The sequence below is a fragment of the Bacillus sp. AFS002410 genome (assembly GCF_002556365.1).
GTDB lineage: Bacteria > Bacillota > Bacilli > Bacillales > Bacillaceae_G > Gottfriedia.
On the sequence record NZ_NUEU01000115.1, the window covers coordinates 1 to 52080 of the forward strand.

Here is a 52080-nt window from a genome sequence, read left to right on the forward strand (position 1 = left end):
TTATTAAATAATTAAGGTGGAAACTATGTTTATAGTTAATGTAGAAGGTGCAATACAAAAAAATGGAAAATGGCTAATTATCGAAAGAAGTAAAAAAGAGGAACATGCAGGAGGATTACTTTCACTTGTTGGGGGCAAAGCAGAATTGGAAGGAAATTCCTCGGATATTTTAGAAAGAACCATTAAACGTGAAATGATGGAGGAAGTTGGATTAGAAATTAAAGACGAAATGAAATACGTTCGAAATACTTCATTTGTAACAGATAAAGGGGAGCATGTGATCGATATTGTATTTGTTTGCGAATATGATTCGGGAGAAGCTTTTGCCAAATGTTCTGATGAAGTAGAATCAGTATTGTGGTTAACTTCAGACGAAATTTTTGCAGATCCTAAAGCCCCCATATACTTAAAAGAAAGCATTAGACAGGCAGAATTGTTAATCAAAGCGGTTAGAAGGTTTAACTAAATGGAAAAAGAAATTTACATAATTAGGCACTGTGAAGCAAAAGGGCAACCTGTTGAGTCTGAACTAACAGAAAGAGGAATTCAACAGGCAAATGATTTAGCAAAATTTTTCTCAAGGATAAAGATTGATCAAATAATCTCCAGTCCTTTTTCTCGTGCGATTCAATCAATCGAACCAACAAGTAAAGAAAAGAAGATCGATATTGTAATCAATGAAAGTTTATCAGAACGCAAGCTAAGCTCACGAGATTTACCAGATTGGTTAGAAAAATTAAAAACAACATTTGAAGATATGGAATTGAAGTTTGATGGAGGAGAATCAAGTCAAGAAGCTACTTATCGTGCAATAAGTGTTATTGACGAAATCATCAATAGTGAACATCAAAGTACAATTGTTGTAACGCATGGAAATTTAATGTCTTTAATTTTAAAGCATTTTAACGACGAGTTTGGATTTGAGAATTGGAAGAGTTTAAGTAACCCGGATGTATTTCAATTGAAGTTTAAAAATAACGAATTTGTTTACGAACGCTTGTGGAAAGAGGATTCAAAATAAACATTCTTTTTTTATTTTCCTCTGTTTAAACTGACTGTTGATTTTCTTATTTTATTAACGAACGCATAGTTCAAGGTCGTGAGTCACTATCGTGGCTCATTTTTTTGAAGTGAATTTGTGTAGAGGCAAATTATCCCGTTCAATAAAACATTGGAAGGAATTTTTTCTTTTATATCGAATAAATTGGTAAATAATTACATTTATTGAAATTAAATGAGGTTATTAAAATATCGAGAAAGAGGATGTAAAAGTGAAAATAAATAAAAAACTGTTCTCATTCATTATTACTTTTGTTGTTTTAATTAGTACACCATTTGGACTTTCTTTTTTAATGGGTTCAAAATGGATTGATTGGGTTTTTGTTAGTTCTTTATTCATTACGGCCAATATCGTATTTTTTAATTTAAATGGCGATGGACTCATAGGTAGATTAGATAAATCAACAGTACAAGGAAAAACAGGTATATCTGCAGTAATCGATCATAAAACAGAAATTGTAAATTTACCATTTTCGTTTTATGTTTCATTGTTGTTCACAATCGGAACTCTTTTTTTTGTAACCCCGATTTATTGATGTATTAATTGTTTATCTTCAGTCAATTTTGTTTAGATAAAGTTTTTTCTTATATAGCTATGCATGTGTTAGTTGTATATGAGACCTCTAATAGTTCAAAAATCAACATTTTAATTAAACAGAGCTTTTATTTTAAAAAGAACACTACATAGATATTAAGAAGTTCTCTTTCAGAGTACCCGCAGGTTAAAAAACAGGTATAAAAGTATACATATTAGCAGAGGGGTTAACGCGTTGATTCTCTCTGCTTTTTTATTGATATAATAGGGTTTAAGCAGATAATTAGAATATAAATCGCAGTTATAATCGCAAAACTGTTAACAACTGCCTAATTTTATTTAGATAATCGCTTTTTCATGTCCGATTTCATATGCCATTTCAATTACGTAATACGTAATTAAGCAGAATTAACTAAATGAAATTTCTTAAACCCAAAAAGTTCAATGGGAACAAATTTTATCATTTCTTATGCAACTAATTGGCAGTTTAGTTGCCTTAGGATTTAAAGTGTATAATTGGAGTTTGCTAGAAAATTCGCCTATTTACTTATTAAGAAGAACATGGTTTTAAATGTATTATGAAATTAAATAATAAGGAGATAAGTAATTTTGAATAATAAGCTAAGGAATCGTTTAATTTGGGGTAATATCAATAATTTAATTTGGATAGCTTTTTCATTTTTATCATATCAGAACAATATTGCTAATGCTTTATATGCTATAAAAGATAATAATGCAACGATTAAGGGGATTAGTCAAAATCTGTTTTCAACAAATATAATTACAACTCAAGGAACACAGACAATTACAAATCTACCTTGGGTTTTTACTTTTCTTACGATATTCTTTAATTTTTTTATTCTTTTGACTTCAATGATTAATCGTAAGGCACTAAAAAAAGGAACATATAATGTTGTAGCAAACGAAAAAGTTTAATAACTTATCCAACTAACGCATGCAATAGTTGAAGAAAATGAGCAGCAAGTAGCTGCTCATTTTTATGTTATTATTAAATAAAATTTCCAAAAGGTTGGAGTGAGGGGTATTGAACACAAATCAAAAGGCCATTGATTTATTTGAAAAAAATGAATATAAGGAAGCCTTTGAACTTTTTCAGAAAGCAGTAAAGGAATCAAGGAATATTCAGTCTCTTAATAACCTCGCTTGGTTTTATCTTTATGAGGAAGAGGATGATGATACAGCTCTCGAATTGATAAAAGAGACTATTTCTTTAAATCCCTCCTCGTATTTTCCATATAATATCATCAGCGAAATTTATATTGGGCAAAAGAAATGGAAACTCGCTTCATGCATGTTACAAAAGTCAATCTCAATTCAACCATCTTATGAAGCATTGCGTAATTATGCGATAACAAATTACCATTTAGGAAACTTAGAAGAAGCTGCTGAATTATTCTTAAAAGTTGCTGGTAATTCAGATCATATGTTGTACTGCTACGTGAAATGTTTAATTGAACTTGGAAGAAAATCCGAAGCTAAAGAAAAATTAAAAGAATTTGATGAAGAAGCTGATGATTTTGATGGAGTAGTTGAACTTGCTGAATTATATCTTGAACTAGAATGTTATGAAGAAGCTGTACATTATTTTGAAAAAGGATGGCTAGAATACTCAAAAGGCCCATATTGGATAAGTAGATTTATTTACTCACTTTTTAAAGCCAATAATATTACCCGTATAAATGAAGTTATCAATGAATCTATTAAAGAAAAAATTGAGGAAATTCAAGATGCTACCGAAGAATCAATTGAAGAAAATTGGACAGAAAATGATAAAGCAGAATATATTAAACATTTAAATGAAGAGAAAGCAACATATGAGAATATGGTCGAATTAATTATATCTGGACATAAACCTTTAATTACTTTTGAACCAGCATCAACAGGCTCCTGTTATTTGTTTGGTTGTAAACAACATAAACATCCAGAACACCAAGAATAAAACCTATACTCTGGTTTATAAATTACTTTGTTATTAAACGGATGCGTTAGTTACGTACCAAAGAGGATTAAAATGAACGGCTTCTATTTACTATTTGGCATTAAAGTTGAAGAAGGAAATGTTAAAATAAAGGAATAATCTATTATAACAATTTAATAAAGATAAGGGTGAAAGAAAAATAGGTGTTTTAATACAAGGTGATAAATTAAAAGAGTTATTAAATGATATTGTTACCCCCTATCTTTTACCATTAGAGTTAAAATGGAGAGGGGAATTTTACTGGGTTGGGGAAAACAAGAATGGAATTAGGAAAGTTTTTCAATATGTTCCTTCAAAGGGGGGCATGGGGAGTTTTTCGTATGGGCTGTGTCTCGATTTTATTCCACTTGTATCTGGGAACAAACTCCGATACTTTCGAACGGAAAAAAGTTCTAGAGCGCTTCTTACATTTAGTGGAAGAAGTACGATTATTTCACAGTGGGTAGAAGATGATGTAAAGCAATCTATTACAAAAGCTATTAAAGCAGACATCAAACGTATTGAAAAAAGTTTGAATTCTATACATTCACTCGAAGACGCGAGAAAGATTGCAATTCAAAATATGAAAAGTGATGATGTTTATTTCATATATCCTAGTCCATTCTATGTGCTTGCTTTTCTTGAAGCAAAGGGAGGTAATGTTGAAAAAGGATTAGAGTTGTTAGAAAAATACTTTTCTATTTCAAATGAAAAAGAAAATATCCGTGAAATGTTAATTAGTAAGTTAATAAATCTAAAATAATCTTATTAATACCAATTTTTTATTCAACTAACGCATGAATTAGTTAGATAAGAAATAGCTTAGAACAAAGAAGTTATGAGAACATAAAAAGCAGTGCGAATTCGTATTTGAATTCCACTGCTTTTTGTATTGTTAGTATACTTGCTTTTATAGCTGCGGGTCTTCCAAAAGAGAAAGGCTTACATAGATATATAGTGTTCTTTTTTACTTACTATTTAAATAGTCATATTATCGTTTTACACGAATTTCTAATTCTTCAAGCTTAAGTGATAATTTTTCCTCATCAATCTTAATTTCTAAGTCATCAAATGTATACTCTGCAAAATGAGGAATATCAATTGTAATCGCAGATAGCTCTTTGCTAATAAAAGTTGAGTCTTTCCCAGCTTCTAATTTCTTTTTGTAGCGATTAAATTTAGCGTCAAGATTATCCATATTTTCATACAATTCTTCAACTGTGTTATAAATTTGAATTAATGGAATTGCCGATTTCTCTCCAACTCCAGGGCAACCAGGAATATTATCGCTAGAGTCACCTAATAATGCTTTTACATCAACCCATTGTTTCGGATGGATTCCATAATCATTACTAAAGTGTTCTAAAGAATAAACGATTTCTCCCGTTTTTTGGGCAATGATTTGAGAAGTATGCTCATTAATTAATTGTAGCAGGTCTCGATCATTACTATAAATATAGCATTTATTTTTAACAGAATTAGACCAATTATTTGATAAAGTACCCATTAAGTCATCTGCTTCGTAAGGTGCCATTTCCAGTTGAGCAATGCCGATTTCTTCTAGTGCTGTTTTTAAAGTGAAAAATTGTTCAATAAGTGGCGATGGTAGTTCTCCACGAGTCGCTTTATAAAAATCATATTTAGTTCGACGATCAGTTTCTTCACGCTTTACATCCCAAGTAACTGCTAGATGAGTAATTTCATGTTCTTTAATTAAGTTAAATAGCTTTGGGATAAATACTCTTAATGCATTTATATAAACTCCATCTTTCGTTTTAGAAAGCTGCTCATCACTTCTGCCATAAGAAGTTGCAAAATAACCTCTACTTAATAAGTTAAAGCCATCAATTAATAATAAAGATTGATTTTCCATATTTATAAATCACCTATTATCTATTTATTTAATATAAAAATCATAGCATATTCTACTTAAAATGATAACTAATGTATTAATTCTAAATAGAACGAAAGATAAATTAACGATAAATTCTGCAAAAATGTAAAAAGACATAAAACTTTAATTAAAATATTGAATTTTCTGTTTATTTATTAGATGAATTTTACTATAATGAAATTTATATAAAAAATTGCAAAGGGTAGGTAGTCATATGGAGAAAGTAAAAAGTACTGTTAAAATCGAGGATATTTTAGTTGCCTATAATACTTTGAAAGAAGTTACGAACAAGACACCTTTGCAGATTAGTACGATGCTAAGTGAAAAATATGATTGTAACGTATTTTTAAAACGAGAGGATTTACAAATAATCCGTTCATTTAAACTTAGAGGTGCATATTACAAAATTAGCAATTTGTCTTATGATGAAAGACAAAAAGGAGTTGTATGTGCTAGTGCGGGCAATCATGCTCAAGGGGTAGCATATACATGTAATGAATTACAGGTGTATGCGAAGATATTTATGCCTTCAACTACACCAAATCAAAAAGTATCTCAAGTGAAATTCTTCGGGGGTCCATTTGTTGAAGTTATTTTAATCGGTGATACATTTGATATTGCTCATCAAAATGCTCAAACTTATTGTAATGAAAATCAAATGACATTCATTCATCCATTTGATGATCCAGATGTTATTGCAGGCCAAGGTACAGTAGCTGTTGAAATATTAAATGAAATTGATCGTCCAGTAGATTATTTATTCGTTGCGATCGGCGGCGGTGGATTAAGCTCTGGAGTTGGCACATACATAAAAGGAATTAGTCCATCAACGAAAGTAATTGGAGTTGAACCAATGGGTGCGGCTTCAATGGCAGAATCAATTGCAAATGGAAGAGTTGTATCATTACCTTCTATTGAAAAGTTTGTTGATGGGGCAGCGGTCGGCCAAGTTGGCTATTTAACTTATGAAATTTGTCGGGAAGTACTCGATCAAGTTGTTGCTATTCCAGAAGGTGAGATTTGTACAACTATATTAGAGCTTTATAATAAAAATGCGATCATTGCTGAGCCTGCTGGGGCAATGTCCATATCAGCTTTAGAATTATTTAAAGATGAAATAAAAGGTAAAAACGTCGTTTGTATTGTCTCTGGAGGAAATAATGATATTGACCGACTTCAAGAAATTAAAGAAAGATCTTTAATTCATGAAGGATTAAAGCACTATTTCATCATCAACTTCCCACAACGTTCTGGTGCTTTACGTGAGTTCCTTGATAAAGTATTGGGGCCAAATGATGATATTACTAGATTCGAATACACTAAGAAAAACAATAAGGACAATGGCCCAGCATTAGTCGGGATTGAATTAGCAAACAAATCGGATTATAAAGCGTTGATTGAGCGAATGATTTGTCATGAAATTCAATTCATGGAAATCAATAACAACCCTACTTTATTTAATCTACTTATTTAAACGAATTGGCCAATTAGTGAAAAATTCCACAAGGTAAAATCCTTGTGGAATTTTGTATTTTAGATATTAAAAGTTTAACTGATTACGAACAAATATTAGTTGTTTACGGAAGAATATCTTTTACTTACATAAAAAGATTATGAAATAAGCGTAAATATTTGTGAGTTATGAAAAAATATCGCAAAGAATATGTAATACGCCCGAAAGTCAGTGATTTATGCCAAATATTAATAAAAGTAAGTAGCATATCAACAAAAAGTAACCATATATCAACAAAAATCAGCAGTATATCAATAAAGTTCACAACTTTATCAACAAAGTTCATATTTTGTTCGCATTTCACACAAATGTATATCTCTTAAAAAAAGAAATCACCAATCTTGACTTTACGAATACATTAAAATACAATATTTCTAGAAATACTGAAATAAGAGCTGGTCTTTGAAAGGAGGTCATAGTGGTGAACGATGATATTGCAGTAAAGGTATATAAAGCATTAGGAGAATCAACTCGATTGCAAATTGTAAAAGTACTTGCTAAGCAATCGGAATTAGCTTGTCTTGAAATGAAGAATCAAATAAAGGTATCGGCGAATTCTACATTGACACATCATTTAAAACCATTACTTGATTGCGGCTTACTTACTGTCCGCAAAGAAGGTACCTTCAGATACTATAGTTTACAAAGAGAAGTTTTGGAAAAATATGCACCCGCTTTACTTTAAAAATAAAGCGGTAAAATTTTATTTATTATTTCAGTATTTATAGAAATACCGAATAATAATAGGGGGAACTGAATATGAGTTTAGAAAGTAAAGAAAAAACTAGTTGGGGAAAATTACAAAATGGTTCAGAAAGTAAGCTTTTTGAATCTGTTAAAATAGGTGCTTGGAATTTACAAAGTCGTACAGCAATGGCCCCATTGACAAGATGCTTTGCAGATGATGAAACTGGTGTAGTTGGAGATGAAGTTGTTGAATATTATCGTAAACGAGCTGCTGATGGAGTTGGATTAATTATTTCTGAAGGTACTGTTATTAGTCCACGCGGTAAAGGTTACCCTGGTGTTCCAGGTATTTATTCTAAGGAGCAAATTAATGCTTGGAAAAAGGTAACAGATGCTGTTCATAAAGAAGGAGGGACAATGATTTCACAAATCTGGCACGTAGGACGCCTATCTCATCACGAGCTAGCTGGAAACATGCCACCACAAGCACCTTCAGCAATTCGTGCAGAAGGTTTAGTGTCTCGATATCGTAAGCCATATGATATTCCTGAAGCGATGACGTTAGAGGATATTAAAGAAGTAATTAATCAATATGCTCAAGCAGCTAAAAATGCAATTGAAGCGGGCTTTGATGGTGTTGAAATTCATGCTGCGCACGGATACTTAATCGATCAATTTAACTCTGATATTACAAATAATCGTACCGATCAATATGGTGGGGATCTTCCACAAAGATTAACATTTATGAAAGAAGTTATAAAAGTAGTTATCGAAGCAATTGGTACTGAGAGAACGATGATTCGCTTTTCTGCACATAAAGCTGATATTCCAGGATATATGTGGGAGGATCCTGAATACGCTATTCGCACGTTTATTGAAGCATTCAAAGAAGTTGGTGCAACTTTATTACACCCATCAATTATGCAATTTGATCGTGTACTTGCTGATGGTAAAACGATGCATCAACTTGTACGAAAATACTGGGATGGAGCGATTGTTGGAGTAGGAACAATAGATCCTGAAATGGCAGAAAAAGCTATTGAAGAAGGAACGATTGATGTTGTTGCGTTCGGCCGTCCTTTAATTTCTAATCCAGATCTTTTACACCGTTTGAAAAATGGCGAAGAAATTGAAGAATATGATGCTAAAAAGCATCTAAATAGTTTAATCTAATTTTTGTAAATAAAAAGGAAGCTTATTAGTAGCTTCCTTTTCTAAAAATCTTTATTTCGGTATTTATAGAAATACGAAATTAATTCGAGAGGAATTATATTATGTCTACTAATGGGAAAATTTATATTTTAGCAATGATTAGTTTTTTAGTTGGAACTTCACAGTACGTTATATCTGGTATTTTAGATAAAATAGCAAATCAACTAGGTATATCCATTGAAGCTGCAGGTCAATTAATTACTGTCTATTCATTAATCTATGCAATCGGTACACCAATCTTAATGGCGTTATTTGCAAAAATGGAACGACGAAAGTTACTTTTATTTTCTTTAAGCGTATTTATAGTAGGAAATTTAATGGCAGTGATCGCACCAGGTTACAGTTTATTTATGGTTGCACGCATCGTTATGGCTTTAAGTGCTGGTGTTACTGTTGTAACAGTACTAAGCTTAGCAGCTAAAATTGCACAACCAAATAAAAAGGCAAGTTCCATTGCAACAGTTGTCATGGGGTTTACAGCTTCATTAATTATAGGTGTTCCAATCGGGAGATTTGTTGCATCTGCATATGATTGGAAATTAGTCTTTCTTGGAGTTGCAATATTTGTACTACTTGCTTTAGTAGTTATTATTAAAACAATCCCAAAAACTCACGGTGATCAACCGATTCCATTACTACAACAAATTGGAATGTTTAAACAACCAAAAATTGCATTAGCTTTATCAATTACGTTTTTCTTAATGAGCGGGTACGGAATTGTTTTTACTTATTTATCACCTTATCTTGTTCAAACTACTGGAATGAGCGATCACGTTTTAAGTTTCGCTTTACTAATCCTAGGAATAGCAAGTTTAATTGGATCCAAGTTCGGTGGATTTAGTGCAGACAAGTGGGGGATTACACTTACTTTAAAACGAGGACTTGTACTTAATATTTTATCAATCATTTTATTAACTTTTATAACTAGTTCAATTAATACTGTCATCATTATTCTTACATTATGGTCATTTGCTGGTTGGTCATCAGGAGCAACACAACAATTCAACTTAGCTACGATTTCACCAAAATCATCCGATGTTTTATTAGGATTAAACCAATCGATGATGCAATTGGGCTTCGCTTTTGGCGCAGCAATCGGAGGAATTGCAGTTAGTCAAATATCCATTAGTTCAATTACTTGGATGGGATCAATTCCCGTTATTATTTCTTTAATCATAACATTTGTTTTGTCACAATACTTAATGACTGAAAAGAAAGCTAGACAAAGTGTTGGAACACAAATAAGAGCTTAATTTGAGCGATTATGAAATTTAATTACTTTTAGTATTGTAAAAAAGTAAATTTAACTATTAGTCAACATTGTGGTCTAAGAGTCTTGTAATGGAAATCAATAACATATTACTGCCTTTATGAAAAATTGATTATTAATTGATAAGCTTATTTTTCATTACCATTAGGCCACAAATTGTGGTCTTTTTTCTTTTTGGTAATGGTCTTAAATCTCCTTATATGTTTTACTAAAAAAACAAAACGTATAATATTGGAATTATATGAATTTTTATAATAATTTAAATTCAACCTTTTTCAAATAAATTTTGTATAAAAGTATTCCTAATGCTTTGTAACCGATTTATAATTGTATTCGGAAAGCCTCAAATTAACGATTTGTGAACTATACATATTTCTTTAAACTCACAAAAATGGAAAATAATAAAACGATAATTTTTTATATTTATTTAATAATAAGTAGTAAATATAAAAGTTGGGGGCTTACTCCTTTTAAATGATAATTAAAGATAATTAAGGAGCTGGTATTTATGTCAAGTAAGACATTAGAAGCATTTTTAACTCCACAGTTAGCTGAGTTAAAAGAGAAAGGGCTCTATAATGAGATTAACTCTTTAGAAGGTTCTAACGAGGCTACTATTCAAATTAGTGGCAAACAGTTTATAAATTTATCTTCAAATAACTATTTAGGTTTTGCAACTCATCCGCGTTTAAAGAAAGCTGCTTTTGAAGCAACTGAAAAATACGGTGTAGGTGCTGGAGCTGTACGTACAATCAACGGAACGATGGATATCCACGATCAACTTGAAAAGGCAATTGCTGAATTTAAGCATACTGAGGCTGCTATTGCATTCCAATCTGGTTTTAATTGTAATATGGGTGCTATTTCTGCAGTTATGACGAAAAAAGATGCGATTTTATCTGATGAATTAAACCATGCTTCAATCATTGATGGTTGCAGACTTTCAGGTGCAAAAATTATTCGTGTAAAACATCAAGATATGGATGATTTACGTGAAAAAGCAAAAGAAACTACAACAAATGGCTTATATGAAAAAGTTATGTATATAGCTGATGGCGTTTTTTCAATGGATGGCGACGTAGCAAATATTCCTGAAATCGTAAAAATTGCTGAAGAGTTTGGCTTAATAACTTACATCGATGACGCTCATGGTTCAGGTGTTATGGGTAAAGGTGCTGGAACAGTTAAGCATTTCGGATTATCTGATAAAATTGACTTCCAAATTGGAACACTTTCTAAAGCAGTTGGTGTAGTTGGAGGATATGTAGCAGGTTCACAACAATTAATCGATTGGTTAAAAGTTCGTGCACGTCCATTCTTATTCTCTACATCATTAACACCAGCAAGTGCTGCAGCGTGTATTGAAGCAATTCGTATTATGTCTGAAGAACCAGAAAAAATCGAAACGCTATGGGAAAATGGAGACTACTTAAAAGCAGGATTATCAAAATTAGGATTTAATATCGGTAACTCTGAAACACCAATTACTCCATGTATTATCGGTGACGAAAATCTTACACAAGAATTTTCTAAACGTCTATACGAAGAAGGCGTTTATGCGAAGTCAATCGTATTCCCAACAGTACCACTTGGAACTGGTCGTATTCGTAATATGCCAACAGCAGCGCATACTAAGGAAATGCTAGATGAAGTTTTAGCTATTTATGAAAAAGTAGGTCGCGAATTAAAAGTTATTAAATAATATAAAATACTACATTCGATTGATTAATACTATAAGGTGGACTAAGGAATGAAGAAAATATTAATTACTGGTTGTTTTGGACAAATCGGTTCAGAATTAACTATGCGTCTTAGAAGTGAATACGGGATTGAAAATGTTGTTGCGACAGATATTCGCCGTCTTGAAGGAAGCCCAATTTTAGAAACTGGTCATTTTGAAATTTTAGATGTAATGGATAAAGAAAAAATGTTAGAGATTGCTAAAAAATATGAAGTTGATACATTCATTCATTTAGCTGCTCTATTATCAGCTGTTGCTGAAGCTAAACCTACTTTAGCATGGGATTTAAATATGGGTGGATTAGTTAATGCACTTGAAGTTGCTAGAGAATTAAGCTTAAAATTCTTTACGCCAAGTTCAATTGGTGCTTTTGGTCCTGCTACTCCAAAAGATAACACGCCACAAGATACGATCCAACGACCAACTACAATGTACGGAGTTACGAAAGTAGCTGGAGAATTATTATGTGATTACTACTTTGAAAAATTTGGCGTAGATACTCGTGGAGTTCGTTTCCCTGGTTTAATCTCTTATGATACAGTACCTGGTGGAGGAACAACTGATTACGCTGTAGACATTTATTATGAAGCATTAAAAAATAAGAAATATACATCATTTATTGGTGAAGGAACCTATATGGATATGATGTATATGCCTGATGCAATTGATGCTATTATTAAATTAATGGAAGCTGATTCATCAAAACTAGTACATCGCAATGCATTTAATATTTCTGCGATGTCATTTGAACCAACTCAAATTGCAGCATCGATTCGTAAATTCGTTCCTGAGTTTACTTTAGATTTTGACATTGATCCAATTCGTCAAGGAATTGCTAATTCATGGCCAAATTCAATTGACTCTTCAGCAGCAAAACAAGAGTGGGGCTTCGATCCAAAATTTGATTTAGATCGTATGTCTGAAGATATGCTAAGTAAATTAGCTGCAAAGTTAAACGTAGCTCAAGCATAATTAAAAAAGAAGGAGACAATTGTCTCCTTCTTTTTTTTCTCCTTCCTTTCCTTATCCCTGTTTTTGGTATTTTGTTAAGTATTTTGACACAAACTTATTTTATCAAGTATCGAGAATGATAAATTGAAATGCCGATAAAAAAGGATGTTGGAATATGAATAATTTAGAAAATATGTTATTACCTTTAACGATTAAAGATATTAAAACAGCCTATGAACTTTTAGAAGGCAAAGTTCGAAAAACTCCTTTAGTAAAATCATTTTATTTAACTTCTAAGTCAGATGGGGAAATTTATTTAAAGCTTGAAAATATGCAATTAACAGGCTCATTTAAATTTCGCGGAGCATTTAATAAGATTTCACATTTAACAGAGGAAGAGAGAAGTAAAGGAATTATCGCATGTTCAGCGGGTAATCATGCACAAGGTGTCGCATTATCATCTAAGCTATTACATATTAAAAGTAAAATCATAATGCCTTCATCTGCTCCAAAAGCAAAGGTTCAAGCAACAGAAGGATACGGTTCAAATATCATTTTATACGGTGAAACATTTGATGATGCCAAAGACTATTGCGCTAAAGTACGAGAGGAAACTGGAGAAACTTTCATACATCCTTATGACGATCCTTATATTATGGCTGGTCAAGGAACGATTGGTATCGAAATTTTAGATGATCTCTGGGATGTTGATACTGTAATTGTCCCAATTGGTGGTGGTGGACTTATATCTGGAATTTCTGTTGCATTAAAATCATTTAACCCTTCAATCAACATTATAGGTGTACAAGCTGAAAATGTTCATGGAATGAAAGCATCAATAGACGCAGGTGAAATAGTAAGTAATTATGTTGCCCCAACAATGGCAGATGGTTGTTCAGTAAAAGTTCCTGGAAAGTTAACATTTGAAGTTGTGAAAGAATTAGTAACCGAAATAGTCCTTGTGAGTGAGGAAGAAATAGAGGTCGCAATGAAAGATTTATTACAGCGTGGAAAAGCTGTAGTAGAAGGGTCAGGTGCGCTAGCCACAGCTGTAATTCTATCAGGTAAAGCAGCAAAATATATAAAAGATAAAAAAGTAGTAGCAATTATATCAGGTGGAAATGTTGACTTAGAAAGAATATCAAGTGTATGTGAACATTTCTTTGGAAATGAAGTAAAGTAATCTTTTTATATTAAGTGAAAAGAATGGGTGGTCGTATTGTCCGAACATAAACTAAGAAGAGAAATGGGGTTTATTGCAGCTTTAACTACCGTTATTGGAACTGTTATTGGTGGTGGAGTTTTCTTTAAAGCCACAGCAGTGTATGGTGCAACTGGATCTGCTAGTTTAGGTTTACTAGCTTGGGTAATTGGTGGTGCAATAACAATTTGTGCAGGTTTATCGGGTGCTGAACTTGCCGCAGCTATACCTAAAACAGGAGGAATGGTTGCATATTTAAAGCACACTTACGGAGATATGACCGCCTACTTACTCGGATGGGCACAAACAATCATCTATTTTCCAGCAAATATTGCCGCGCTCTCAATAATTTTTGGTACACAAGCAGTTTCAATTTTTGGAGTAAATGCATCTTCTAATAAGTTTACTGTTACCCTTATAGCGGTAATTACAGCTGTTTTTATTACATTTATGAATTTCTTAGGGGCAAAAACAGCAGGTAGCATTCAATCACTTTTTACGTTTTGTAAATTAATCCCTTTAGCGATTTTAATTATATTTGGACTATTACATGAAGGAAATGTGACCTTTCAGCTCTTTCCAATTGAAGTTGGAAGTGATCGCAGCTTTTTGTCAGCTTTAGGTTCAGCATTACTTGCAACGATGTTTGCATATGACGGATGGATTCTTGTAGGAAACATTGCAGGAGAAATGAAAAATCCTAAAAATGATTTACCAAAAGCAATCGTATTAGGACTTGCAATCGTCATGGCTGTGTATTTATTGATTAATATTTCATTTTTATTTGTTTTGACTGCAGCGCAATTAGCTGGGACTGCTACTCCTGCAACTGAAGTTTCGAAAGCATTATTTGGAAATCTTGGAGGTAAGCTTGTACTAATTGGAATTTTGATTTCGGTTTTTGGCACGATAAATGGATATACAATGACTGGAATGAGAGTTCCATATGTAATGGCAAGAGAGAATAAGCTTCCTTTTAGTGGTTGGTTTGGAAAATTATCAAAAACAGGTGTCCCATATAATGCTGGACTATTTATCCTATTAGTTGCCATTTTTATGATGTTTATAGGTGGATTTGACTTACTTACTGATATGTTAGTATTTGTTATCTGGATTTTCTATACATTAACATTCATGGCGGTGTACATTTTACGAAAACGAGAACCCGATTTAAAGAGACCGTATAAAGTACCGTTTTTACCAATTGTTTTGACAATCGCAATAATAGGAGGGATTTTCATCGTTGTCAATACATTGATAACGCAAACCATATTAGCATTTTGGGGCATTGGGTTAACTTTAATAGGACTACCAGTATATTACATATTACGAAATAATCATAAAGTAATTGATGATGAATGACCAAAGAATCCTATTATCTTTAGCACTTACTGAAAAAGTTCGAGTTGAAAATTATTTTAATGGAAGCCATAGGTTAAAAAGGAGACCGATAATTTTATGAGTCAAGCAGCAGCTAGAGTTAGTGAAGTGGAATCAGAAAAACAACCACTTGTCATTTGGGTATTGTTTTTTGCATGTATTATTTCTTTTATGGGGTTAGGACTTGTTGATCCGATTCTACCAGCTATCGGTGCGCAAATGCATGCATCACCTAGCCAGGTTTCATTATTATTCACTAGCTATAATGCAATCATGGGAATTTCGATGATTTTTACTGGTATGGTTTCAAGTAAAATTGGAATCAAATGGACTCTTATTGCCGGGGTTTGTCTAGTTATCCTCTTTTCAGCATTATCTGGTTCATCAAGTAGTATTAGTCAGATTATTTGGTTCCGTGTTGGTTGGGGATTAGGGAATGCATTATTTATTGCAACAGCTCTTTCTGCAATCGTAAGTCTATCAAATTCAGGACCATTAAAATCAATTATTCTTTACGAAGCAGCGATTGGTCTAGGTATTTCTGTCGGGCCACTTTTAGGTGGAGAACTTGGAGCAATAACATGGCGAGGTCCTTTTTATGGGGTAAGTGTATTAATGGTAATTGTATTGATTGCTTTATTAATAAAAATGCCAAATCTTCCAAAGTCGGATAAAAAGATTTCCATATTAGATCCACTGAAGGCATTGACAAATAGAGGACTATTTACATTAGGTTTAACAGCTTTTCTTTACAATATTGGTTTCTTTACTTTACTAGCCTTTACTCCATTTATTCTCGCAGAAATGGGGTTAAAAGAGCATGGATTAGGTTATGTATTCTTAGGATGGGGTATAGCGTTAGCTTTTACTTCCGTACTTGTTGCTCCAAGAATGCAAGAATATATTGGTGCAATCAAATCAATGTGCTGGGTATTATTTCTGTTTGCTTTAACATTGATTTCAATGGGCATAGGGGTTGATTCAGAACTATGGTTAATAACAGCCGTTGTTATAGCAGGATTATTTTTAGGTGCTAACAATACATTGATTACCACGTCAGTAATGAATGTTTCAACTGTAGATCGTGGCGTCGCTTCAGCGGCTTACAACTTTGTTCGATTCCTTGGTGGTGCGGTTGGACCGTGGCTTGCTCCAAAATTGGCAGAAAGCTTTAATCCTCGAGTACCATTCTACGTTGGAGGGGCATTTGTTCTGATCGGAGTATTATCAGTATGGGCAAACAAGAAACATTTATCACATGTTGACCATATTGAAGGTCATTAAGAAGGAGAAAGAATAATGTATAATAAAATACTCGTCCCATTTGATCAATCAGCATCCTCATCGCGTGCATTGCATCATGCAGCGGAACTAGCTAAAACGATAAGCGCTGAGAAGTTAACGATATTAATGGTTAATCATCACTTACCAGTAGAAGAATTTTCGGTTGATGTAGATATTGATAAACTACTTGATGAAGAAAATGCAGAAGCTTTAAATCCAGCAATCGATTTCTTAAAGGAGTCTGGTGTGAATTTTGAAGTACATATTAAAGATGGTATGCCTGCACAGGTCATTTTAGAGTATGCAAATAATCACCACTATCCTTTAATTGTTATGGGTAGAAGTGGAAAAGGTGTGCTTAAACACGCAATACTTGGAAGTGTTAGTAATCGAGTACTCCACGAAACAAATTGTCCTGTATTGATTGTGAGATAAGATAGATAGCAATATAAACCAAACTAAAAATTAGATAGCAACAAATTCTATAGAAACTTTACTAATTACAATGTAAAACAATTATAAAAGTTTTATCGAATGTGAACATAAATGATTAAAAAACATATGCTAAATATAGGTATTAAAAAAAGACCGTGTCATTTCTGCCACGGTCCAATCAATTCTGCAATTATGAATGATCCATTCGGGCTGCTAAACTGGATGGATTATTTTTTTTTCTTGAATCATTAAGATTACTCCATTCTTATCAAAAAACTAATTTAAACTTCGCTAATTTCCACTTAACGGAAAACTGACCTTTTTCTGGTTTTAGCCGTAAATCAAACGAACCCAAGCGTAACATAATACTACGGTTGCTATTACAGTCGGAGGAATGACTAATGTTGTTACACGGAGATACTGTGCCCAACTAATGTGCACTTTATATTGTTTTAATACAAACATCCATATAAGTGTAGCTAGAAGACCTATTGGCATTAAAAGTGAACCGATATCGCTTCCTATAATATTTCCAAGGTACGCAACATGAAGATCCATTTGGCTCATATGCATTGATGTCAGATTTAATGTGCCAATCATTAAAGCAGGGTGATTATTAAACAGGTCGGACATTAAACTAACTGCAATTCCAGTTGCAGCAATTGAGCTAAACCAGCCTCTTTCGATAAACGGTTGAAGTTGGTGTACTAGCCATGAGTTTAATCCCACGTTTGCAATACCAGTTCCGACAACATACATACCAAAAGCAAAAAAGAGTACATGCCACGGTGTTTTTCGAATGATATCCATCGGTGAGGTACCCATCTTAATCCATCGCCAAATTAAGAGAATGCCAGCTCCAACAACAGCAGTAATTGATGGTGATATTCCAAAGTCAGCACCGACAAATAGCGCTACACGAATGGCTAAGACATATATCAAGATATTTCTCATGAATAATTTTTGTTTTTTCGAAGGAGTTTCAAATTGTATTTCGGCAGGAGCCGCTTCAAAATTTGGACCAAAAGGATGGTTTCCTGGCTTCGGTTTATGTTTTTTTGATAAACGGTTTTGTTTCAAATCAATAACCAGTTTCTTTCGAAATACTACATAGTTCAATACCGCTAATACGCCAACACCTATCATTGAAGGGACGAATATCATTTCAGAGTAGGTTGCGAGGCTCATTCCTATGATTTTTATAGAGATTAAATTAACAATGTTGCTGACGCCAAGTGGGGCACTTGCTGCTGTATCGACGAGCGCTGCGCTCAATAGATATGGGATTTGCTGATGAGGTTTAAGTCCCAACTTTCTTAGAAGAATGATGATGATTGGCGTTGCAATGATGATTGCACCATCATTGTTAAACACGAGGGTCATAAGTAAACTCATTAAACTAATGTACCAAAACAGGCGTTTACCCGAATTCTTTGAGAGTCTAGCTAAAAAATCTGCTACGTATTGGAATACACCGAAACTCTCAAGAACAAGTGCCATAGCAATGGTTGCCATGATCGTCACCGATGCTCCGCCAACATCCGAAGCGATTACTTTCATATCGTGTAAGGATACAGCTCCACTAATGACCATTAACCCAGCTCCGGCAAGAGCGGGAATAGATACGTTTAGTCCTTTTGGTCTCCACATAATTAATACGACCGTTACTACAAATGTAAAAATCGTTAATGCTATAGTAAACATTCTATATTCAATTTCTCCTTTCGCATTTTCTATAAGAAGATTTCAACCTTTTGATTTAATAAACGGTTGTCCACCTTCTAAAAATATTTAATGAACCTTGTCCATTTGTTATATTAATATTCTAAAATATCAATCGTGCTTTGGATGATTTCACTAATTTTTAGAAGATAGGCTATTTACCTAAGTAATGCAAATGCCCCCTAAAGATAAATAACTATCATGACAAAAGTACAATTTTTTTGAATGATCAAAAAAATCTTAGAACAACTAAAAAACCTCCTATTCGTAATTGAAGAGGGGGGGAACTTCTTCATGCACCAACCGATTTAATATGTTCGAACAATTAGTCTATATTGTTACATAGATAAAGTAATTAAATAAAATAACAAAGAAGCAAAAATGCGTTGTTATATTAGAATATCAACTTGGCGAATGAACATTTAGGAATGGAAAATTTGTACCTTAAACACAAATAAGACTTCAACGGCTAATACAATCTTTAGTGACAGAGTTTACGATTACTTTTGAAGAAACATCAGTATCGCTAATTTGAATGCATAATTTACATAAAAATAGAATAAAAGTAGAACGGAAGGCTTAACGAAATGCATCAAAATTTTAACTTAGTCTTAATACAACTTTTTCGCTCTATTACAGAGCTCATATACATTGTTCTTAAGTTTTTAAAGGCATTACTAAAGGGGGATAAAAAGTGAGTTATATAGATTCATTACAAGGTAGACAAGTTTTTGTGCTTTTATCTGGTGATATAGCCTTTGAAGGTATTTTGACAGATGCTGGACAAGATATACTAGTTTTATATAACGGTCGAAAATACTATTATATCCCTTGGATTCACGTTCATCGAGTTCATTTAAGCGAACTTTCTAATGAGAAAATCCCACAGCCGATCGAACCTTCAATTGCAAATGAGATTGAATCAATTTCCTACCGCAAAGTCTTAACAAATGCAAGAGGCATATTTTCAGAAATTTATGTGACTGGTAATCTAACTTTTCATGGGTATATTACAAATGTCTTAAGTGATTATATCGTTTTTTACACGCCAGTATTTAAAACAATGTATATTTCATTTTCTCATTTAAAGTGGCTCACACCATACAATGACAATGTAACGCCTTACTCAATTGATAATGTTAAATTCCCAATTAACCCATCAAATGTCCCATTCGTACGTTCATTTGAATCGCAATTAAAAAAAGAAGAAGGGAAGCTTGTAGTTTTTGATGGTGGGAATGATCCGATGAAAATTGGATTACTTAATTCTGTCGAAAATAGCGTATTAGAAATATCGGTTGCGAGTGGAGATATTGTGTATTTAAGATTGAATCATATTAAATCCGTTCATTTACCTTAAAAAGGACTAATTAAGAATCTACATATCAAATATAAAAATTTAAATATCCACTTAAGTTCTTTTTTTTGCCACACAATTACCTCGCTGGACGTCATTACTCACTTGTCTGTGATTAACATTATTTCAATTAAAACTCGAGCATATTGCGTAATACAAAATGGAAGTTTAATTGTATAAGAAGTGATAATAAAAAAGATAAGTTAAAAAAGGGGTTTTTTGGTAGTATATGGAAGGATTCGTAAAATATAAAAATGACTTTTTAGAGTCATATTGAATACTATATTATAAGAATTTAATCTTTTGAACTGATGACTAATCATTTGTTAATAATAATTTCTTTAGATAGAACCAACATTACAATGGAAAACAAAGTGAGGTATATGACTATGGTTGGATATGCAATTTTGGGATTTGTTATTGTTATGATTGGATTTGGATTTTTTATGGAAAAGAAGTTTGGAACTGGTAATCCAGATAAAAGTAATAATCAAACAATGGATGAAGAAATTGGAAGATATACAACAAGCCATCAAAATAATACGAATACTTCACCTGGACCATTTTAAGCTATAAAAGTTGGATTCAGCACAAATTACGACCTGTGTAGTTGTGTAACTAAAGCAGTGCATTAAAAAAGAGGATGATCATTAAAACAATGATGATCCTCTTTTTATATAATGGAAGTTTAAAAATTGCATTTTTATAAATTACTTGAACAACATCATTAGTTTATTTCGATGGATGTGTGTTTAATAGTTTTTTTCATTTGAAAGTTCAAAAATTTATATGTTTTGATAACTCCAATCATTAAAAATACGCTTGCAATAATCGGAGGCAAAAGATGGTAAAAGTCTGTATAGCCAATTATAAAATGGACTGCAAATGCAGTAAAAAATGCCGGTAAACTTCCTAAGAATAATGTCCACCATATCCACTGCTGATATTGCCTGAATCCCCACAATGAAATCATCAGTACAAGTAGTCCAACACTAACTAATCCGCCACCGAAGCCCGCTCGATCATGTGAAATAACAGGGATTAAGTTTTTATTAAATTCATTCAGTTGGGAGGTAGACATACATAAATAATTTAAGTCAGTTTTTACAAATGTCGTAGTTACGCCTACAAATGAAATAATACTTCCGCCAAGCGTAATTGAAAATCCTAAAATAATAAAAAACAATTGACCTATTAAACTAGATTTCCAATATTTATTGTTTGTTAAGTTTTCAGATTCAGGACTCCTTTTCAGTCTTTTAGTTTTACAATATCCAATTAAATATGGAAATAATAAAACGATCCAAAATAAGGCATGTAACCAATCAAAATAGCCATAACCAATAAATAAAAATATTGCTAAAAAACCGATTATAGCGCTAATATCAGAAGCTTTTTTAGCCCAATGGTAGTTATGTTTAATTCCATTTCTTGCAAGTGACATAAAAAGTATACCACCTGACATAATGGTTCCTGCTAGTGTCATTCGATCATGTGACATAAATGGAAGGATTCGATCATTAAACTGTAAAATTCCATTTCTATGAATGTTTAAAAAATGTTCATCATATGGAAGAAGAATAGATGTTAAACTAATAAAGAGAGCTAGTAAACCACCAAAAAACATGAAAAGACCAAATAGAAAGTACCAAATCCACCCATTATTTAAACTTGTAAACTTATTCTTTCTATTAAACAATAATGCTTCATTGATTCTTTTCGGGAGTCCTGGGCCACTTATAACATAGCCATGAGTCAAAAAAACTAATGAAGCCCCTGCGTCTATTAATTCAAGTGCATCAATTGGTTCAACTACTCCGCCTTTTGTAAAAATGGGCTTTTCAAAATGATTTAATCTTAATGTATGAAGTGTATTTTTTAGATAATTCTTTTGTTCTACATCAGAAAAAGTCGGCGATTCTTCAATTAATATTGAATCAATCATGTGATATTTTCGTATAGCTTGAACATCTATTTCATTCGAATTAATAGATAGACAAATTGGTGTAGAAGAAGACCAATTATGATCAAACAGTTCTCCAGCTAATTTAGTATCTATAATGAAAGAATCTACATAATTAGCAAGTTTCGATTCAATTAATTTAAATAGTTCAAAGTCTCCAACAAGTCTAGCGAAAATAGGCGTTTTCTTATTCAGTTTAGAGAGTCTAGCAACTGTTTGTTCTGCCTTTAAAGTGTTATTTGTTTCATAACCGATTAATTTGTCTGTTTTCAAATCAATTAGTGGGCTATTGCTAAGGGCGGCACCTTCTAAAGATATAGGACCGATTTCGATTACGCCAAAGCCTAAGTTCATAAAAGCATTTGTACCTGTAAGAAAAGGGTCAATTTTAGAGGAGAATCCAATTTGGTTTTTAAACTTTAAATGTGCTATTTCGATACCAAGAGTATTGTCAGATTTTAAATGGCCAAGAAATTCGATTAAATGTTGACCAAATGGAACCCTAGAAATCGTATTCATACTATGATGAATGAATTCTCTTGACACATTAGATGGAAATTTAGAAAGGATTGGTTTGAAAATTGTATGATAAGACCAATCAGGCATGAGTTCACCTCATTTTTTTAGGTTACTTATAGTTTACTTGCACACCACATATTTTGAAAACACTTTCTTTTTACATGTGAATGAGTTCACAACACATTGGAATTTTTGTATATATATGGTATAAATAAAAAGAGTTATCCACTTTCAAAATTAGTAGGACAAGTAAGGAAAAGGTTGTATAGAAAGGCGTATATGTGATTACAATGGTAAATATGCAAAAAGTGATTGTCATCGTAGGTCCTACTGCTGTAGGTAAAACAAAACTAAGTATTGAACTCGCAAAAGCTATTAATGGTGAAATTATTAATGGAGATGCAACGCAAGTTTATAAAGAGTTAAATATTGGAGCAGCTAAAGTTACGGAAGAAGAAATGGAAGGAATCCCACATCATTTAATTGATTTCCTTGATCCGAAAGCTTCATTTACTGTTGCAGATTTTCAAGAACTAGCTCGAGAAAAAATAAAGGAAATTGCTAGTCGAGGCAAAATTCCAATTATAGTTGGTGGTACTGGATTATATATCCAAAGTGTACTAACAAAATATGAATTTGCTGAACAAGAAGGTGATGAGCTTTTAAGAAATCAATTAGAAGGCTATGCAATGGCCTATGGGAATCAAGCATTACATGATCAATTAAAAGAAATTGACCCAGAAAGTGCTAAGCAAATACATATGAATAATGTCAGAAGAGTGATACGTGCAATTGAAGTATTCAAACTGACAGGACAAAAGTTTTCGGAGACCGCATTTAATAGAGAGCCTGAATATTTGTATGATGCAGAAATCATTGGATTAACGATGGACAGGGAGCTATTATACAATCGAATAAACTTACGAGTTGATTTAATGTTGGGTGAAGGCCTCATTGAAGAAGCAAAAATGTTATATGACAAAGGCATTCGTAATTGTCAATCTGTGCAAGCGATTGGCTATAAAGAACTTTACGATTATTTTGACGGAATCTTATTAAAAGATGAAGCGATTGATTTAATCAAACAAAGCTCAAGAAGATATGCAAAAAGACAAATGACTTGGTTTAGAAATAAAATGAACATCCATTGGTTTGAAATGGATGGACATAATTTTGATATAAAAAAACTGGAAATTTTAGCTCTACTTGAAGGAAAGGGCTATTTCATCTCGAATAAATATATGTAGAGGTAGAAGAGGAGGAAAAGGACATGAAAACATCAATCAACATTCAAGATCAGTTCTTAAACCAATTACGTAAAGACAATCTAGCGGTTACAGTATTTTTACTAAATGGATTTCAAATCAAAGGGAAAGTAAAAAGCTTTGATAACTTTACGGTATTGTTAGATGTTGAAGGAAAACAACAATTAATATATAAACACGCGATTTCAACGTTTGTACCATCTAAAAATGTACAAATTGAAATGTAAAAATAGATAGAAAAAAGAGCATTGATCATATGGTCAATGTTCTTTTTTCATGAATTTAAAATAAATAGGTATCGATAATAATATTATGTAAACTAAATGGTGAGGAGAATTTAAATGTATGTTCCAAAGGAATTTCAAGAAAAGGATCTACAGCAATTAATAACTGAAATGAAGAAAAATGGCTTCGGAATATTATTATCCAATAACAACGAAGCAAAAATTGAGGCAACTCATTTGCCATTTATCATACATGAAGAAGGGGAAAAGCTATTTTTAATCACACATTTAGCTAAGCCAAATCCCCAATGGAAATCGATAAATGGAAAAGAATGTTTAATCATTTTTCAAGGCCCACATGCTTATATTTCAGCAACATGGTATGAAGAAAAAAATACTGTTTCAACTTGGAACTATACCGCAATCCATGCATATGGAAACGTTGAAGCGATAACAGATAAAGATGAAATGAGAAAAATTGTTTTAAGGACGACTGATTACTTTGAAAAAGGTCAAGCAAAACCTTGGAGATATGAAGATCACCAAGAATATGTAGAAAAGTTACTTTCAGGAATAGTTTGCTTAAAAATTGAAGTGACTGAACTAATAGGCAAAAAGAAATTAAGCCAAAATCATACGATGGAACGAAGAGAAAAAGTAATCGCTGCCTTGAAAAGTGAAGAAAAGTATTCATCTAAAGAAATCGCAGAACTCATGAAAGGTAAGGAACAGGAGTAAAAAAAGGGGATAGCTTTTCTATCCCCTTCATTATACAATTCCTTATTCTTTTTTATTTTCTTGAAAAAATTGATAGTAACGTTTTAATGAAACTGATGTTTTCAACCCTACTAATTGTTGAATTTCTTCGACTAATAATCCTTCTTGAATTTTTCTAAAAATAAAAGTGTTTCTTAAATGCTGTGAGCAAAGTCCTTTCCGTAGTCCCGCTCTTTTAACTTCTAATCTAAGCATTTTTTGAAATGCGATTTCTGTCAGTGCTTTCGGTGAATCGTTATCATAAACCCAGTGGAACGTCATTCGGTTATAATCAAATGCGACAAAAAGCGGATGATTTGAATGATAATGAGGCCTTACTGGCTCAGGGATTGTAACAAAATATTTATATAAAAGCATTCGATCTTCTTTTAAAAGAATGATCGTTCTTTTTGTTCCTTCTTTACTATGTACTACCAGTTCATTTAAGGCGAAATTGATATCTCTCATTTGTAAATCAATTAATTCCTTTAACGTGAGCCCATAATATAACATTAGTCTAATCATTATTTCGTTGCGATCCATTAAAAATGGTCTTGCTTTTAATTGTTTTTCCGATAATTCTGCTGTGGATTGTACAATTGATAGTAATTTTTTTTCTTCTTCCTCAGTAATAAAATCATCTGTGGATAGAGCTCGGGAAGGACCAGCTAAATAATTAGTAAATGGAATGATATTTTCAATTGAGGAATTGTTTGATTGTAAAAATTTATAAAATTGATTAAGGACAACATAAATACGATGCATCGTTTTCTCATTGTATTTCCGTTCAGATGTTAAATAGTAAAAGTATTCGTTAAAACTTTGCACTTGTAATGTACTTAAGTTCTCGTTAACTTTCTTAAAGTAGCGGAAGCATTCTTCTAAGTCATAACAATATCGTTTAATCGTAGACTCTTTTCTACCTTTACTATTTAAGTGAGAGGCAAATTGCAAGATGACATCTGGTAATGTAGTAGTCGTTAAGTTTGGAATCATCAAATTTATCAACTCTTCTCTTTTTCTCTAATTATAACAAATTCGTTAATAGAATTTAGTAAAATTTAGCAATGTTATCCAATTAAAAGATAATGTTAGAGAATTAAAGTTTTGAAAATTATTGTTCGTACATATAATAGTAAAAACGTAATTTTGGAATTTTTTATTTGGAAAAAGAAAATGCGAGTTATTACGAGATACTTTGTGGTTTTTCTATATAGATGCATGAAAGAATGTTGATAGATTAAAGAGAGGTGTCATATTTGGAGCAACCAATTCGTTTAAAAGATAACGGTCAAATAAATGTTGTACTTAATACGGTGAAAAGAGGAGAGGTTTCTCCAACTCCAAGTATTGAAACAGTTAAAAAGCCTAAACATGAGTTATTGGTTGAAATAGAGGATCAACTAAGACATTTAATTGGCATGGATGAAATAAAAAAAATGATTCATGAAATTTATGCTTGGATATTTATTAATAAAAAAAGAGAAGAACTGAATTTAAAGGCTGAAAAGCAAGTATTGCATATGTTGTTTAAAGGAAACCCGGGCACTGGGAAAACAACTGTCGCAAGGATTATCGGACAATTATTCTTAAAAATGGGTGTTCTTTCAAAAGGCCATTTAATAGAAGCTGAAAGAGCGGATTTAGTAGGAGAATATATTGGTCATACTGCTCAAAAAACTAGGGATTTAGTAAAAAAAGCAAATGGAGGCATTCTTTTTATCGATGAAGCATACTCACTAGGCCGTGGTGGGGAAAAGGATTTTGGAAAAGAAGCTATTGATACACTTGTTAAACATATGGAAGATAAGCATGGAGATTTTGTACTTATACTTGCAGGCTATTCTTCCGAAATGGATTATTTCTTAAGTTTAAATCCAGGTTTGAAATCGAGATTTCCATTTATATTAGAATTCCAGGATTATTCAGTAATAGAGCTTCTAGATATATCGAAAAAAATGTTTGTAGACCGTGAATATATTCTTTCTCGAGAAGCGGAATATCGCCTAAGAGACTATATACAGAAAGCTAAACTTGAAAATCGTGCTCATTTTAGTAATGGACGATTTGTCCGAAATATTGTTGAAAAGTCGATTCGTTCTCATGCGACTAGATTAGTATTTGAAAGCGAATTTAATCGTGAAATTCTAATGAGAATAGAAGAAAAAGACTTATTTACTTCAGACAAAATCGACTCGATTAATTAACGATTGGTTATTTAATAAAGCGCTTTTTACCCCACCAACCTTTAAAATGAAAATAAATCGAAATAATGATACCAATTAGAATAATTAGGACGATACAATACAAATATCCATACTTCCATTTTAACTCAGGCATATTAATGAAATTCATCCCGTAAAACCCAGCGATAAATGACATTGGTAAGAAGATGGCACTTATTAATGTTAAAGTTTTCATAATATCATTTGTCCGGTCGGACTTTAAAGACATTTGAAGCTCAATGATTCCTGCCATATTTTCTCTAAAGTCATCAAGCGCACTAACAATTCTTTCGTAATTTTCTTTTAACTCACTAAAATAAAAACCAGCATCTTCACTTAAAAATTGAAAATCCGCTTCTACGATTTGATTAATAACATTTACTTGAGGTTCAACAAGCTGTCTTAAATCCTGTAATTGAACTTTCCAGGTGAAAATTTTCTTGTCTAAGTCCTTTCTGAATGGATCATTAAATAAGTCACGTTCAATCTGTTCAATTTCATTTGCGAAACGATCAATCGAGATTAGAAACTTCTCAATCACTTCATGAAAAATTTGATATAAAATATGACCTGTGTGATCTACTTTTATATAGTTTTGATTAAATTCCTGTGTAACATATTTGAATAAATCAATTTCATGATCTCCAATATAAGAAATTATTAAATTTTTACAAACAAGAACATTAATTTTGGTTGGTTTAAATATTTTTGTTAAGGCATATAAAGAAAGAACTGCTTCGTTTTTAAAAATATTTATTCTTGGTTTTTGGTCACTGTGTAAAAGTTTCTTTTTTGCCAAAGGATGAATTTTTAAAGCATCAATTATTTTAGTAAGCTGATCGATTGTTTTGCTATTAAAGTGATACCAAAGAATTTCATTGTTGGATGGAACCAAAAATTCGTCAATTGTTTCGATAGAATGAGTTGTTATATTATATCTCTCCAAATGAATTCTCCTTTTAATAAATTTCTAAAATAGTGTTGGCAAGAATATGTAAATTAATGTAATGAAAAACAAATCGTAGTAGGGCGAGTATGACTGTCGAAAACGATGGCAGTCTTTTTTTGTAGGTGAACATTTGTTCAAATAAATACTTCGATTGCTACAATAAAGACAAAAAAACAAACCATCATTTTAAGTGGTTTGTTTTTTAACGGACTTATTTAATTTAATTTTTGAGTGTTCGATTCTTCAATATCTACTGTAGAGCCTGTAAATGACCTTTTTGGTAAGCTCCATTTATAATGTACAGACAATAGTCTAAGAATAACAATAATAATGAATAAAATTAAGGTTTCAAAATTAGTATCAACAAATTTATTTCCAATTAAAACACCTACAAGTATTGCCCAAAAAGCATATACTTCTGAATGTAATACCATTGGTTTTCTTTTTGCAAGTAAGTCTCGCACGATTCCGCCACCGATTCCTGTTAAAACAGCAGCTACTATTACAGCACTAACAGGTAGTTTTAATTCAATCGCATAGTTTGCACCAAGAATTGCAAAAGCGGATAAACCGATTGAATCGAATAGAATATCAAGTTTTTTGAATGGTTTATTTGATAATTGCGGAAAGAAAAAGATAATCGTCATAGCAACTAACGCAATTGTAAAATTTGTTGTTTGATTCCATAAAAAGTTGATTGGATAACCTATTAATAAGTTACGTAATGCGCCGCCACCAAAGGCTGTAGCAAAGCCTAGAATATAGACGCCAAATAAATCATAGTCTTCTTCCATAGCAACTACTGCACCACTTAATGCAAAGGAAATAGTACCAATAATGCCAAATAAATTCCATGTTTCCAAAAAGCAATTCCCCCGACCTGAATAAAAAGATGAAAATTAGTCCAGATATCATTATAATAAAGAGACAGTTAAGAGTAAAGAAGATTTAATTGCTTACAATTGGTTAATAGAAAAGGTGGAATTTTGTGTCGAATGAATTAAGAGAAAAAGCCATTTTAGTTGGATGTCAGCTTCAAAATGTTGATGATGATCGTTTTAATTATTCGTTGGACGAGTTAGCATCACTTACGAAAACTGCAAATGGAGAGGTCGTTTTAATTACCTCACAAAAAAGAACGAAATATCATCCAGCATTATACATAGGAACAGGTAAAGTAGAAGAATTAGAAGCAGCTATTGCAGAGCTAGAACCGGATGTTGTTATTTTTAATAATGAATTAACGCCTTCTCAAATTCGTAATTTATCTGCAAGATTAGAAAAAAGGGTAATTGACCGCACGCAATTAATTTTAGACATATTCGCACAGCGCGCAAAAACAAAAGAAGGTAAATTACAGGTTGAATTAGCGCAGTTACAATATTTAATGCCGAGATTAGTAGGTCAAGGAACTGAACTATCTAGACTAGGTGGAGGTATTGGGACAAGAGGACCTGGTGAAACAAAGCTAGAATCTGATCGTCGTCATATTCGAAAACGAATTGATGATATTAAACAGCAATTAAACATTATCGTTGAACATCGTAAGCGTTATCGTGAGAGACGTAAGAAAAATGAAATGTTCCATATTTCGTTAGTAGGTTATACAAACGCAGGAAAATCAACATTATTTAACCGATTAACTAAATCGGACGTATATGAACAAGATTTACTATTTGCGACATTAGATCCTACGACTAGAAAATTTGTTTTATCAAATGGTATGACAACTTTACTAACTGATACAGTAGGGTTTATTCAAGATTTACCAACTTCACTAATTGCAGCTTTTCGTTCGACTCTTGAAGAGGCAACAGAAGCAGACTTTATTCTTCATGTAGTCGATGCTTCTCATGAAAATTATAAAAGCCATGAAGTAACAGTTTCTAAATTGCTGAATGATTTAGATGTTGAAAATATTCCAATGTTAACAGTCTATAATAAAATAGATCAAGTTCATGAGGATTTTGTGCCATCACCTTCTGAAGGTTTTATTGAAATGAGTGCTTTAAATGAAGATGATTTAGGAAAATTGCGTCAAAGAATTGAATTTGAATGTAAACAGTATATGGAATATTTTGAAGTGTTCGTACCTGCATATGAGGGCAAATTGATTCATGAAATCAAAAAGCTAACGATGATCGAATCAATTACATTTAATGAAGAATCTGAAATCTATCAAATAACTGGATATGTTTTTAAAGAACATTCAATTTATGATACTGTAAAAAGATATAGAATGTATAAGGAGCAATAATCAATGCTAGAATTATTATCAAACGGGGAAAAAATTGCACCATTAGTTGCTACGGTAGAAAAATTAATATCCGAGGCACATAAAGAAATAGATGAAGTAATTGAATACAATCAATTTAAAGTTTTACAAAGTTTTCGAAAACATAAAGTGAGCGATAGTCATTTTATTCCTTCTACTGGATATGGTTATGACGATATCGGAAGAGATACACTAGAAGAAATTTTTGCCGATGTTTTAGGTGGAGAGGCTGGATTAGTTCGCCCACAAATCATTTCAGGTACTCACGCAATCTCGACAGCATTATTTGGGGTATTACGACCAGGTGATGAGCTATTATACATTACTGGAAAGCCATACGATACATTAGAAGAAATAGTAGGCATTCGTGGTGAAAGTGGTAATGGCTCATTAAAAGATTTTGGAATAGGTTATGAATCAATTGAATTAGTAAACGATGAACGTATTAATTATGAAAAAGTTGCAAATCGAATGACAAGCAATACAAAAGTGATTGGTATTCAGCGATCAAAAGGATACGGGACAAGACCTTCATTTACAATAGAGCAAATTAAAGAAATGATTGATTTTGTAAAAGAAATTGATCCAAGTGTAATAGTTTTTGTTGATAACTGCTATGGAGAATTTGTTGAAAAACAAGAACCTTGCCATGTAGGTGCTGATTTAATGGCTGGTTCATTAATTAAGAACCCAGGTGGTGGACTTGCGAAAACAGGTGGTTATATCGTAGGACGAAAAGATCTAGTTGAGAAATGTGGATATCGTTTAACATCTCCTGGAATCGGAAGAGAAGCGGGTGCTTCTTTGTATGCTTTACAAGATATGTATCAAGGATTTTTCATGGCTCCGCATATTACTGGTCAAGCATTAAAGGGTGCATTATTTACTGCTGCATTTTTAGAAAAGCTAGGAATGAACACAAACCCTTCATGGGACGCAGTTAGAACAGATTTAATTCAATCTGTACAATTTGACGATAAAGAGAAAATGATTGCATTTTGTCAGGCAATTCAAGCTGCTTCACCAATCAATGCTCATTTCACACCAACGGCAAACTATATGCCAGGATACGTTGATGATGTCATTATGGCTGCAGGGACGTTCATTCAAGGTGCAAGTATTGAATTAACTGCAGATGGTCCGATTAGAGCGCCATATGTTGCATATATACAAGGTGGTTTAACGTATGCTCATGTGAAAATTGCAATTTGTTCAGCGGTCAACTCATTAATCGAAAAAAACTTATTAGAAATTTAAAACAAAATAGCTCATGACATGTTCGTCATGAGCTATTTTATTTATGAAAATAATTGGGGACTTACTTTCATAATGATGAAGGTTCTTTCTATATATCTATATTACATCTTAATTCTTAAATTAACCTTAACATTAACGTTAAAATTCCATAATATTTATTTAATCTTGCGTTAATAAAATGGGTGTGCCAGTATATAGAGGTTACGAAATTATTAAAACTGAGCAATTTACGGAGGCTATATAATGGAAAATCTACCTAATTGTCCTAAATGTAATTCAGCATATACATACGAAGATGGAAATCTTTTAATTTGTCCAGAATGCGGCTTCGAATGGACTCTTGAATCAGAAAATTCAAATGAAGAAACGAAAGTAGTAAAGGATGCCAACGGAAATATTTTAAACGATGGAGATTCGGTTACAGTCATAAAAGATTTAAAAGTAAAAGGTACATCACTTGTCGTTAAAATTGGAACAAAAGTGAAAAGTATCCGATTAGTAGAGGGCGATCATGATATAGATTGCAAAATTGAAGGCTTTGGTGCGATGAAATTGAAGTCAGAGTTTGTTAAAAAAGTCTAGATTTGAAATTAACAAAGTATAAATTAAAACAAGAGAAGGAGGAAACCTTCTCTTATTTTTAAAATTTTCATTTCCAATAGTAAGATTAAGGTTAATCAGTCGACGAAGGGGTATTGTTTGAACTGAACCTTTGTTTCACAATCGAATCCAGTTTTTTTATGAATTTTTTAAAACCGAAACCTACTATAAAAGAAATGCTAATTTGTGCATAGACTGAATTTGGATTTTTTGTAAAATCAATTGCTAGCAACCCACTATTGATTAACGTGATTGTCATCACTGCTGTACCAGTTGCAAATATCGGGTAAAACACATACATGATCCACTCCCTAGGATCTGTCAGTTTATTTGCCATAAATCGAGTACAAAAATGATACAAATGATATAAAGAACCGCCAATTGCCCCAGCAAAAAAATAATAAAGAAAATAATTGAGACCGTGAATACGCTCAGAATATATTTCTCCGTAATTGTACCAAGTTATTCCAGCCAAAAGAAAGCTACCGAAAAAGAGCACACATAAATAGGTTAGAATAAATACTTTTTGTTGTTTGGTCATGACTTCCCCTCCTAGTATAACCGTATGCACCAAATAGTGGTTTTTTGCAAAAAAGAAGCAAATGAAATGAAAGAATAGTAGAATCTGAACACAAATTTAGTAGAAATAGTATTAATTTTAAAAATAATAGTTTGATATAAATAGATATTTGTTAAAATAAAAGAGATTTAATCAGATTGTAATTGTTTACGATTACACGATATAAAAGAAGGTGTATAAATGAAAAAAAGAGCGCATAGTTTAGAAATGGATTTTGTAAATTCACATGAAAAACAAAAAATGCTATACAAGCGAACACTGTTAATTGTTAGCATTTCTCAAATTTTTGGTGGGGCAGGCTTAGCCGCAGGGGTTACAGTAGGAGCACTACTTGCCCAACAAATGCTTGGTACAGATGCTTTTTCGGGTCTCCCGGCATCGCTTTTTACATTAGGTTCGGCAGGAGCGGCATTAGTTGTTGGTAGGCTTTCTCAAAGATTCGGTCGACGAATCGGGCTTGCGTCAGGATTTTTTACCGGTGGACTTGGTGCAATCGGTGTAGTAATTGCAGCAGTGACAAACAATCTTATTCTTTTATTTGCTTCACTACTGATTTATGGAGCAGGAACAGCAACTAATTTACAAGCTAGATACGCTGGAACAGATTTAGCAAATAGTAAGCAACGTGCAAAAGCAATTAGTATTGCAATGGTTTCTACAACATTTGGTGCAGTTGCAGGTCCTAATTTAGTAGGTCCAATGGGGAAATTTGCAGTTTCTATTGGTGTACCATCACTAGCAGGTCCGTTTATCCTATCGGCAACGGCTTTTATTTTAGCTGGAATTTTTCTTTTCATTATGCTTAACCCAGATCCTTTATTAGTAGCTAAAATGATTGAGTCAAATAAAGCAAAACAAGTAGATGTAAAACAGTCTTCACCAGTTGAAAGTATGAAAAACAATAGAGGAATTGCTGTTGGAGCAACGACAATGGTCCTTACACAAATAGTCATGGTTGCAATTATGACGATGACACCTGTGCATATGGAACATCATGGTCATGGGCTTAATGAGGTTGGTATAGTAATTGCGTTTCATATCGGCTCAATGTATCTACCATCCCTGATTACAGGAATTCTAGTTGATAAAATAGGTCGAACTGCGATGTCGATTGCATCAGGAGCTACTTTATTACTTGCAGGAGTAATTGCTGCATCGGCACCGAGTGATTCTATGGTACTACTAGTAGTTGCGCTTTCATTATTAGGGTTAGGTTGGAACTTTGGGCTGATTAGTGGGACTGCTCAAATAGTTGATTCAACAGACTCTTCTACACGCGCGAAAACTCAAGGTACTGTAGATGTATTGATCGCCTTATCAGGGGCATCAGGTGGAGCGCTATCTGGAATGGTCGTCGCAAATTCGAGTTATGCAACATTAGCTTTGGCAGGTGGAATATTGTCCTTAGTTCTCATACCAGTCGTAATTTGGTCACGCAAAAGCAAAAAAGAGCCTGAGCAAGGACTGCAAATGTAAAAATGATTTTATAGTTGAATTGAAATAGGAGCTGAGCAATCAGCTCCTATTTTCACAATTTGCGATTAGGGGGAAATTATGAGTAAAATTTTTAAACAGATCATTCCATTACTATTTATCTTGCTGGTTTTAAGTAGTTGTGCTTTAAGTCAGAGCTCTAATATGGATATTTTTCAATATAAAAATTCTTATCTTGGTAATAACAGTGCTGTAGGAAATATCATTAAACAACTACCTAATAATAAAGAGTTTAAAAAAATGACACTTCAAACGAAACAGAAACCTTTTGGGATGACTGTATCTTATGAGAATATAAGTGTTAATCCTAAAAATATAGTAATAAATAATGCAACATTCTTATTTGCACTAATTAAAAATGTAGAATGGATCACTTTTGAATTTGCCGACAAAAAATATACTCTAACAAGACAGCAACTTAATGAATGGTATGGAAAAGATGTGCGTTCTTATACGAATGAAAATGACTTAGAAGAACTTATCCATACAAATTTAAAAGATAAAGACAAGGTTAATCAGCTTTTTATTAAATAAAGTCTTATAAGTATAATAAAGTAATATAAAGAAGGAAATATGAAGTGTTTTTTTGAAAATTTGTATTTGGTCAGAAGAGAATAGTTTAAAAAATAGAACCATTAACGGATGAGAAAATCATAAAGGCAGAAGAAAAGCTTAAAGAACTACATAGAAATCCTCAAACAACAAAACGGGGGAGTCATTATTTTTGATTCATTTCCTACAGAAGTCCATACGTCTTGGGCTGATGACTAAATTATAAATATTGCACCTAACTTTGAAGTGTTATTAATAGGTTTAACGAATTGGTAATTTTTTAAATAGGCTGATTGATTAAGTAATCATAGCGAACAGAATTAAAGGGGAAAGGAAATGACTATTTTAATAAATCAATCTGAAATTAAGACTCTAATTGAAAATGAATTAATTACAAATGTAAACCTCAAAAGCGAACATCCAAATGACCCAATCGTAGTTAGGAATATACCTGATGGGTGGAAATGCATTGGATCAGGTAATTATGCTGCTGTTTTTATGCACCATTCTGAACCAAACGTAGTTGTTAAAGTGTATGGAAAAGATCTACATGGTTTAGAAAAAGAGGTCCAAGTCTATAAACAATTAGGAGAACATCCAGCTTATTCGAAATTGATATTATATGGCGAAAAATATCTAGTATTAAAAAGATTAGCAGGAATTACTTTGTACGATGCCGTTGCAAAAGGTGAACGAATACCAGAAAGTGTTATTAAAGATATTAATATTGCACTTAAGTATGCAAGAAATAGAGGGTTAAATCCATATGATGTTCACGGGAAAAATGTGATGATGAAAGATGGTAGGGGATATGTTGTCGATATCTCAGATTTCTATAAAAAAGGAAAAGATGATAAATGGGACGATTTAGTCAAAGCTTACTATAAACTATATAAAAAAACGTTGTATAAAGTACCTATTAAAGTTCCGTTAAAATTGCTAGATTTTACTAGACACTCATACAGATTCTACAAAAAATTCAAGAGGATGATTTAAGCTCGATCATGTTGGAGAATTGTATGACTAGTGCAATATGTTTAATGGTTGTTAACTGATAGCAGTAATCATAAAAGAAAGACTAGCATACTGGCTAGTCTTTTGTATTTTATTAAAGTTCTTTACTTTCTAAGATCAAATCGTACATAATCTCGTTTCTCACAAAGCAAGATTAGTGTTTGTATACTGTCTAAAATAGAGTTTGTTTTATCCTAAATAGAAATGTCTTGATTTTTATCGTGATTTAACAATTTATTGTTATCAAAAAACTTTTCAAAGATGATGCCCATGACATAGTAAAATACTAATCCAAAACAAATATGAATCAGTGTAAATTTCATTCCAAATGAAGAAAATTCATATATTACAACAGGTAGTTTAGCAGTTGTCCAAACACCTAAAAAGAAGACAACATAACGAATACTTGCTCCTTTTTTCAATAAAAGTACCGCAATCGGAAAAGCTAGGTATAGAGGACCAGCTGCAATACCTCCTAGTAAGAGCGCAAACAAAACTCCGTAAATTCCAGATTTATTTCCCATATATTTAATAAGAGTTTCTTTTTCAACCCATTTGTCAAGTAAGCCTACGAATATTAATACAGGGGGGAGGAGGAATAACATATTCAAAATGCTATTTCCAGTTAATTTAAATGCTTTTATTCCAACCGAGTGATTGATTAAAGTTAGTATAATAAAGCCTACTAATAAAATAAAAAAGAAACGATATTTCTTTAACTCATTCATGCCATCACCACCCAAATTATATATGCAAATATAAGCGACATTAATAGCCCGCTTGCATTACGTGCAATGGCAAAACTTCTTCCAAATAATTTTTGTTCCATAGGTAAAGTGATGATACCTACTGACATTAATGTTGACATTAATACTGCTACTTGAGGTAGTCCAGCACCATTCTGGACTAATGTATCTCCTAGTGGAAAAACGATAAAACTTGGAATTAGCCCAACTGAACCAATTAGTGTAGAGATTATAATCCCTTTTATTCCAGATTGTTCTCCAATAATTGAAGAAACAAAGGTGGGTGTTAATAAAGATAAGGATAGTCCTACGAAAAACATAATAGACAAAATTTCAGGCAAAATATTACAAAACATTTTCCAAGATTTCAGTAGAGCTTCTTTCGTTTTATTTCGATCTTTTATAAAAGAAATAATAATAAGAGTAATTGCTAGACTGTATAGGATCGAAGCATTAATCATGATTCTTCTCCTGCCATACATCGTATCTGTTCATAAAAAATGTTAAATTCTTAAGTTTTTCTTCAATATCTTTTTGAAATTCCCCTAATTTTTCTTTTCCTACTTCCGTAATTTTGTACATCTTTATCGGTTTATCTTGTTCGGATGTACCTAAATAAGACACAACTGCACCTTCAGCCTCTAATTGCTTTAAAGTCCGATATAATATAGAACTGTCAATTGGATTGATTGGTAGCTCTTCTTCACATTTTTGCAAAAGTTTCCCACCATAACTATCACCCTCTGTTAAAAATAATAAAAGAAATGCACCAGTATGTCGTCCTGTATGTTTCATAATATTTACCTCCTAAATAGATCTATTTACTTATTTTGTACTGTTACTAATAGTATACTGTTAATGACAGTAATATGTTACTAACAGTATATTTATTTTTTTATGTTATTTCAACCCTAACATTTCTGGAGGCTTTGCTTATTAAGTTTTTACACAGATACTTTTATACTTTTTATAAAATGGAAGGATATTTCTATAACGATAATAATATAATAAAAAACAACATAAATTTATTGTAAAACGATAAATTATGTGTTAAATTCAAATTGAAAATATATTAGTGAGGTGCGTTTTATGAAACAAGGGTCAACGCTCTTTTTAAAAATAGTAGTTATTCTTATAGGGATCCCAGTTCTTGCATTATGTATATTTGTAGTCCCTGAGATTGCGAATTACGCTGCTAAGCTATATCCAAAAATAGCTTTAATGAAATATCTCATTTTTATTGATCTTTATGCAGCAGCGATTCCTTTTTATTTTGCCCTTTATCAGGCCTTTAAGCTGTTAATTTATATTGATCAAAACAAAGCTTTCTCGGAATTATCGGTTAATGCATTAAAAAATATAAAACTTAGTGCGATTGCAATTAGTGTCTTGTATGTACTAGGATTGCCGCTTTTTTATTTAATTGCGGATATGGATGACGCTCCTGGAATTATTGTAATCGGTATGATTTTGATTTTTGCTTCAATGGTAATTGCCGTTTTTGCTGCCGTACTTCAAAGGCTCTTAAAAGAAGCAATTGATATCAAATCAGAAAATGATTTAACGGTCTGAGGTGGAGAATATGGCAATATTAATTCATATTGATGTAATGCTGGCAAAAAGGAAAATGAGTGTCACTGAACTTTCTGAGAAGGTTGGTATTACAATGGCGAATCTTTCAATCTTAAAAAACGGAAAGGCAAAAGCGATTCGGTTCGGAACTTTAGAAGCAATTTGTAAGGCTTTAGAATGTCAACCCGGAGACATATTAGAATATCTGGGCGATGAAGAATTATAGGATTAATAATTTAAAAAGGGGAATTACTTATGAATTTAAGTATTCAAAAAACAGAGCTACAAATCATAAGAGCATTTAAGCAACTAGTCCGGTTTGGCTATGAGCAAGCTCTTTCGTGTATATTTCCAGTTGTTATTTTTGCTTCATTGGCTTTTACAAAAATTGTGCCACTTCCTTTTTTACCGAGATACGATTGGTTATTAATTATCTGTATTTTGATGCAGTGGATGATGCTGCGTTCTGGACTTGAGACAAAGGATGAATTAAAGGTAATTACAATGTTCCACTTAATCGGTCTTGCACTTGAGCTTTTCAAAGTACATATGGGTTCATGGGCTTATCCTGGGGAAGGGTATTCAAAAATATTTGGAGTGCCACTTTACAGCGGATTTATGTACGCGAGTGTTGCAAGTTACTTGTGCCAGGCGTGGAGAAGATTAAATGTTGAGTTGATAAAATGGCCGCCGTTTTTTATAGTTGCTTCATTAGCTGTAGCGATTTATTTGAATTTCTTTACTCATCATTTTTGGATTGATGTCCGTTGGTGGTTATCAGGACTAGTCATAATTGTATTTTGGAAATCATGGGTTACTTACGAAGTTAATGGAACAAAATATCGCATGCCAATCGCACTCTCTTTTGTTCTAATAGGATTTTTTATTTGGATCGCTGAAAATATCGCAACATTTTTTGGAGCATGGCAATATCCAAATCAAACGGATGCATGGAGCCTTGTTCATCTAGGAAAAGTAAGTTCATGGCTCTTATTAGTGATCGTAAGTTTTCTGATCGTTGCAACGTTAAAGCAAGTTAAACAAAAAATCCCACTTAAGGATTAGTTTTTAGAAGTGAAGCTATATTAGCTTTGCTTTTTTTTTGAAAAAAATGAGATGCGAAATTTAAAATGATTGAACTAACGCATTCAGTTTTTGAATATCAACCTCAACCGTTTAGTTGATTTCTTACTTGAGAAAAGTGAATTCAAATTTTTTTAATTTCGTTTCTACTTAGAACGAAATGTTGAAAGGATAGAAAAAAACGGTGTTCCTTAGCTTTGTCCGTGCTTGGAACGAAGAAGGTATAAAAGAACAGAATGGAGAATACCTTAGGGGAGCTAGAAAATATTGGAAAGTGCTTCTCACTCTGTTTTGTCGGCTATTTGTTATTGATAATTAGAGCTGAGCGGGAACGAAGAGAGCATAGCGAGGAAGAAGGGGGGCATTAAGATGAAACAGTGGAAAGCTAGCGTCGCAGTTTTACTAGTAATAAGTTGTTTACTAGCGGCGTGTACATCGTCGAAACAAAATGCTAAGGAAAAAAATGGGGGGACTGAACAGATCGCGACGATCCAACATGTCCTGACAAACCAGTTCACAAGTGATCCTGAACTCATAAAGCACATCGAATCAGGTGACAGTGCAACCGTTATCGATTCTAATGGAAATAGTACCCAACCGACTAGCCCGTCTCCACTTGAAACGTATTACAAAAAAATGTACGGAGCGTATTTTACCAAAAAAGCATTTGATGTGTTTGTCGCAGCAAACGCATTTCGGTACATCGCGACTGCACAAAATCGTGGGTATACTTTAGCTGTGACCGATGTCAAAGCAACTGAAGTCAAAGGAAGCGAAGGGGATTATGATTTCACAGTTCACTTTGTTGCAAAAAAAGAAGGCGAAAGTGACAAATCATTCACTGTAACAGGTCGTACGAGCGTAAATGAGGATGGAAAAATCACGTATATCCGTTATGATGACGCCGATTTCGCGAAAGCCATGCAATAACGTGCTTCCAAGACCATCGTGTTTCAGGAAAATAGAGCGTAGCGAACGAAGAGTTAGCCATCCTAATGAAAAAACATAAAAGTCCCGTGTTACCAATGGAGATATTAAATTTAGTTTGTTTGAAAAAAGTCGGCCTTTACAAATTAAAGGTCGACTTTTTTGTGTTTTTCAAAAAGCTTCATATGAATTAAAGATAATCTTTTTTATATAAGAATCTAATAGTCAACTTCCTTATTGTTAGAATTCTATCAGTTAGATATTTAACTTTTTTGTTGACGTGGAATTCGAATCGATGTATATTTGATTCAAACAGTTAGATATCTAATTATTCGGAGGTGAACGATTTGATTGATACATCGTATACGAGACTTCTTGGTTCTATCATGTTTAAAGTACGAGAAAAATTAACAAATCGAACAAAAGAGCTTGAAGTAAATCCTCAACAAGGTAGGATGATTAGCTATATTGCTCAGCACCAAGATCAAGGCATCATTCAAAAAGATTTAGCAGACGCATTTAATAGAAGAGGTGCAAGTATTACAAGCATGCTTCAAGGTCTTGAAAAGAATGGCTATATCGAAAGAAAAATCCAAGCTGATAATGAACGTCAGAAACAGATTTTCGTATTAGAAAAGGGAAAAGCAATTGTTGATCAAATTAATGAAATGTTTTCTTCAGCAGAAGTTGAATTAATTGAATGTTTAACAGAAGAAGAAAAAGCAGAGTTCTTACGCCTTTTGAAAAAAATTGATTCAAACCTTTGATTGATTACGGCCATAACGGTCGTATACGAATATAGTTAGAATTCTAAAAGTTAGAATTCTAACTAAAATAGAGAGTAACATAATAAGTTCGGAGAGGAAGGAATAAAATGGAAGAATTTGAAGTAGATCAATCTAATATTTATTATTTAAAAGAAGCACCAATAAGAAAAGCAATCGCTCATTTATGTATTCCAATGATGATTGGAATATCTGCGGGAACAATTTATAATTTAATTAATGCATTTTTTATAGGATTAGTACATGACACTGCGATGCTAAGCGCAATTACATTAGGCCTACCAATTTTAACCATATTAATGGCAATAGGTAATGTGTTTGGTGTTGGAGCAAGTACTTTTATCACTCGATTGTTAGGTGAAGGGAATCTTCATAAAGGAAAATCCGTTGCGGGTTACGCTTTTTATATGAGTATTATTTGCGGATTGATTGTCGCAGCAATTGCTTTATTTTTTGTTAATCCAATTGTTCATTTACTAGGAGCTAACGCTGCGACATTACTTTATACTAAGCAATATACAATTATCCTTTTTGCAGGTAGTTTTGCCTTTATTTTAAATTTTGCACTAGAACAAGTTGTTCGATCAGAAGGTGCAGCAAAAGAATCGATGTATGGAATGTTTATAAGTGTTATATTTAGCATAATTTTTGATGTGCTATTCATTTTAGTTTTAAATCTTCATGTAATGGGTGCAGCACTTTCAATGGTTTTAGCCAATATCGCAGCAAGCATCTATTACATTTGGTTCCTACAAAGAAAAAGTGAAACATTAAAAGGTTTCGTTAAGCATTGGAAAATTTCACTTACTGATCAATTAGAAATTTATAAAGTCGGAGTTCCAGAATTATTTAAAATGTCCTTCTTAATTGTTACGACTTTATTATTAAATAATTATGCGATGGAATATGGCGAACACATAGTGGCAAGCTTTGGGATTGCTGTAAGGGTTGCACAACTTCCAGAGTTTATTACAATGGGATTATTTATAGGGGCTATTTCATTAATTGCTTACAATTTTGGTGGTAAAAATAAAACACGACTTTATGAAACTTTAAAAGAATTAACGTTATGGATTGGTGGAGTTTCCATTGTATTTGGAGGAATTGTTTACATCTTTAAAATTCCAGTACTTGGACTATTTTCAAGTGATTCAGCAGTGTTAAGTATAGGAGGAATAATCTTAACTGCCCAACTGATATCATCTGTTTTTAATGGATTCACTGGTTTATTCACTAGCATCTTTCAAGCATCAGGCGAAGCGCTTGCAACAGGCATAATGTCGATTACACAAGGTGTACTTTTCATCCCAGTTGTGATCATATTACACTACTTTTATGATTTAAACGGACTAATTTGGTCTCTTACAATTACTGAGGGGATTACGTTCGTTATGGGTGCAATTCTAATGATTCCTTACCTTAGAAAACTTAAGAAAATGCCAGATAAAGAAGAAGCTCTTTCATAAAACATTATCATAGTGACAATAGAAGTAACGTAAATTAAAGGAGTTGAAAATCGACTCCTTTTCACTGTAGGAAAATATACTAGTAATTATAAGTAGAGTAAAGTTTAAGAAGAACTCAAAATGAAATGTTATAAACTCAAAATAACGCTAAAAGAGAAATTGAAAAATAGAGAGTCTAGATATTTTCATATTAAATGGAGCAAAAAATAACCTGTATCTAAGATTAACATGTAATCTAAGGTACAGGTTTATTTAATATTTTTTAAATATTATATTTGAAGATTCCCAAAACCTAATATTGTTACTGCTTACCGATTAGAGACATAAAGCCTTTATATATTAGGTATAACGAGAAAATTAAAATAGCTAAAATACCAATTAAATCTGTTAATGGCTGTACACTTGATAAGAATGTGCCTGCTAAAGGCATTTTGATTAAAGCAAAACCAGCTAAAATACTAGCAAACATTAAAATAATTCTTTCCATTTCATTCATCCCTCCATTCAATATATTTTATGTTCAATTGAAATGTAAGTGCTTTCAAGGACGAACTTTTAGAAAAAATGTGCGTTTGTCATGTGAAATTTAAGAGGGTATATCATCACAAAAATGGAATATTATGTAAAGTAGAAAAATTAAGGGAGGATTTGATGTTGCGATTCAAAAATAGAATCTTATCTTTTTTATTTTTGCCTTTACTATTAGTAGGTTGTAACTCTACACAATCAGGCAATGATTCAATAATTGATTGGGTTGATTTTGTTAAATTTAATGGAGTCGAGTACTATGGCATAAATTCTGGTATTTTAGCGAACGAAAATTTAATTGGAGATAAGTTAGGAGAAGTTAAATTCAAAGTCGCGGATCATATTTCAAATCCGAGCTACCAAATAAAAGATGGAGATGCAGCGTTCCATGAGAAAGGAACTGCAATTTATTCAATCAAAGGATACAATGATTTTCTAGCATTAAAAGATAAAAGTTCAATACATGGTTTTAGAGTTTATTATGCTAAAGATAAAACTGACTATAAGTGGAACTTTAAGAATGTCCCATTAGATAAAGTGAATTTAATTGAAATTTATCAATCGCATGCATCTAACATACGAAAGATATCAGACCTAAAAGATAAAGAGCAATTGGATGATTTTCTAAATATCTTGAAGATAAGTAAAGAAGATGCTAACTTTCAACCTAATATTAAAAATGGCGCACCTATTTATTATGATGTAGTTTTGTATACAGATGAACCAATTGCTTATAAGTTTGATATACATTTTGACGGTGCAAACTATTACTGGAATCCCTGGGACACTGCAATTTTATCAAAAGAGATCAGAGAATTTATCCCTAAATAAATCTTAAATCAAATAGAGTATCTTTTGAAAAGAGGAGAAAAATGCAAAAAAAGATTATTACACTTTTTATACTATTTTTTATAATACTGGCCGGAATATTGTCTTTTCAAAAAATAAAATCTAAGCGATATAATGAAAAATACAATATTTCACTTCATGCACAAAACTTAAGTGAAATCATTTCAAATTGGAATCAAAATGATGATACATTTACCGTTCGAGCAGTTCAAAAGATTTCTAAAACAGATACAGCAATTGCATTTGTGACGGTCAACAATACTGACGAGGGATTTTGTAAATTAGAAGAAGGCATGAATCATAAATTTAAATTAAAAAGATGTACATATGGTACCGTCGAAAAAAATAATTGGTTCAGATCAAGGAAAATTAAAACAAATAAAGGTAACTATGGGGTATTTGAAGGTGAAAATGCAAATGGAAAAATTAAATCGATTATAGTATCTAAAAAGCAGTTTACAAGTGAAAGTAATATTCAAGAAAATGAAAATGTGAAAATAATCGTACCTCAAAAGTCATTTTTTTATTTATTTAAAAAAATAGAAAAGAATACTCCAATTAAAGATTACTATAATGTAGCTTATTTAGATCAGAATGGTAAAAGTATTAACTACTTTATTCATTAATTTTGAAATATCTTATACATGAGAATTTCATAAAATCTATTGAATTTCTAAATATTTGATAAAACTTTGTTGTCCCCATATTTTTAAAATTAAATGAATTCTATAACATTTTTACTATACTAATCTCCAAATAGAAATGGTAAAATATGGTTATATATGTAGCGGGTGGATCTTTTGTTCGGAGGGACTATATTTTGAAAAAACCATATATAATTTTGATTATTGTTACAGTTTTTGCAATGTTCTTAGCTGGTTTTTATTACGAAAGAATGCATATTAAATCAAACAAAGAGATATGGATTGGTTATAACTATACAAAATTTGGAAAAAATGAAATCAGTTTTAAACCCATGTATATCGAACGTCAATCGGGAATAAATCAATTAGAAGAAATATTTTTGTATAGTAAAATAATTGACCATCCAACTGTTGATTTAGCTAAATATGATATTCAACTTAGTTTTAAAAGTCCGGTAGATCAATCATTTGAATATAGTTCATTACTTTGGTTTACAAAAAGTGGAGCCATACTTAAATTAAATGGATTTAATGGTTTTAGAAGTGTAAATATTGACAATGCTGAATCAATAAAGAAGATTATAAAATATACTGAGTTTTAAATTTGAAATAAAGTTTTTTTCTACTCAATGAGTTACTATAGTGGCTCTTTTTTTATGTTCTAAAAGGTTTAACAGTATGATCGCATAAGAATTGATATAATCGATTTAAGGATTTTTTTAGATTAATACCTTTGGTGAAGTACAAAAAGGATCATAAATGATTGAAAGGAAGTGTAAATTGATGGAATTTGAAACGGTAATGCAGGAGCTAGAAGCACTTGGTAAGGAAAGAACTAAAAAAACATACATTAGTAATGGTGCACACGAGCCACTTTTTGGAGTAGCTACTGGGGCAATGAAACCTATTGCTAAAAAAATAAAAAAAAATCAGCAGCTAGCTGACCAACTATACTCAACAGGTAATTACGATGCCATGTATTTTGCAGGAATTATCGCTGATCCAATGAAAATGACAGAAACTGATTTTGACCGCTGGATTGATGGTGCATATTTCTACATGCTTTCCGATTATGTAGTTTCAGTAACATTAGCTGAAGCTGATATTGCACAAGATGTTGCTGATAAATGGATTGCAAGTGGTGATGAGCTCAAAATGTCAGCAGGTTGGAGTTGTTACTGTTGGCTATTAGGTAATCGTTCAGACACTGAATTTAGCTCAAGTAAGATTTCAGCCATGCTAGAACAAGTAAAAAATACAATTCACACATCTCCTGAACGAACAAAATCTGCAATGAATAACTTTATGTATACAGTCGCAATCTCTTATGTACCTCAACACGAAAAAGCAGTTGAAATCGCTAATGAAGTAGGGCCAGTCGAAATCAAAAAGGATAAGAAAAAAAGTAATATTCTACTTTGCTCTGAAAAAATTCAAAAGGATTTGGATAAAGGATTACTAGGTTTTAAGCGTAAATATGTAAGATGTTGACGTCAAGGTTCAAGTTAATTGTGAATAAGTACGTATAAAGGAAGTATGATTGCAAAATACAAACGAAGTGCAAAAAAGAGTTTGGAAAGTGCAAATAAAACCTGGATAGGTGCAAATAAAGGCAGTATAACTGCAAATAACGAACGAAGTGCAAATAAAAATAGAGAAACTGCAATTAAAATTAGTAAAAGTGCAATTAATTTTAGTGAAACTGCAAATAAAGTCTCTTGAATTTCAAATAAAATCAGGTATTATCCATACCAGTTAGGGTATTTTAGGTAAAATAAGCACTCATAAAACGGGAAATAAGTACGAGCAATCCAATTCTATCTAAACCGACTAAAATATTGAAGAAATCTACTAAAAATCTATTAAATAGGCGGTAAAACCAAAGCAAATAATCCAATTTGGAAGAGGACTTTGATCGGAAAATAGTTGAGAGTGGTCCTTTAAAAAGTAATAGTTAGAAGCTAGATTCGAAAATTGAAAAATATTAAAAAAATCTACTAAGATAGAAACTATCTTTGTAGATTTTTTTGTATAGATGAGATACAAAAATTATGAATGAAATTGTGTTGATGATACTTCTAGTAAATTAATTTTTACTAGTGTAGTGACTATAAAATTGTAAAATCTCAGTAACTGCTTGGCGATAACCTCCTGCTTTTTTAAAGGATTCACTTAAAGTAGTGACCTCTTTGTGATAGGAAGTATTATTTAACACCTGATCAGCGGCTTTACGTAGTTGAATTGATGTTAAGTTTTGCATTTCTAAATGAATACCAGCTCCGATATTATCTATTTGCTTTGCTATAAGTGGCTGATCGGCACCTTGTGGGATAACGATTAATGGAACTCCGTAATAAAGACTTTCACTTGTGCTATTCATTCCGCCGTGCGAAATAAATAATCTAGTATCTTTTAACACTTCGATTTGTGGTACATATTGTTTTACAATGAAGTTTTCAGGGATTTCACCTAAATCTGAAACGTTAGTGTGGTAGCCAATTGATAGTAGAATGAAATGTTCACTAGTACCAAATGCTTCAAAACAAAGTTTATAAAAATCAATAGCACGGTTAAAAACAGTTCCAAATGAAATATAGATTGGATTTTTACTTTTAATCGCAGCAAGATCAAAATCAGTGTTTTGTACTCGTGAAGTGACTGATGGTCCGACAAAGCTAAAAGATTGATCAAAAGAATTCCCATTTGGTTGGAACTCTTTAGTTGTGTATACGATTGTAAGAGGAGCGGGATTACAAAAAACTTCATATTGAGAGTTGATTTCTACATCGTAATTATTCTTAATCTTTAATTTTAAGTTTTTAAATTCGGCTTCTATCTGATGTAATATTTCACTTGGAATTTTGATTGATTCCTCTTCCAACATTTTATCGAAAGATTCATTAGTCTGTGCAAAAGTAGTACAAGAACTAATTGCTGGAAGTTTGAGGATTTGGGCAAGTATATTTCCACAACCAAACATAGAATCATGGATGATGTAATCAAAATGCTCTCCATTAATTTGTTCAAGAATGCTAGGAATGATGATTTCTGCAGTATGTAAAAGTCCATTGATTCTTTCGCGTAAATAATTTCTGCCACCTGATAGAAAGGCTTTTATAAACTTTAGTTCATCAAAAGTTCGAACAATCGCACCCGTTTTTTCAATTCGTTCTCTAAAAGACTCTGTAGTTATGTATACAATTTCTTCACCACGTGAAATAAGCTCTTGAACAACTCCAATTGTTGGGTTGATGTGACCTTCTGAGCCGCCGTTAATAAATAAAACACGTGCCATTTCAAACACTCCTTGGATTAGTTTAATATTCTTAATTGTAATAGAAATTAGACTAACTATTCAAATTAAATTGGATAAAATTTATGTTAGACGTTGAAGTAACAAAAGAAGAGTGGCTTAACTGAGCTAATGAACAAAAATGAAGAAAACGAGTCAAAAAAAGAGCCGGTTTTAGGCTCGATTTTCTAACTCTTTTATCTTGCTGAAACTGCAATGTATTGTTTGGAAAGTGCTCGTTCCAAGTGATCCGATCGTTTCAGTATCGAGGAAGAGTTATTAGCGGTTGCGGACGTCTGATCGAAATAGAGAGTGTATAAATTTTCATCTGTTACAAGCCCGTGCGCTAGTTGATTTGTGAGTTTTTCTTTAATGTTAGCGTCAACTGCTTGACGAAGATGTACTATTTTGTTCTCTACCTCTCGTGCACTATCTTCACCGATGAAATTTTTTAGAAACGAATCAGCAGCTACGTTAGCTTTTTGTAACATTTCCGATTGAATGTGATTAAGCTGACGATTGTACGATTTCATCAATATAATCGGCAGACGTAATGGGAATAGAATGAGTCCTAGTTTCCGACGGGAAGCAGTAAAAAGATAACTAGAGTAAGTGACTGCGATCTGCTTCACGAGTGTATTTGACGTCGAACGATTTCGTTTTTGTTCGGCCATTCGTGCGAATTCGCGGATTAACAGGGCACGCAGTTCATCTCGTGTGCAAGATGTTAACAACGGATAACCAATACAACAAATTGTTCCTTTCCTCGTTCCATTAAAAAAGGCGAATGCACCAGATGCAACAAAAATTGACGACATCGGATGCAAAATCAGCGTGCTAGGTGTTTCTTTGTGCATCTCTTTTGATACATCTTGGATCAATGTTTGCAAAATGGGGTAACTAGTTAAATCAACAGAGAACCCTGGAATGAACGATTTTTCTTGAACTAGCGGTGATAATAGAGCTGCAACAAAGCTAAAAATAGAATACATTATGCCAAAAGCTGGTAGTGCACCAAGTAAAAAAAGCGTAAGTGTCGCATAACCCATGTGAAGCATGAACGTTTCAAGTAGAACATGAAGCAGGAAAATAAAGAGGGTTCCGATGAGCAGACTGAGACCGGTGCAAATCAACAAAAAGAACACCACCCCAGGCACCGTGAAGAGAAAACGAAAATGATTCAACTAAACACATCCTTTCATTGCTAAATCTAGTGTAAATGCTGATGTGAAAAAAATGAACAACAAAGTATATGCCTTCATTCTAATTTTTTCGTCATAATTCGCGATTTAGGCGAAGCTCCCAGAAGAGATGTAGAAATTAGTTATAAAATTTATAATCCTAAAATTCGAAAGTTAATTATAGCAGGTAATTAAACTAAGGCTCGTTCATTAAAAGTTTAGAATTATTGTGGCTTTTCACTTTTATATTATATTAATTTTCTATATACTAAACTAGTTATCTTGCAAATTTTGAATCCAAGGAGCATCGTATGAATCAAATTACACTTGCTGAGGCTTTAAATATTAGACATATTCTTTCGAAAAGAATTCGTGAATTAATTGAAGAACTTGAAGAAAATTCAACTGTTGAAGTAGAAAAGAACCATCCTATTCCAGTTTTAGTGCGTGATCTGACTAAAATTGAAAATGAATTATCAAAGGTTCGTGCTGATTTTAGAAAATTGGATTTCTTGATGCAAAAAGCAAATGTAGAAAATACAATTTCCATTGAAAATGAAGAGATGTCAATTACTGAAGCGATTGAGTATGCAAAACAACTACGTGCTGAAGTACAACTATGTAAAAGCTTTGCAACAAAGAAGGAACGTATTCAACCGATGTATGGGTCTGAAAATATAATTGTAGAGAAGCTATATTTCGACCCAGAAGAGTATCGAACAAAAGCATTGAAATTAGAACGAAAAGTAACGCGTCTATCAGGATTAATTGATGCAAAAAACTTTACAATAAATATTCCATTTGATGGAACAGACTATTATTAATTCCTCACAGGAATGAGACTTTCCTGTGAGGATAAGAAGATAAAAAATGGATCTATCAAATTGGTTGATAAGCAAACGGATGAAGAGTTACAGGTTACTTTCCTTACGTGTAACGAATGACGAACGAACGTAAACGAACTCCTCCCATAGTGTAGCTTAGCTACTAAAAATGGGTTACCATTAATCCTTTCTTCTTATGACCACCTCTTATCTTAGGAGGTGGTCTTTATTTTTATTAAAAAAATAGGTTTATAGTAATCTTATAAAATCAATTTAAAAAGCCTAAAGGTAATTACAATTTTATATGGAATATTAGTTAACTAAAGGAAAAAATTGTAAAAGGAGACGATGATGAAACCATTAATATCTGCTTTGTACATATTGTTCGGCTTATTAATGATTACATTAACTTATTTTGAAAATTTTAGGGGTCCTAATTATTTGACTAACATTGGATGGATTCTTGTTGTATTTGGGATCTTTTATCCATATTACGGGCGTGTAGTCAATTATTTTAAAGTAGAATTTGAAGACGAGAAAAATAGTATTTAATTTTGAAAACGGCTGCTTAGGCAGCCGTTTTTTATTGCAAATGGTAACTTTTTAGATTTAAAGAAAAGAGTAAAAATGTGTTTTATAGAATGCGATATTTTTTAATGATTAAGTAATTACATTCAAATAACCTTTTATAATTATGAAATCTTTATAGACGTTTGGACTAACGAACTAACCAAAAATTAAAAATAAACATATCTTAATTTGTACGAACTTATAAGTAAGCATATAAGGACTAGCCTGAGCTATATAGAAATAGGTGATTTTTTGGGTAAAGAAGATAAAAAAAAGTGTGACTGCCATTGCAATAAGTGTCATTGTTGTAAAAAGTGCTGCTGTTGCAAAGATTCAAAGAGTCATATATGTAAGGAAGAGAAAAGGAAAAAATGTGGATGTAAGGATTGTAAAAGTGATTGCAATTGTTGTAAAAAATGCTGCTGTTGTAGAGGCCCTCGAGGCCCTAGAGGAGAGGAAGGAAAAAGAGGGGAAAAAGGTCCAACCGGAGCAACAGGGGTAACAGGATCGACCGGGTTGAATGGTGTAACAGGTTCAACGGGACAAACTGGAGTAACTGGAGTAACAGGTCCAACCGGACCAACTGGAGTAACAGGACCAACCGGACCGACAGGAGTAGCGGGTCCAACCGGATCAACTGGAGTAACAGGACCAACTGGAGCGACAGGAGTAGCGGGTCAAACTGGATCAACTGGATTAACAGGCTCAACTGGAACGACAGGAGTAGCTGGTCCAACCGGATCAACTGGAGTAACAGGCTCAACGGGAGCGACAGGTGTAGCAGGATCAACCGGCACTACAGGAGCAGCAGGTCAAACTGGATCAACTGGAGTAACAGGTCCAACCGGAGCGACGGGAATAACTGGTTCAACAGGATCAATTGGAGTAACAGGTCCAACAGGCCCAACCGGAGCGACGGGAGTAGCAGGATCAACAGGATCAACCGGAGTGACGGGAGTAGCAGGATCAACTGGATTAATGGGAGAAACAGGCCCAACCGGAGCGACAGGAGTAGCAGGTTCAACAGGATTAACCGGAGAAACAGGTCCAACCGGAGCAACTGGGGTAGCAGGATCAACAGGAGTAACAGGATCAACTGGTCCAACCGGAGCGACGGGAGAAACAGGTCCAACCGGAGCGACGGGAGTAGCAGGATCAACTGGATCAACGGGAGAAATAGGTCCAATCGGAGCGACGGGAGTAGCAGGATCAACTGGATCAACGGGAGAAATAGGTCCAACCGGATCGACGGGAGTAGCAGGATCAACTGGATCAACGGGAGAAACAGGATCAACGGGAGCAACCGGCCCAACAGGATCGACAGGAGTAGCAGGATCAACTGGATCAACGGGCCCAACCGGAGCGACAGGAGTAGCAGGTTCAACAGGATCAACGGGAGAAACAGGTCCAACCGGAGCGACGGGAATAACTGGAACAACAGGAGTAACAGGAGTAACTGGGGTAACGGGAGTAACAGGATCGACAGGCCCAACTGGAGCGACGGGAATAACGGGTCCAACAGGATCGACAGGCCCAACCGGAGCAACAGGATCGACAGGCTCAATGGGAGAAACAGGCCCAACCGGAGCGACAGGCTCAACGGGAGTAACGGGTCCAATAGGAGCGACAGGAGTAGCAGGTTCAACAGGATCAACCGGAGAAACAGGTCCAACCGGAGCGACGGGAATAACTGGAACAACAGGAGTAACAGGATCGACAGG

General features: G+C 32.9%; 54 protein-coding genes and 1 pseudogene. 42 read left to right on the forward strand and 13 right to left on the reverse strand.

Annotation, left to right across the window (positions count from 1 at the left end; genetic code table 11):
* Positions 1–25 precede the first annotated feature (25 nt).
* The 6 genes from CN692_RS25505 (at position 26) to CN692_RS25530 (ending at position 4335) form a co-directional block, all read left to right on the forward strand.
* Positions 26–466 carry an NUDIX hydrolase gene (locus tag CN692_RS25505; protein ID WP_098121914.1) on the forward strand — a complete coding sequence of 147 codons (441 nt, stop codon included), beginning with the start codon at positions 26–28 and terminating at the stop codon, positions 464–466.
* Complete coding sequence (locus CN692_RS25510) at positions 467–1021, forward strand: histidine phosphatase family protein (protein ID WP_098121915.1); 555 nt, start codon at positions 467–469, stop codon at positions 1019–1021.
* Between the two features lie 250 nt (positions 1022–1271).
* A complete protein-coding gene (locus CN692_RS25515) occupies positions 1272–1595 on the forward strand; it encodes a hypothetical protein (RefSeq protein WP_098121916.1) in 324 nt (107 codons plus the stop codon).
* Between the two features lie 608 nt (positions 1596–2203).
* On the forward strand, positions 2204–2530 hold the full coding sequence (locus CN692_RS25520) for a hypothetical protein (RefSeq protein WP_098121917.1): 327 nt from the start codon (positions 2204–2206) through the stop codon (positions 2528–2530).
* Between the two features lie 109 nt (positions 2531–2639).
* Positions 2640–3554, forward strand: coding sequence for a tetratricopeptide repeat protein (locus tag CN692_RS25525; RefSeq protein ID WP_098121918.1), 915 nt, complete (start codon positions 2640–2642; stop codon positions 3552–3554).
* A gap of 343 nt (positions 3555–3897) precedes the next feature.
* A complete protein-coding gene (locus CN692_RS25530; protein ID WP_098121919.1) occupies positions 3898–4335 on the forward strand; it encodes a hypothetical protein in 438 nt (145 codons plus the stop codon).
* 228 nt (positions 4336–4563) lie between these two features.
* On the opposite strand, the gene CN692_RS25535 is transcribed toward CN692_RS25530, so the two are convergent.
* Positions 4564–5445 (reverse strand): 5'-3' exonuclease, encoded by an 882-nt coding sequence (locus CN692_RS25535; RefSeq protein ID WP_098121920.1) that lies wholly within the window; start codon positions 5443–5445, stop codon positions 4564–4566.
* Between the two features lie 235 nt (positions 5446–5680).
* Between CN692_RS25535 and ilvA the strand changes: the two genes are divergently transcribed.
* The 10 genes from ilvA (at position 5681) to CN692_RS25585 (ending at position 17140) form a co-directional block, all read left to right on the forward strand.
* Entirely contained in the window at positions 5681–6940 is a 1260-nt protein-coding gene (gene ilvA / locus CN692_RS25540) for a threonine ammonia-lyase IlvA (protein ID WP_098121921.1), read from the forward strand.
* A 460-nt stretch (positions 6941–7400) separates the two neighbouring features.
* A complete protein-coding gene (locus CN692_RS25545) occupies positions 7401–7664 on the forward strand; it encodes an ArsR/SmtB family transcription factor (protein WP_098121922.1) in 264 nt (87 codons plus the stop codon).
* A 74-nt stretch (positions 7665–7738) separates the two neighbouring features.
* Complete coding sequence (locus CN692_RS25550; RefSeq protein WP_098121923.1) at positions 7739–8839, forward strand: alkene reductase; 1101 nt, start codon at positions 7739–7741, stop codon at positions 8837–8839.
* 101 nt (positions 8840–8940) lie between these two features.
* Complete coding sequence (locus CN692_RS25555; RefSeq protein ID WP_098121924.1) at positions 8941–10131, forward strand: MFS transporter; 1191 nt, start codon at positions 8941–8943, stop codon at positions 10129–10131.
* 525 nt (positions 10132–10656) lie between these two features.
* A complete protein-coding gene (locus CN692_RS25560; RefSeq protein ID WP_098121925.1) occupies positions 10657–11850 on the forward strand; it encodes a glycine C-acetyltransferase in 1194 nt (397 codons plus the stop codon).
* A 48-nt stretch (positions 11851–11898) separates the two neighbouring features.
* Complete coding sequence (locus CN692_RS25565) at positions 11899–12861, forward strand: L-threonine 3-dehydrogenase (protein WP_098121926.1); 963 nt, start codon at positions 11899–11901, stop codon at positions 12859–12861.
* A gap of 154 nt (positions 12862–13015) precedes the next feature.
* Positions 13016–14023, forward strand: a complete 1008-nt coding sequence (gene tdcB, locus CN692_RS25570; protein WP_098121927.1) for a bifunctional threonine ammonia-lyase/L-serine ammonia-lyase TdcB — start codon at positions 13016–13018, stop codon at positions 14021–14023.
* A 63-nt stretch (positions 14024–14086) separates the two neighbouring features.
* Complete coding sequence (locus CN692_RS25575; RefSeq protein ID WP_373605059.1) at positions 14087–15403, forward strand: APC family permease; 1317 nt, start codon at positions 14087–14089, stop codon at positions 15401–15403.
* Between the two features lie 96 nt (positions 15404–15499).
* Positions 15500–16705 carry an MFS transporter gene (locus CN692_RS25580; RefSeq protein ID WP_098121929.1) on the forward strand — a complete coding sequence of 402 codons (1206 nt, stop codon included), beginning with the start codon at positions 15500–15502 and terminating at the stop codon, positions 16703–16705.
* A gap of 15 nt (positions 16706–16720) precedes the next feature.
* Positions 16721–17140: a universal stress protein gene (locus CN692_RS25585; RefSeq protein ID WP_098121930.1), complete on the forward strand. Its 420-nt coding sequence runs from the start codon at positions 16721–16723 to the stop codon at positions 17138–17140.
* A gap of 330 nt (positions 17141–17470) precedes the next feature.
* Here CN692_RS25585 and CN692_RS25590 read toward each other — a convergent pair whose 3' ends face one another.
* Positions 17471–18844: an ArsB/NhaD family transporter gene (locus CN692_RS25590; protein ID WP_098121931.1), complete on the reverse strand. Its 1374-nt coding sequence runs from the start codon at positions 18842–18844 to the stop codon at positions 17471–17473.
* Between the two features lie 712 nt (positions 18845–19556).
* Here CN692_RS25590 and CN692_RS25595 point away from each other — a divergent pair.
* Together CN692_RS25595 and CN692_RS25600 are read left to right on the forward strand one after the other, a co-directional pair.
* Entirely contained in the window at positions 19557–20222 is a 666-nt protein-coding gene (locus CN692_RS25595) for a DUF2642 domain-containing protein (RefSeq protein ID WP_098121932.1), read from the forward strand.
* Between the two features lie 386 nt (positions 20223–20608).
* Positions 20609–20788, forward strand: a complete 180-nt coding sequence (locus tag CN692_RS25600) for a hypothetical protein (protein ID WP_098121933.1) — start codon at positions 20609–20611, stop codon at positions 20786–20788.
* A 158-nt stretch (positions 20789–20946) separates the two neighbouring features.
* Here CN692_RS25600 and CN692_RS25605 read toward each other — a convergent pair whose 3' ends face one another.
* Positions 20947–22788, reverse strand: a complete 1842-nt coding sequence (locus CN692_RS25605; protein ID WP_098121934.1) for a dihydroorotate dehydrogenase — start codon at positions 22786–22788, stop codon at positions 20947–20949.
* Between the two features lie 197 nt (positions 22789–22985).
* Here CN692_RS25605 and miaA point away from each other — a divergent pair, with 197 nt between their 5' ends.
* The 3 genes from miaA to CN692_RS25620 all read left to right on the forward strand — a co-directional run bounded on the left by miaA (position 22986) and on the right by CN692_RS25620 (position 24928).
* Entirely contained in the window at positions 22986–23948 is a 963-nt protein-coding gene (gene miaA, locus CN692_RS25610) for a tRNA (adenosine(37)-N6)-dimethylallyltransferase MiaA (protein ID WP_373605060.1), read from the forward strand.
* Positions 23949–23971: 23 nt separating this feature from the next.
* Positions 23972–24193 (forward strand): RNA chaperone Hfq, encoded by a 222-nt coding sequence (gene hfq, locus CN692_RS25615; protein WP_056470298.1) that lies wholly within the window; start codon positions 23972–23974, stop codon positions 24191–24193.
* A gap of 114 nt (positions 24194–24307) precedes the next feature.
* Positions 24308–24928 (forward strand): FMN-binding negative transcriptional regulator, encoded by a 621-nt coding sequence (locus CN692_RS25620; protein WP_098121936.1) that lies wholly within the window; start codon positions 24308–24310, stop codon positions 24926–24928.
* Positions 24929–24970: 42 nt separating this feature from the next.
* On the opposite strand, the gene CN692_RS25625 is transcribed toward CN692_RS25620, so the two are convergent.
* Positions 24971–25942: a tyrosine-type recombinase/integrase gene (locus tag CN692_RS25625; RefSeq protein ID WP_098121963.1), complete on the reverse strand. Its 972-nt coding sequence runs from the start codon at positions 25940–25942 to the stop codon at positions 24971–24973.
* A 263-nt stretch (positions 25943–26205) separates the two neighbouring features.
* Here CN692_RS25625 and CN692_RS25630 point away from each other — a divergent pair, with 263 nt between their 5' ends.
* Positions 26206–27153 carry an AAA family ATPase gene (locus CN692_RS25630; RefSeq protein WP_098121937.1) on the forward strand — a complete coding sequence of 316 codons (948 nt, stop codon included), beginning with the start codon at positions 26206–26208 and terminating at the stop codon, positions 27151–27153.
* Between the two features lie 7 nt (positions 27154–27160).
* Here CN692_RS25630 and CN692_RS25635 read toward each other — a convergent pair whose 3' ends face one another.
* Positions 27161–28117 (reverse strand): magnesium transporter CorA family protein, encoded by a 957-nt coding sequence (locus CN692_RS25635; RefSeq protein ID WP_179874552.1) that lies wholly within the window; start codon positions 28115–28117, stop codon positions 27161–27163.
* Positions 28118–28335: 218 nt separating this feature from the next.
* Entirely contained in the window at positions 28336–28983 is a 648-nt protein-coding gene (locus CN692_RS25640) for a trimeric intracellular cation channel family protein (protein WP_257144129.1), read from the reverse strand.
* Positions 28984–29108: 125 nt separating this feature from the next.
* Between CN692_RS25640 and hflX the strand changes: the two genes are divergently transcribed.
* The 3 genes from hflX (at position 29109) to CN692_RS25655 (ending at position 32234) form a co-directional block, all read left to right on the forward strand.
* Positions 29109–30377: a GTPase HflX gene (gene hflX / locus CN692_RS25645; RefSeq protein ID WP_098121939.1), complete on the forward strand. Its 1269-nt coding sequence runs from the start codon at positions 29109–29111 to the stop codon at positions 30375–30377.
* A 3-nt stretch (positions 30378–30380) separates the two neighbouring features.
* A complete protein-coding gene (locus tag CN692_RS25650; RefSeq protein WP_098121940.1) occupies positions 30381–31652 on the forward strand; it encodes a methionine gamma-lyase family protein in 1272 nt (423 codons plus the stop codon).
* 243 nt (positions 31653–31895) lie between these two features.
* A complete protein-coding gene (locus CN692_RS25655) occupies positions 31896–32234 on the forward strand; it encodes a zinc ribbon domain-containing protein YjdM (protein WP_098121941.1) in 339 nt (112 codons plus the stop codon).
* A gap of 91 nt (positions 32235–32325) precedes the next feature.
* Here CN692_RS25655 and CN692_RS25660 read toward each other — a convergent pair whose 3' ends face one another.
* On the reverse strand, positions 32326–32793 hold the full coding sequence (locus tag CN692_RS25660; RefSeq protein WP_098121942.1) for a hypothetical protein: 468 nt from the start codon (positions 32791–32793) through the stop codon (positions 32326–32328).
* Positions 32794–33012: 219 nt separating this feature from the next.
* Between CN692_RS25660 and CN692_RS25665 the strand changes: the two genes are divergently transcribed.
* The 3 genes from CN692_RS25665 to CN692_RS25675 all read left to right on the forward strand — a co-directional run bounded on the left by CN692_RS25665 (position 33013) and on the right by CN692_RS25675 (position 35874).
* Entirely contained in the window at positions 33013–34308 is a 1296-nt protein-coding gene (locus CN692_RS25665; RefSeq protein WP_098121943.1) for an MFS transporter, read from the forward strand.
* Between the two features lie 78 nt (positions 34309–34386).
* The gene (locus CN692_RS25670) at positions 34387–34860 is read left to right on the forward strand and encodes a DUF4825 domain-containing protein (protein WP_098121944.1); all 474 of its coding nucleotides are present in this window, start codon (positions 34387–34389) and stop codon (positions 34858–34860) included.
* 354 nt (positions 34861–35214) lie between these two features.
* Positions 35215–35874 (forward strand): serine/threonine protein kinase, encoded by a 660-nt coding sequence (locus CN692_RS25675; RefSeq protein ID WP_098121945.1) that lies wholly within the window; start codon positions 35215–35217, stop codon positions 35872–35874.
* Between the two features lie 212 nt (positions 35875–36086).
* Here CN692_RS25675 and CN692_RS25680 read toward each other — a convergent pair whose 3' ends face one another.
* From CN692_RS25680 to CN692_RS25690, 3 genes are read right to left on the reverse strand one after another with little or no spacing between them, the layout of a single operon-like run.
* Positions 36087–36620, reverse strand: a complete 534-nt coding sequence (locus CN692_RS25680) for a permease (RefSeq protein WP_142317582.1) — start codon at positions 36618–36620, stop codon at positions 36087–36089.
* Entirely contained in the window at positions 36617–37099 is a 483-nt protein-coding gene (locus CN692_RS25685; RefSeq protein WP_098121947.1) for a hypothetical protein, read from the reverse strand. The genes CN692_RS25680 and CN692_RS25685 overlap by 4 nt, the downstream gene beginning before the upstream one ends.
* On the reverse strand, positions 37092–37433 hold the full coding sequence (locus tag CN692_RS25690; RefSeq protein ID WP_098121948.1) for a PadR family transcriptional regulator: 342 nt from the start codon (positions 37431–37433) through the stop codon (positions 37092–37094). The genes CN692_RS25685 and CN692_RS25690 overlap by 8 nt, the downstream gene beginning before the upstream one ends.
* A 294-nt stretch (positions 37434–37727) precedes the next feature.
* Between CN692_RS25690 and CN692_RS25695 the strand changes: the two genes are divergently transcribed.
* The 6 genes from CN692_RS25695 (at position 37728) to CN692_RS25720 (ending at position 42471) form a co-directional block, all read left to right on the forward strand.
* Positions 37728–38210: a DUF2975 domain-containing protein gene (locus CN692_RS25695; protein ID WP_098121949.1), complete on the forward strand. Its 483-nt coding sequence runs from the start codon at positions 37728–37730 to the stop codon at positions 38208–38210.
* A 10-nt stretch (positions 38211–38220) separates the two neighbouring features.
* Positions 38221–38436, forward strand: coding sequence for a helix-turn-helix domain-containing protein (locus CN692_RS25700; protein WP_098121950.1), 216 nt, complete (start codon positions 38221–38223; stop codon positions 38434–38436).
* A 65-nt stretch (positions 38437–38501) separates the two neighbouring features.
* Positions 38502–39275, forward strand: a complete 774-nt coding sequence (locus tag CN692_RS25705; protein WP_098121964.1) for a DUF817 domain-containing protein — start codon at positions 38502–38504, stop codon at positions 39273–39275.
* 387 nt (positions 39276–39662) lie between these two features.
* A complete protein-coding gene (locus CN692_RS25710) occupies positions 39663–40223 on the forward strand; it encodes a hypothetical protein (RefSeq protein WP_098121951.1) in 561 nt (186 codons plus the stop codon).
* A 335-nt stretch (positions 40224–40558) separates the two neighbouring features.
* On the forward strand, positions 40559–40987 hold the full coding sequence (locus CN692_RS25715; RefSeq protein ID WP_373604991.1) for a MarR family winged helix-turn-helix transcriptional regulator: 429 nt from the start codon (positions 40559–40561) through the stop codon (positions 40985–40987).
* A 107-nt stretch (positions 40988–41094) separates the two neighbouring features.
* Positions 41095–42471, forward strand: coding sequence for an MATE family efflux transporter (locus CN692_RS25720; protein ID WP_098121952.1), 1377 nt, complete (start codon positions 41095–41097; stop codon positions 42469–42471).
* A gap of 301 nt (positions 42472–42772) precedes the next feature.
* On the opposite strand, the gene CN692_RS25725 is transcribed toward CN692_RS25720, so the two are convergent.
* The gene (locus CN692_RS25725; protein WP_098121953.1) at positions 42773–42958 is read right to left on the reverse strand and encodes a hypothetical protein; all 186 of its coding nucleotides are present in this window, start codon (positions 42956–42958) and stop codon (positions 42773–42775) included.
* A gap of 164 nt (positions 42959–43122) precedes the next feature.
* Between CN692_RS25725 and CN692_RS25730 the strand changes: the two genes are divergently transcribed.
* The 5 genes from CN692_RS25730 to CN692_RS25750 all read left to right on the forward strand — a co-directional run bounded on the left by CN692_RS25730 (position 43123) and on the right by CN692_RS25750 (position 46214).
* The gene (locus tag CN692_RS25730; protein WP_098121954.1) at positions 43123–43830 is read left to right on the forward strand and encodes a hypothetical protein; all 708 of its coding nucleotides are present in this window, start codon (positions 43123–43125) and stop codon (positions 43828–43830) included.
* 41 nt (positions 43831–43871) lie between these two features.
* A complete protein-coding gene (locus tag CN692_RS25735; protein ID WP_098121955.1) occupies positions 43872–44474 on the forward strand; it encodes a hypothetical protein in 603 nt (200 codons plus the stop codon).
* A gap of 194 nt (positions 44475–44668) precedes the next feature.
* Positions 44669–45094: a hypothetical protein gene (locus CN692_RS25740; RefSeq protein WP_098121956.1), complete on the forward strand. Its 426-nt coding sequence runs from the start codon at positions 44669–44671 to the stop codon at positions 45092–45094.
* 181 nt (positions 45095–45275) lie between these two features.
* Positions 45276–45983, forward strand: coding sequence for a DNA alkylation repair protein (locus tag CN692_RS25745; protein WP_098121957.1), 708 nt, complete (start codon positions 45276–45278; stop codon positions 45981–45983).
* A 45-nt stretch (positions 45984–46028) separates the two neighbouring features.
* The gene (locus CN692_RS25750) at positions 46029–46214 is read left to right on the forward strand and encodes a hypothetical protein (protein ID WP_098121958.1); all 186 of its coding nucleotides are present in this window, start codon (positions 46029–46031) and stop codon (positions 46212–46214) included.
* A 364-nt stretch (positions 46215–46578) separates the two neighbouring features.
* Here the strand turns inward: CN692_RS25750 and CN692_RS25755 are convergent, their stop codons facing one another.
* Both CN692_RS25755 and CN692_RS25760 read right to left on the reverse strand, forming a co-directional pair.
* Entirely contained in the window at positions 46579–47787 is a 1209-nt protein-coding gene (locus CN692_RS25755) for a macrolide family glycosyltransferase (RefSeq protein ID WP_098121959.1), read from the reverse strand.
* A gap of 194 nt (positions 47788–47981) precedes the next feature.
* Positions 47982–48968 carry a hypothetical protein gene (locus CN692_RS25760; protein WP_142317583.1) on the reverse strand — a complete coding sequence of 329 codons (987 nt, stop codon included), beginning with the start codon at positions 48966–48968 and terminating at the stop codon, positions 47982–47984.
* Between the two features lie 308 nt (positions 48969–49276).
* On the opposite strand from CN692_RS25760, the gene CN692_RS25765 reads away from it, so the two are divergent.
* From CN692_RS25765 to CN692_RS27340, 3 genes and pseudogenes are all read left to right on the forward strand, one after another.
* Complete coding sequence (locus CN692_RS25765) at positions 49277–49789, forward strand: DIP1984 family protein (RefSeq protein ID WP_098121961.1); 513 nt, start codon at positions 49277–49279, stop codon at positions 49787–49789.
* Between the two features lie 351 nt (positions 49790–50140).
* Positions 50141–50341 carry a hypothetical protein gene (locus tag CN692_RS25770; RefSeq protein WP_098121962.1) on the forward strand — a complete coding sequence of 67 codons (201 nt, stop codon included), beginning with the start codon at positions 50141–50143 and terminating at the stop codon, positions 50339–50341.
* A gap of 363 nt (positions 50342–50704) precedes the next feature.
* A pseudogene (locus CN692_RS27340) lies at positions 50705–52080 on the forward strand (hypothetical protein); the annotation flags it as partial.

Excerpts from the sequence above, each read along its gene's own strand:
- CN692_RS25660 (WP_098121942.1), bottom strand. The coding sequence starts at position 32,793 with ATGACCAAACAACAAAAAGTATTTATTCTAACCTATTTATGTGTGCTC.
- CN692_RS25620 (WP_098121936.1), top strand. The coding sequence starts at position 24,308 with ATGTATGTTCCAAAGGAATTTCAAGAAAAGGATCTACAGCAATTAATA.
- CN692_RS25700 (WP_098121950.1), top strand. The coding sequence starts at position 38,221 with ATGGCAATATTAATTCATATTGATGTAATGCTGGCAAAAAGGAAAATG.
- CN692_RS25755 (WP_098121959.1), bottom strand. The coding sequence starts at position 47,787 with ATGGCACGTGTTTTATTTATTAACGGCGGCTCAGAAGGTCACATCAAC.
- CN692_RS25530 (WP_098121919.1), top strand. The coding sequence starts at position 3,898 with ATGGGGAGTTTTTCGTATGGGCTGTGTCTCGATTTTATTCCACTTGTA.
- CN692_RS25535 (WP_098121920.1), bottom strand. The coding sequence starts at position 5,445 with ATGGAAAATCAATCTTTATTATTAATTGATGGCTTTAACTTATTAAGT.
- CN692_RS25575 (WP_373605059.1), top strand. The coding sequence starts at position 14,087 with ATGGGGTTTATTGCAGCTTTAACTACCGTTATTGGAACTGTTATTGGT.
- CN692_RS25510 (WP_098121915.1), top strand. The coding sequence starts at position 467 with ATGGAAAAAGAAATTTACATAATTAGGCACTGTGAAGCAAAAGGGCAA.
- hfq (WP_056470298.1), top strand. The coding sequence starts at position 23,972 with ATGAAAACATCAATCAACATTCAAGATCAGTTCTTAAACCAATTACGT.
- CN692_RS25765 (WP_098121961.1), top strand. The coding sequence starts at position 49,277 with ATGAATCAAATTACACTTGCTGAGGCTTTAAATATTAGACATATTCTT.
- ilvA (WP_098121921.1), top strand. The coding sequence starts at position 5,681 with ATGGAGAAAGTAAAAAGTACTGTTAAAATCGAGGATATTTTAGTTGCC.
- tdcB (WP_098121927.1), top strand. The coding sequence starts at position 13,016 with ATGAATAATTTAGAAAATATGTTATTACCTTTAACGATTAAAGATATT.
- CN692_RS25730 (WP_098121954.1), top strand. The coding sequence starts at position 43,123 with ATGTTGCGATTCAAAAATAGAATCTTATCTTTTTTATTTTTGCCTTTA.
- CN692_RS25625 (WP_098121963.1), bottom strand. The coding sequence starts at position 25,942 with ATGATTCCAAACTTAACGACTACTACATTACCAGATGTCATCTTGCAA.
- CN692_RS25770 (WP_098121962.1), top strand. The coding sequence starts at position 50,141 with ATGAAACCATTAATATCTGCTTTGTACATATTGTTCGGCTTATTAATG.
- CN692_RS25505 (WP_098121914.1), top strand. The coding sequence starts at position 26 with ATGTTTATAGTTAATGTAGAAGGTGCAATACAAAAAAATGGAAAATGG.
- CN692_RS25580 (WP_098121929.1), top strand. The coding sequence starts at position 15,500 with ATGAGTCAAGCAGCAGCTAGAGTTAGTGAAGTGGAATCAGAAAAACAA.
- CN692_RS25675 (WP_098121945.1), top strand. The coding sequence starts at position 35,215 with ATGACTATTTTAATAAATCAATCTGAAATTAAGACTCTAATTGAAAAT.
- CN692_RS25655 (WP_098121941.1), top strand. The coding sequence starts at position 31,896 with ATGGAAAATCTACCTAATTGTCCTAAATGTAATTCAGCATATACATAC.
- CN692_RS25735 (WP_098121955.1), top strand. The coding sequence starts at position 43,872 with ATGCAAAAAAAGATTATTACACTTTTTATACTATTTTTTATAATACTG.
- CN692_RS25650 (WP_098121940.1), top strand. The coding sequence starts at position 30,381 with ATGCTAGAATTATTATCAAACGGGGAAAAAATTGCACCATTAGTTGCT.
- CN692_RS25550 (WP_098121923.1), top strand. The coding sequence starts at position 7,739 with ATGAGTTTAGAAAGTAAAGAAAAAACTAGTTGGGGAAAATTACAAAAT.
- CN692_RS25565 (WP_098121926.1), top strand. The coding sequence starts at position 11,899 with ATGAAGAAAATATTAATTACTGGTTGTTTTGGACAAATCGGTTCAGAA.
- CN692_RS25605 (WP_098121934.1), bottom strand. The coding sequence starts at position 22,788 with ATGCCTGATTGGTCTTATCATACAATTTTCAAACCAATCCTTTCTAAA.
- CN692_RS25560 (WP_098121925.1), top strand. The coding sequence starts at position 10,657 with ATGTCAAGTAAGACATTAGAAGCATTTTTAACTCCACAGTTAGCTGAG.
- CN692_RS25725 (WP_098121953.1), bottom strand. The coding sequence starts at position 42,958 with ATGGAAAGAATTATTTTAATGTTTGCTAGTATTTTAGCTGGTTTTGCT.
- CN692_RS25720 (WP_098121952.1), top strand. The coding sequence starts at position 41,095 with ATGGAAGAATTTGAAGTAGATCAATCTAATATTTATTATTTAAAAGAA.
- CN692_RS25555 (WP_098121924.1), top strand. The coding sequence starts at position 8,941 with ATGTCTACTAATGGGAAAATTTATATTTTAGCAATGATTAGTTTTTTA.
- CN692_RS25680 (WP_142317582.1), bottom strand. The coding sequence starts at position 36,620 with ATGAATGAGTTAAAGAAATATCGTTTCTTTTTTATTTTATTAGTAGGC.
- CN692_RS25695 (WP_098121949.1), top strand. The coding sequence starts at position 37,728 with ATGAAACAAGGGTCAACGCTCTTTTTAAAAATAGTAGTTATTCTTATA.
- CN692_RS25685 (WP_098121947.1), bottom strand. The coding sequence starts at position 37,099 with ATGATTAATGCTTCGATCCTATACAGTCTAGCAATTACTCTTATTATT.
- CN692_RS25670 (WP_098121944.1), top strand. The coding sequence starts at position 34,387 with ATGAGTAAAATTTTTAAACAGATCATTCCATTACTATTTATCTTGCTG.
- CN692_RS25665 (WP_098121943.1), top strand. The coding sequence starts at position 33,013 with ATGAAAAAAAGAGCGCATAGTTTAGAAATGGATTTTGTAAATTCACAT.
- CN692_RS25585 (WP_098121930.1), top strand. The coding sequence starts at position 16,721 with ATGTATAATAAAATACTCGTCCCATTTGATCAATCAGCATCCTCATCG.
- CN692_RS25690 (WP_098121948.1), bottom strand. The coding sequence starts at position 37,433 with ATGAAACATACAGGACGACATACTGGTGCATTTCTTTTATTATTTTTA.
- CN692_RS25600 (WP_098121933.1), top strand. The coding sequence starts at position 20,609 with ATGGTTGGATATGCAATTTTGGGATTTGTTATTGTTATGATTGGATTT.
- CN692_RS25745 (WP_098121957.1), top strand. The coding sequence starts at position 45,276 with ATGGAATTTGAAACGGTAATGCAGGAGCTAGAAGCACTTGGTAAGGAA.
- CN692_RS25710 (WP_098121951.1), top strand. The coding sequence starts at position 39,663 with ATGAAACAGTGGAAAGCTAGCGTCGCAGTTTTACTAGTAATAAGTTGT.
- CN692_RS25590 (WP_098121931.1), bottom strand. The coding sequence starts at position 18,844 with ATGTTTACTATAGCATTAACGATTTTTACATTTGTAGTAACGGTCGTA.
- CN692_RS25750 (WP_098121958.1), top strand. The coding sequence starts at position 46,029 with ATGATTGCAAAATACAAACGAAGTGCAAAAAAGAGTTTGGAAAGTGCA.